Source organism: Tepidicella baoligensis (assembly GCF_013432195.1).
Classification (GTDB): domain Bacteria; phylum Pseudomonadota; class Gammaproteobacteria; order Burkholderiales; family Burkholderiaceae_C; genus Tepidicella; species Tepidicella baoligensis.
This window is the reverse complement of the sequence record NZ_JACCDB010000015.1, coordinates 1-43,043: the sequence shown is the minus strand read 5'-3', so window position 1 is coordinate 43,043 and position 43,043 is coordinate 1. Positions and strand designations below refer to the sequence as shown.

General features: G+C 65.6%; 39 protein-coding genes, 1 tRNA gene and 2 pseudogenes. 26 read left to right on the top strand and 16 right to left on the bottom strand.

Annotation, left to right across the window (positions count from 1 at the left end):
* Nucleotides 1-188 precede the first annotated feature (188 nt).
* The 6 genes and pseudogenes from HZS63_RS12535 to HZS63_RS13860 form a co-directional block, all read right to left on the bottom strand.
* A pseudogene (locus tag HZS63_RS12535) lies at nt 189-896 on the bottom strand (IS1380 family transposase); the annotation flags it as partial.
* Between the two features lie 74 nt (nt 897-970).
* Nucleotides 971-1,744 (bottom strand): DeoR/GlpR family DNA-binding transcription regulator, encoded by a 774-nt coding sequence (locus HZS63_RS12530; RefSeq protein ID WP_180684346.1) that lies wholly within the window; start codon nt 1,742-1,744, stop codon nt 971-973.
* Nucleotides 1,741-2,820, bottom strand: a complete 1,080-nt coding sequence (locus tag HZS63_RS12525) for an ABC transporter ATP-binding protein (protein WP_180684345.1) — start codon at nt 2,818-2,820, stop codon at nt 1,741-1,743. The genes HZS63_RS12530 and HZS63_RS12525 overlap by 4 nt, the downstream gene beginning before the upstream one ends.
* Nucleotides 2,821-2,852: 32 nt before the next feature.
* Nucleotides 2,853-3,683, bottom strand: a complete 831-nt coding sequence (locus tag HZS63_RS12520; RefSeq protein WP_180684344.1) for a carbohydrate ABC transporter permease — start codon at nt 3,681-3,683, stop codon at nt 2,853-2,855.
* 2 nt (nt 3,684-3,685) lie between these two features.
* Nucleotides 3,686-4,618, bottom strand: a complete 933-nt coding sequence (locus HZS63_RS12515) for a carbohydrate ABC transporter permease (protein ID WP_180684343.1) — start codon at nt 4,616-4,618, stop codon at nt 3,686-3,688.
* A 7-nt stretch (nt 4,619-4,625) separates the two neighbouring features.
* Entirely contained in the window at nt 4,626-5,954 is a 1,329-nt protein-coding gene (locus HZS63_RS13860; RefSeq protein WP_219339189.1) for an ABC transporter substrate-binding protein, read from the bottom strand.
* Between the two features lie 149 nt (nt 5,955-6,103).
* Here HZS63_RS13860 and HZS63_RS12505 point away from each other — a divergent pair, with 149 nt between their 5' ends.
* Nucleotides 6,104-6,826 carry an HAD-IB family hydrolase gene (locus tag HZS63_RS12505; protein WP_180684342.1) on the top strand — a complete coding sequence of 241 codons (723 nt, stop codon included), beginning with the start codon at nt 6,104-6,106 and terminating at the stop codon, nt 6,824-6,826.
* Here the strand turns inward: HZS63_RS12505 and HZS63_RS12500 are convergent.
* Nucleotides 6,810-7,049 (bottom strand): annotated as a pseudogene (locus tag HZS63_RS12500) (transposase); the annotation flags it as partial. The gene HZS63_RS12505 and the pseudogene HZS63_RS12500 sit on opposite strands and share 17 nt — an antisense overlap.
* 205 nt (nt 7,050-7,254) lie before the next feature.
* On the opposite strand from HZS63_RS12500, the gene HZS63_RS12495 reads away from it, so the two are divergent.
* Nucleotides 7,255-7,647 carry an HPF/RaiA family ribosome-associated protein gene (locus tag HZS63_RS12495; RefSeq protein ID WP_425505962.1) on the top strand — a complete coding sequence of 131 codons (393 nt, stop codon included), beginning with the start codon at nt 7,255-7,257 and terminating at the stop codon, nt 7,645-7,647.
* A gap of 3 nt (nt 7,648-7,650) precedes the next feature.
* Here HZS63_RS12495 and HZS63_RS12490 read toward each other — a convergent pair whose 3' ends face one another.
* The 5 genes from HZS63_RS12490 to HZS63_RS12470 are packed head-to-tail and all read right to left on the bottom strand — an operon-like array spanning nt 7,651 to nt 10,776.
* Complete coding sequence (locus tag HZS63_RS12490; protein ID WP_180684339.1) at nt 7,651-8,211, bottom strand: DUF3299 domain-containing protein; 561 nt, start codon at nt 8,209-8,211, stop codon at nt 7,651-7,653.
* A complete protein-coding gene (locus HZS63_RS12485; RefSeq protein WP_180684338.1) occupies nt 8,201-8,443 on the bottom strand; it encodes a hypothetical protein in 243 nt (80 codons plus the stop codon). Before HZS63_RS12485 ends, HZS63_RS12490 begins: the two co-directional genes overlap by 11 nt.
* 4 nt (nt 8,444-8,447) lie before the next feature.
* The gene (locus tag HZS63_RS12480; RefSeq protein WP_180684337.1) at nt 8,448-9,659 is read right to left on the bottom strand and encodes an ABC transporter permease; all 1,212 of its coding nucleotides are present in this window, start codon (nt 9,657-9,659) and stop codon (nt 8,448-8,450) included.
* Nucleotides 9,656-10,300: an ABC transporter ATP-binding protein gene (locus HZS63_RS12475; RefSeq protein WP_180684336.1), complete on the bottom strand. Its 645-nt coding sequence runs from the start codon at nt 10,298-10,300 to the stop codon at nt 9,656-9,658. Before HZS63_RS12475 ends, HZS63_RS12480 begins: the two co-directional genes overlap by 4 nt.
* Nucleotides 10,297-10,776, bottom strand: a complete 480-nt coding sequence (locus HZS63_RS12470) for a Fur family transcriptional regulator (protein ID WP_180684335.1) — start codon at nt 10,774-10,776, stop codon at nt 10,297-10,299. The genes HZS63_RS12475 and HZS63_RS12470 overlap by 4 nt, the downstream gene beginning before the upstream one ends.
* A gap of 115 nt (nt 10,777-10,891) precedes the next feature.
* Here HZS63_RS12470 and guaD point away from each other — a divergent pair, with 115 nt between their 5' ends.
* From guaD to HZS63_RS12445, 5 genes are all read left to right on the top strand, one after another.
* Nucleotides 10,892-12,211, top strand: coding sequence for a guanine deaminase (guaD, locus tag HZS63_RS12465; protein ID WP_180684352.1), 1,320 nt, complete (start codon nt 10,892-10,894; stop codon nt 12,209-12,211).
* A 152-nt stretch (nt 12,212-12,363) separates the two neighbouring features.
* Nucleotides 12,364-13,839 (top strand): efflux transporter outer membrane subunit, encoded by a 1,476-nt coding sequence (locus tag HZS63_RS12460; protein WP_180684334.1) that lies wholly within the window; start codon nt 12,364-12,366, stop codon nt 13,837-13,839.
* Entirely contained in the window at nt 13,826-15,163 is a 1,338-nt protein-coding gene (locus tag HZS63_RS12455; protein WP_180684333.1) for an efflux RND transporter periplasmic adaptor subunit, read from the top strand. The genes HZS63_RS12460 and HZS63_RS12455 overlap by 14 nt, the downstream gene beginning before the upstream one ends.
* Nucleotides 15,160-15,900, top strand: coding sequence for an ABC transporter ATP-binding protein (locus tag HZS63_RS12450; RefSeq protein WP_180684332.1), 741 nt, complete (start codon nt 15,160-15,162; stop codon nt 15,898-15,900). Before HZS63_RS12455 ends, HZS63_RS12450 begins: the two co-directional genes overlap by 4 nt.
* The gene (locus HZS63_RS12445; protein WP_180684331.1) at nt 15,900-17,108 is read left to right on the top strand and encodes an ABC transporter permease; all 1,209 of its coding nucleotides are present in this window, start codon (nt 15,900-15,902) and stop codon (nt 17,106-17,108) included. Before HZS63_RS12450 ends, HZS63_RS12445 begins: the two co-directional genes overlap by 1 nt.
* A gap of 60 nt (nt 17,109-17,168) precedes the next feature.
* Here HZS63_RS12445 and HZS63_RS12440 read toward each other — a convergent pair whose 3' ends face one another.
* Nucleotides 17,169-17,654 (bottom strand): DUF192 domain-containing protein, encoded by a 486-nt coding sequence (locus HZS63_RS12440; protein WP_246316359.1) that lies wholly within the window; start codon nt 17,652-17,654, stop codon nt 17,169-17,171.
* A gap of 167 nt (nt 17,655-17,821) precedes the next feature.
* Here HZS63_RS12440 and icd point away from each other — a divergent pair, with 167 nt between their 5' ends.
* From icd to clpA, 4 genes are all read left to right on the top strand, one after another.
* The gene (gene icd, locus HZS63_RS12435) at nt 17,822-19,075 is read left to right on the top strand and encodes an NADP-dependent isocitrate dehydrogenase (protein ID WP_180684330.1); all 1,254 of its coding nucleotides are present in this window, start codon (nt 17,822-17,824) and stop codon (nt 19,073-19,075) included.
* 254 nt (nt 19,076-19,329) lie between these two features.
* Nucleotides 19,330-21,567, top strand: a complete 2,238-nt coding sequence (locus tag HZS63_RS12430) for an NADP-dependent isocitrate dehydrogenase (RefSeq protein ID WP_133596542.1) — start codon at nt 19,330-19,332, stop codon at nt 21,565-21,567.
* Between the two features lie 175 nt (nt 21,568-21,742).
* Nucleotides 21,743-22,090, top strand: a complete 348-nt coding sequence (gene clpS / locus HZS63_RS12425) for an ATP-dependent Clp protease adapter ClpS (RefSeq protein ID WP_133596540.1) — start codon at nt 21,743-21,745, stop codon at nt 22,088-22,090.
* Nucleotides 22,091-22,168: 78 nt separating this feature from the next.
* Nucleotides 22,169-24,514, top strand: coding sequence for an ATP-dependent Clp protease ATP-binding subunit ClpA (clpA, locus tag HZS63_RS12420; RefSeq protein WP_180684329.1), 2,346 nt, complete (start codon nt 22,169-22,171; stop codon nt 24,512-24,514).
* A gap of 41 nt (nt 24,515-24,555) precedes the next feature.
* Here clpA and HZS63_RS12415 read toward each other — a convergent pair whose 3' ends face one another.
* Entirely contained in the window at nt 24,556-24,885 is a 330-nt protein-coding gene (locus HZS63_RS12415) for an MliC family protein (protein WP_219339188.1), read from the bottom strand.
* Nucleotides 24,886-24,957: 72 nt separating this feature from the next.
* On the opposite strand from HZS63_RS12415, the gene sbcB reads away from it, so the two are divergent.
* On the top strand, nt 24,958-26,421 hold the full coding sequence (sbcB, locus tag HZS63_RS12410) for an exodeoxyribonuclease I (protein WP_180684328.1): 1,464 nt from the start codon (nt 24,958-24,960) through the stop codon (nt 26,419-26,421).
* On the opposite strand, the gene HZS63_RS12405 is transcribed toward sbcB, so the two are convergent.
* On the bottom strand, nt 26,391-28,994 hold the full coding sequence (locus HZS63_RS12405) for a sensor domain-containing protein (RefSeq protein ID WP_180684327.1): 2,604 nt from the start codon (nt 28,992-28,994) through the stop codon (nt 26,391-26,393). The two genes, sbcB and HZS63_RS12405, sit on opposite strands and share 31 nt — an antisense overlap.
* 161 nt (nt 28,995-29,155) lie before the next feature.
* Here HZS63_RS12405 and HZS63_RS12400 point away from each other — a divergent pair, with 161 nt between their 5' ends.
* The 8 genes from HZS63_RS12400 to rng are packed head-to-tail and all read left to right on the top strand — an operon-like array spanning nt 29,156 to nt 36,063.
* Complete coding sequence (locus HZS63_RS12400; protein ID WP_180684326.1) at nt 29,156-29,881, top strand: YebC/PmpR family DNA-binding transcriptional regulator; 726 nt, start codon at nt 29,156-29,158, stop codon at nt 29,879-29,881.
* A gap of 8 nt (nt 29,882-29,889) precedes the next feature.
* On the top strand, nt 29,890-31,170 hold the full coding sequence (purD, locus tag HZS63_RS12395; protein WP_180684349.1) for a phosphoribosylamine--glycine ligase: 1,281 nt from the start codon (nt 29,890-29,892) through the stop codon (nt 31,168-31,170).
* Nucleotides 31,167-32,087 carry an oxygen-dependent coproporphyrinogen oxidase gene (hemF, locus tag HZS63_RS12390; RefSeq protein ID WP_180684325.1) on the top strand — a complete coding sequence of 307 codons (921 nt, stop codon included), beginning with the start codon at nt 31,167-31,169 and terminating at the stop codon, nt 32,085-32,087. Before purD ends, hemF begins: the two co-directional genes overlap by 4 nt.
* Nucleotides 32,084-32,725 (top strand): nicotinate (nicotinamide) nucleotide adenylyltransferase, encoded by a 642-nt coding sequence (nadD, locus tag HZS63_RS12385; protein ID WP_343039993.1) that lies wholly within the window; start codon nt 32,084-32,086, stop codon nt 32,723-32,725. The genes hemF and nadD overlap by 4 nt, the downstream gene beginning before the upstream one ends.
* On the top strand, nt 32,722-33,432 hold the full coding sequence (gene rsfS / locus HZS63_RS12380) for a ribosome silencing factor (RefSeq protein ID WP_180684324.1): 711 nt from the start codon (nt 32,722-32,724) through the stop codon (nt 33,430-33,432). The genes nadD and rsfS overlap by 4 nt, the downstream gene beginning before the upstream one ends.
* A complete protein-coding gene (gene rlmH, locus HZS63_RS12375) occupies nt 33,429-33,896 on the top strand; it encodes a 23S rRNA (pseudouridine(1915)-N(3))-methyltransferase RlmH (protein ID WP_180684323.1) in 468 nt (155 codons plus the stop codon). The genes rsfS and rlmH overlap by 4 nt, the downstream gene beginning before the upstream one ends.
* Nucleotides 33,897-33,902: 6 nt before the next feature.
* Nucleotides 33,903-34,523, top strand: coding sequence for a Maf family protein (locus HZS63_RS12370; RefSeq protein WP_180684322.1), 621 nt, complete (start codon nt 33,903-33,905; stop codon nt 34,521-34,523).
* A 7-nt stretch (nt 34,524-34,530) separates the two neighbouring features.
* Nucleotides 34,531-36,063 (top strand): ribonuclease G, encoded by a 1,533-nt coding sequence (gene rng, locus HZS63_RS12365; RefSeq protein WP_180684321.1) that lies wholly within the window; start codon nt 34,531-34,533, stop codon nt 36,061-36,063.
* Here the strand turns inward: rng and msbA are convergent, their stop codons facing one another.
* Nucleotides 36,064-37,836: a lipid A export permease/ATP-binding protein MsbA gene (gene msbA / locus HZS63_RS12360; RefSeq protein WP_180684320.1), complete on the bottom strand. Its 1,773-nt coding sequence runs from the start codon at nt 37,834-37,836 to the stop codon at nt 36,064-36,066.
* A 168-nt stretch (nt 37,837-38,004) separates the two neighbouring features.
* Here msbA and tolB point away from each other — a divergent pair, with 168 nt between their 5' ends.
* From tolB to HZS63_RS12330, 6 genes are all read left to right on the top strand, one after another.
* Nucleotides 38,005-39,309: a Tol-Pal system beta propeller repeat protein TolB gene (tolB, locus tag HZS63_RS12355; RefSeq protein WP_180684319.1), complete on the top strand. Its 1,305-nt coding sequence runs from the start codon at nt 38,005-38,007 to the stop codon at nt 39,307-39,309.
* Between the two features lie 66 nt (nt 39,310-39,375).
* Complete coding sequence (gene pal / locus HZS63_RS12350; RefSeq protein WP_180684318.1) at nt 39,376-40,002, top strand: peptidoglycan-associated lipoprotein Pal; 627 nt, start codon at nt 39,376-39,378, stop codon at nt 40,000-40,002.
* Entirely contained in the window at nt 40,002-40,820 is an 819-nt protein-coding gene (gene ybgF, locus HZS63_RS12345; RefSeq protein WP_246316358.1) for a tol-pal system protein YbgF, read from the top strand. Before pal ends, ybgF begins: the two co-directional genes overlap by 1 nt.
* A gap of 74 nt (nt 40,821-40,894) precedes the next feature.
* Nucleotides 40,895-42,010 (top strand): YeeE/YedE family protein, encoded by a 1,116-nt coding sequence (locus HZS63_RS12340; protein ID WP_180684317.1) that lies wholly within the window; start codon nt 40,895-40,897, stop codon nt 42,008-42,010.
* Nucleotides 42,003-42,866, top strand: a complete 864-nt coding sequence (locus HZS63_RS12335) for a ThiF family adenylyltransferase (RefSeq protein WP_180684316.1) — start codon at nt 42,003-42,005, stop codon at nt 42,864-42,866. The genes HZS63_RS12340 and HZS63_RS12335 overlap by 8 nt, the downstream gene beginning before the upstream one ends.
* Nucleotides 42,867-42,908: 42 nt before the next feature.
* Nucleotides 42,909-42,984 (top strand) — tRNA-Lys (locus HZS63_RS12330).
* Nucleotides 42,985-43,043: the final 59 nt, after the last annotated feature.

Genomic DNA, 43,043 nt, shown 5'->3' with positions numbered 1-43,043 from the left:
GGTGGTTTGCAAGTGTGGCTTCAAGACGTTCACTCCGGTGGTCCCCTCGTTGGTGAGGGGGTGAAAGTAACGTCCTGCCTGTCGGCCAGCGGGCGACCAACATGCCAAGCTCAATGCATCAGGTCACCACTGGTCAGGTGGAGCAATTTGGGTGGCCATAAGTGGAGCACTTTGGGTGGCCGCCGGGGGCCCGAATCCCCACGAAACACGATGCGCACGTCGGGCCACTGCGCGCGCAGTCGGCGCACCAGTAGTTTCAGGATGGCCGCCGTATGGCGTGCGCCATCGATGTTGCTGGGCCGCAGGTACGCGCACAGCAGTTGCTGGCCGCAGAACACGTACAGCGGCAGGTAGCAGTAACTGTCGTAGTAGCCGTGGAAGAATCGGCCCTCTTGCTGGCCGTGCAGCGGGTTGTCGGTGGCGTCGAAGTCCAGCACCAACTCCTTGGGTCCGGTATCGAAACTGGCGATGAACTGATCGACCAGCACCTCGTGCAGCCGCCAGGCCGTGGCGCGATCAGCCCATTTCTCCAGGCGGCACAGGGTGGGCGCACTGGCAACCTCTCGGTCCACGCCCACGGCCGTTTGCAGGGCCACATCTTGGCGCAACGCGCAGTGATCGTTGAGGTCTTCCCAGCCCAGTGCCAGCCCGTACACCCGCTGGCGCAACATGTCGCGCACACCGTGTTTGATCAAGAGCGGGCTGCGCGGATCGGCGATGCAGCGTGCCGCCGCATCCATCAACCCCAGCTTGCGATCGACCTGAGCCAGCAGCATCACGCCGCCATCACTGGTCATGCTGCCGCCGTCGAATCGACCCTCCACCACACGCCTGCCCAATCGGCCAAAATCCAGCGTTCCAACGTCCATTTTCTCGGTACAGTTTGGCCTCGGCATTGCCCGATCGTTTGATCAAGATTCGGTACCTCGATTTTCGAGCACTCAAGGGCAATGCCGTCCTCTTTTGCAGGTCAGGCGTCGGCTGTCACCACCTGCACATCGGCGGTGGCGCGTGCGAGGTCGGGCGGCAGCGCCTGGTCGGTGACAAGCACCTGCACGTTCTTCCAAGGCAGGCTGGTGATCAGTCCGGGAGCCTCGAACTTGCTGGCATCGGCCACCACGATCACGGTGCCGGCATGCGGACAGACGGTTTGTTTGAACTCGACTTCGAAGGGGTCGAAGTCCAGGCAGCCGCCCCGCGCGCTCAGTGCCGCCACCGAGACGATCAGATAGTCGGGGTGCAGTTGCGCCGCGAAGCGCAAGGCGCTGGCGCCGGCCAGGGTCATGTCGCTGCTGCGCAGGGTGCCACCCGGCAGCATCACGGTGTGGCGCTCGCCGCTGGGCGCCAAGGCGCGCGCCACCTCCAGCGAGGGTGTGGCGACTCTCAGCCCCCGGCGTTCGGCCAGTGCCTCAGCCACGAAGCACGCGGTGCTGCTGTTGTCCAGCACCAGGCTGGCGCCGTCGGGAACCAGGGCCGACACCTGCCGGGCCAACCGGCGCTTGGCAGTGACGTTGCTGCGCAGGCGCAGTTGGAAGGGGGACTCCTGCACATCGCGGTGCAGGCTCACGCCGCCATGGAACTTCTGCACGACGCCGTAGCCGGCCAGGGCCTGCAGGTCGCGCCGCACCGTTTCACCCGAAACCGCTATGCGCTGTGCCAGTTCGGACGTGGTGATGGATGGAGTGGTCCGCAAAATCTCGACGATGCGCTCCTGCCGCGCACTCAGCTCAGGGGTGACGCTCATGGGCACTCCGCCAGTGCAGCGCCGGTCTGGCCGTCAAAGACGCGCAGTCGCGACAGGTCGGGGGTCAGCAGGATGGGCTGTGCCGCCTCCAGCGCGACATCGGCAGGGGTACGCACCAGCACATCGTCGTCACCCACGCGGATCTGGGCATAGGCCTCTGCTCCCAGGCGATCGACGCGCTGCACCACGCCGAGCCAGTGCAGCGGCCCGGCCATGGTGGCGCTCGGCGCGGCCGCCAGGTCCAGCTCTTCCGGCCGCAGGCCCAGCACGGTGCCGGGCTTGAGGGCGGCGTCGCCATACCGCTGGTTCAACCAGTTGCGCGCGGCTGCCGTCCCGTTGGGAACCGGCAGGAAGTTCATCTCGGGCGAGCCGATGAACGAGGCGACGAAGCGTGTGGCGGGCCGCCGGTAGACCTCCATCGGCGCGCCCACCTGCTGCAGCCGCCCGCCGTCCATCACGGCGATGCGGGTGCCCAGGGTCATGGCCTCGACCTGGTCGTGCGTGACGTAGACGATGGTGATGCCCAGTTCGGCGTGCAGGCGCTCCAGCTCCGCGCGCATGTGGGTGCGCAGCTTGGCGTCCAGGTTGGACAGCGGCTCGTCGAACAGGAAGACCTTGGGCTGGCGCACCAGCGCGCGGCCGATGGCCACCCGCTGCCGCTGGCCGCCAGAAAGTTCGTTGGGCCGGCGCTGCAGCAACTCGGTGATGCGCAGCCGGCGGGCGGCATCCTGCACGCGCTGGTCGACCTCGTCGCGCGACAGGCGGCTGGTGCGTAGCAGTCCAAAGGCCATGTTCATGTAGACCGTCATGTGCGGGTACAGGGCGTAGGACTGGAAGACCATCGCGATGTCTCGCTTGTGCGGTTCGACGTGGGTGACGTCGCGGCCGTCAATGAACAGGCGGCCTGCGCTGATGTCCTCCAGGCCGGCGATCATGCGCAGGGTGGTGGACTTGCCGCAGCCGGACGGGCCGACCAGCACCATGAACTCGCCCGCCTCCACGTCGAGGTCGAGGCGATCCACGGCAACGTGGTCACGGTAGCGTTTGCTGATGCCTTGCAGGGAGATGGCAGCCATGGGTGAAAGTCTGGATGTGGCGGTTGAAGAGCCTACTTGAGGCCGGCATGCATAAAGCTGTCGACAAAGCGGCGCTGGAAGATCACGAACAGCAGCAGCAGCGGCGAGATCACCACCATGGTAGCGGCCATCAGGCGCGGCCAGTCGGCGCCGCTGTCGGCCTTGGCCAGCAGGCCCAGGCCGATGGGCAGGGTGCGCACGGCTTCGCTGTTGGTCACCAGCAGCGGCCACATGTAGTCGTTCCAGTGCGTCACGACTGAGATCATGCCGAACGCTACCAGGGTGGGCTTGACCAGCGGCAGGTAGACGTGCCACAGCGTGGCCCAGTGGCCGCAGCCGTCCAGCCGGGCGGCGTCGGCCAGATCGTTGGGAACCTGACGGAACGCCTGACGCAGCATGAAGGTGCCGTAGCCGCTGGCGATGAACGGCACCATCAGCGCCCACAGGCTGTTGAGCAGGCCCAGCTCACGCACGGTGATGAAGTTGGTCAGGAAGGTGGCGTAGATCGGGAACATCACCTGCAGCAGGAACAGGCCGAACAGCCAGTCGCGCCCCGGGAAGCGCAGCCGCGCGAAGGCATAGGCTGCCAGCGTGATGGTGGTCAGCTGCGCCAGCAGGATACCGCCGGTGACCAGCACCGAGTTGAGCAGATAGGTGCCAAACGGCGCCACCGCCAGGGCTGCCGGGTAGTTCTGCCATTGCAGCACCTGGGGCAGCAGACCGGCGCTGACGTCAAAGATCTCGGCGCGTGTCTTGAGCGAGGTGATGAACATCCAAGCCAACGGACTGAGCCACAGCAGCATGGCCGGCAGCAGCAGCCAGTGCATCCAGCGGGAACGGTCGAACAGTCGGTGTGCAGGCATGGTCAGCGCCCCAGGTAATGCACGCGTCGCCCCAGCGTGAGTGCCACGACGGCGATCAGACCGCCGATCACCAGCAGCAGGATGTTGGCGATCGCCGAGGCGGTGCCGATGTCCTGGAACTGGAACGCGTTCTGGTAGATGTAGAAGGTGAGCACGTTGGTTGCGTCGGCCGGGCCGCCCTGCGTCATCACGAACACGTAGTCGAAGATCTGGTACGAGTGCAGCACGCCGATCACCACCACGAAGTACAGCGTCGGAGAAATCAGCGGCACGGTGATGTGCAGCAGCTGCCGGAATCCGGAAACGCCGTCCAGCCGCGCCGCCTCGTACAGGTCGCGCGGCACCAGCTGCAGTGCGGCCAGCAGGATGAGCATGAAGTAGCCGGCGTATTTCCAGATGCTCATGAAGATGATGGCCGGCAGCGCCCACTGCCGGTCGTACAGCCACTCCAGTTTGGGCAGGCCGAGCAGTTCCATCAGGCCGTTGATGGGGCCGTAGCCCGGCGCGTACAGGAACACCCACACCATGCCGGCGGCCACCGACGGGATCATCACCGGATAGAAGAAGCTGGCGCGGTACAGCGCCGTGCCGCGCAGACCGCGGTCCAGCGCCACGGCCAGCAGCAGCGCCAGGGCAATCGAGGTGGGCACCGTCACCACCATGTAGATGACCGTGTTGCGCAGCGATTGCCAGAACAGCGCGTCGTGCCAGAGCCGCTGGTAGTTCTCCCAGCCGACGAAGAAGATCGCCGACGAGCCCAGCTGCACGTCGAAGAAGCCGTAGACGAGCGAACGCAGGATAGGCCAGTAGGTGAACGCCGCCAGGAACAGCAGCGACGGCGCGAGCATCACCAGCGCGGTGAGCTGCTCGCGCCGCCGCTGGCGGCCCCGGGCGATGGACACGGTTTCCCGCGGGGGAGCCAGGGGGCCGGTCATGCTGTCGTCAAGCGCGGCGGCGTGCCACGCGCTGGATCTCGACGTTGGACTTGGCCGAGGCCTCGCGCAGCGCGACATCGGGTTTCACCTCGCCCGCCAGCGTGCGGTCGATAGCGCTCTTGAGGTATTCACGCACCTTGTGGTAGCCCGGCACCTGCAAGAAGGCGCCGGCCACCTCGGCCGTGACCAGTGCGGTGCGCGACTCGGGCACCTTGGCCACGTGGGCCTTGAGCGCTGGGGTTTCCCACGACGACTTGCGCGCCGCCAAGTAGCCGGTGTCGATGCACCACTGGGCCTGGTTGTCGGTGTTGGTCATCCAGCGGGCGAACGTCCAGGCGGCGCGCTTGTGCGCATCCGGCTGCTTGCGTGCGATCAGGATCGGGCCGCCGCCCATGGTGGAGCCCATCACCTTGCCGCGCGGCATGGGTGCCACGCCGACCGGGAAGGACGAGGACTTGAGGATGTTGGTCATCGAGCCGGTGGAGTGGTAGAGCATGGCAGTGCGGCCGGCCATGAAGTCGTTGGCCGAACTCTCCCAGGTGGAGGCCGCCGGCATCAGCTTGGCCTGCGTCATGCGCTGCCAGAACTCCAGCGCGTGCAGGCTCTCGGGCGCGTCGAACATCACCTTGTCCTTGCTCCAGAAGACCAGACCGTTCTGGCGTACAAAGCTCTCGAAGATCCAGTCATGCCAGCCGCCGCCGATGGTCAGGCCCCACTGCGAGACGGTATCGCCCTGGCGCACTGTGAGCGCCTTGGCCGCAGCTTCCAGCTCGGTCCAGTTGGTCGGTGCAGCCTTGAGGCCGGCGCGTTCGAAGGCAGCCTTGTTGTAGTACAGCACCGGCGTGCTGCACTGGAACGGCAGGCCGTAGAGCTTGTTGTCGGAGATGCAGGTGCCCAGGAAGCCGGGCATGAAGTCCTGGTAGATGTCGTCGGCCTTGGCCAGAGCAGTCACATCCTCCAGGGCGCCCATGCCCAGGAAGGTCGTCAGCATGGAGTTGATCGGCAGCCAGGTGGCCGGCGGATCGCCGACACCCAGAGCCGTCATCACCTTCTGTTCGGTGTTGTCGTAGCTGCCGGCGTAGATGGCCTCCACCTGGATGTCGCTATGGGCGGCGTTGAAGCCGTTGATCATGTTGGTGACCAGGCGGTTGATGTCACCCGACACGCCGACGGGGTACATGAAGGCCAGCTTGACCTGCTGCTGCCCGGTGGCAAACAGCGGCATGCCGCCCAGCATGGCGGCGGCGGACACGGCGGCGCTGCTTTTCAGAAACTGGCGGCGCGGGGCGGCGAGCCCCGCGGTCGGTTGCGACAGGGCGGGAACAGAATGGGACATGGTGGGGACTCCTTCGTGGCTAGGTGGATGAAACATCGCAGGCACGCCATATCCTCGGGCACGACCATGACAAACATGTGAAATCCATACAAACACGACAATTTCCACACGGATTTGTGTATTTGCGTCTGAAACGCGCATAAACAGCCGTGGCCATATCCCCTTCCTCGTCCCTTGTTCCGCCCCTTGCCCTGCCGCCTCTGGCTTTGTTCGACCTCGACCACACCTTGCTCGACGGGGACGGGGATGACCTGTGGTGCTGTTTCCTCGTGCGCCATGGCCTGCTGGATGCCGGTGTGGCGGCCCTCAACGAGCGCATGGGCGCCGAGTACCGTGCGGGCCGGGTCAGCGTTGAAGACTTCAGCGCGTTTTACGCCGAGTTGCTCGCGGGGCGCTCGCCGGCTTTCTGGGCGCCCTGGCAGGACCGGTTCCTGGTGGAGGAAATCCGCCCGCGGCTACCTGCGGCGGCGCGCGCCATGGTGGCCTCGCACCAGGCGGCGGGGCATGTTCTGGTGCTGACGACGGCCAGCAACAGCGTGATTGCGCAGCGCACCGCGACGGAACTGGTCTTCGAGCGGTGGCTGGCCACCGAGCTGGAGCTCGTCGATGGCTGCTTCACCGGGCGTGTGCAAGGCGTGCCCAACATGCGCGAAGGCAAACTGCTGCGCCTGCAGGCCTGGCTGGCCGAGCAGGGCCTGTCGGCCAGCGTGCTGCCGGATGCCTGGTTCTACAGCGATTCCATCAATGATCTGCCGCTGCTCAGCGCAGTGGGCCACCCCGTCGCGGTGGATCCCGACGCCATCCTGCACCAGCATGCGCTGGCGCAGGACTGGCGCAACCAGCGGTATTTATCCATTATGCGGCGTACTTGACCTTGGGGTCTTGGAAGAAGGCGCGCACCGCATCTGGCCGCTGCTCGAGATCCTTCATGTGGTTCTCGGTTGCCTGCTTGAGCTTGGTCTTGGTGCGCAGTGCAACCCGCGATCCCTGCGCATGCTTCAGACCTGCATTGAGTCGCTCGTCGGGATTCAACTCAGGGCTGTAGCTCGGCAGATAGAACACTTCCATCTGCTCGACGTGTTCGGCCAACCTCTCGTTGGGTGACGGAATGGGTGGCCTCCCTCGTGGAGAGAGGCCTGGGACGCAAAGGGTTTTGCAGCGCTGCTCAGAACGGGGCGGACGCCCACCAGGGCGGGCGAGCCATCTCCGCACTGCTTCGCGTCAGACCCCTGCCGATGGGGCCGCAAGCCGGCTTGCTTGCGATAGACTTCACAGAACTTGGGCCGTCTCCTCGGCTCCCATGTTTTCCGGCTCCAAGCATCAGCCGTTTTCAACTCAGGAAAATCACCTTATGCAAATTCAGCTCAACACCGACAGCAGTGTCCAAGGTTCCGATTCGATGAATGAGTGGGTTCAGCGCGAGTTAACCGAACGCTTGGCGCGCTTTCGTGACCACATCACCCGCATCGAAGTCCACCTGAGCGACATCAACGGTGACAAGGGCGGGGAATTGGACAAGCGCTGTCTGCTGGAGGTGCGTCTGGCAGGGCGCCAGCCGATGGCGGTGACACATGTGGCCGGCAAAGTGGCCGATGCACTGACCGGTGCCTGCGAGAAGCTGCAGCATGCGCTCGACACAGCCCTGGGACGCGAGCGTGATGCCAAGCGCCGCGACACCATCCGCGGCGCCTGAACGTCAGCGCACGGCCACAGCTTCCGTGAGCCGGTAGTAAAACCCGAAAGTGTCGTTCTGGAGGACGTGAAAACGTCCTTCGAGGACCAGCCCTTCCATGGTGTAGCGGATGGGCGTGCGCGCGCGCACCTGCACGATGCTTTCGGCGCCTCCGGGGGTGCAGAAAGCGCAGGTCAGCGGGACCGAGGTGAGCAGGAAATGCGTCTGGCGCTCCCCGGGGTCCAGCGGTGTCATGAAGCCCTGCAGCCGCACCGTTCTCTGGTTCAACGCCAGGATGGCCGGAGCGTACACCTGCACCAGGCGTGATTTCTCCACCCGCTGCTCCACCTGCGCCAAGGTGGACCAAGGCACGACATCGTCGCGCTTGGGCAAAGGGGCGAAGGGGCTCAAAGGGCTGTGGTAGCCCTCTCCATGTCCGCCCGTGAGCGGGTGGGTGTCGGCGCCTGCAGGTGCCGGCTGGGCCCGGATCTGCCCAGGCAGGCCCAGTACGAAGGGGGTCAGGCTCAGGGCGGCTCCGAGCCGCAGGCAGGCTCGGCGTCTGGCCAGCAGGGGCTCAGTGGGCATGGCGCATGCCGCAATACTTGCCAATGGCCAGGCCCCGGCAGGCGGCTTGCAGTTCCTGCAGGCAGACTTTTTCGCCTCGACCTGATTCCAGGCACTGGGCGGCCGCCTCGTGGGCAGCGGCCATGGCCCGGTGGCGCTTGATGTCTTCCTCGATCTGTTTCTGCGTGTGTTGGGCCCAGGCGGGCAAGCCGACGAAGCCGGCGGCGATCAGGGTGAGGAGGGTTTTCTTCATGGGCTCATCTCCGGTTGAGAAGGGTCATCACGTCCAGCTGCCAGGCACGCCATGCGGGCAGCAAGGCGGCCAGGGTGGCCAGAACCATCGCGGCGATGGGTATCCACCCGAGGGTGGGTGTCCAGCGCCATGCTTGCAGCAGGCTGTCGGCACCGGGCGGCAACCAGAAGCCCAGGACCGACAGCAGCAGTTGGGACAGCACCAGGCCAGCGGCCGCAGCGGGTAGGGCCAGGCACCAGGCTTCCACAAACAGCAGACCCACCACACGCTTGGGTGGGGCGCCGAGCATGCGCAGCATGGCCAGATCGGCCTCGCGTTCGCGCACGGCCGACCACAGGGCCACGAATACCGAGAGTCCGGCCATGAGCAGCAGCGTCAACCCGAAACCCTGTAATACCTGGGTGCCCGCACCCAGCATGGCGAGCAGGCGGGTGATTTCGCTGGCCGGAGCGGCGGCCTGCATGGAGGTGGCCTGGTTGACATATCGGGGAAATGTGACCGCCGCCAGCGGCGTGCGATAGGTCACGAGGGCCAGCGTGATCTCGCGGTCGGTTTGCAGCGCCTCACGCTCTGCAGGGCTCATGTCGTCGTAGCCATGCAGATCGTCGTGGACCTGCCAGACGGATTCGGTCGCAGTCAGGACCAGACGGTCCAGCACGCAACCACAAGGCGCCAGGATGCCGCTGACCGTATACGGGGTTCCGTCATGGGCCTCACCGCCCGCCCCCAGACCGTGGATGCCGACGAATGCCTCGCCAATGCCCAGCCGTGTGGCGTGAGCGACCTGTGCGCCCAGCACGGCCTCCATCGGTGTGGCCCACAGCCGACCTTGCGCGATGTGCGCTGCGTAGTGGTCGACATAGGCGTGTGTGGTGCCTACGATGCGGTAACCGGCCAGGTTGTCGCCCAGGCTCAGCGGGATGAGCTGCGCCACATGGGGGTGTTGCCGCAGCCGATCCACCTCCTCAAGCGCGATGTTGCCGGGCGGTACGTCCAGATGAAACACCCCCGCCAGGATGAGCTGAAGCGGGCTGCCCTTGGCACCGATGACGGCGTCGATTCCCGCCAGGTCGCGCTCGAAGGCCCGCTCGATCTGGTCCTGAGCGCTGAACACGAAGGCCATGGCGGCGAAACCGAGCGCCAGCATCAGGGCGTTGAGCGCCGTCGTCAGCGGGCGTGCGCACAGGTAGCGCCACGCCAGGGTAACGATGTTCATGCGCCGCCCTCCAGCCACAGGGTGCGGGCATCGGGCAGGGCCTGGACGGCCCGCTGGTCGTGGGTGGCCACCACCAGCGTGCTGCCCTGCTGCGCGGCCTGTTCGTGCAGCAGGCACATGGCTTGCCGGGCGTTGTCGTCGTCCAGGCTGGCGGTCGGCTCGTCGGCCAGCAGCACGGCGGGTTGAGGAAGCAAGGCCCGGGCCAGCGCCACGCGCAGAGCCTGCCCGCCGGAAAGCTGGTGGGGCCGCAACCCGAGCAGCGTTTGTAAGCCCAGCCGGTCGATCAGGCGCTGCTCATGGGCGGGGTCCGGCGTGTGCCCACTGGCAAAGGCGACCAGTTTCAGATTGTCGGCCACCGTCAGGGCGGGGCTCAGGCGCGCGCCTTGGGGCAGGAAACCCACGGTGCGGCTGCGCCAGGCATCGCGTGCGGCCTGGGGCAGGGTGTTTGGCTGTACGCCGTGCACGGTGAGCCAGCCTCCGGTCGGCGTCAGCAGGCCAGCCACCAGGGCCAGCCAGGTGGACTTTCCACTGCCCGAGGGGCCGCGCAGAAGCAGCGTTTCACCGGCTTCTAGGCGGATGTCCGGGTAGCGCAGGGTGGCGCCCCCGGGCCAGGAGAGGACAAGTTCGCGGCTCTCGATCATGCGGCCGGGGTGGAGCAGCCGGCACAGGTGCCGTGGATGGTCAAATCCAACCGCTGGACGCGGTGTCCCATGGCGGCAAGCGTGTCGCGCAGGGTCTGGGCGACATGGGCCGTTTCGGTCTGGTTGGGCTGCAAGGGCAGCAGGCGGTGGCACGCATCGCATTCGAAACGTGGGTGCAGTTCATCTGCTGTGTCAGCCAGCGCCCAAGAGAAGCGCCACAGGCGGTCGGCTGGATCGGGATGGCGTTCCAGCAACCCACAGGTGGCCAGCCGGTCGAGCAGGCGATACAGTGTCACGCGGTTGATGCGCACGCCTTCGCGCTGCAACCGTTCCAGCACCTCGGCATGGGACGGCCCCCAGCCTGGGTCCTGGGCAAACAGGCGCAGGACCGCGCGGGTGGCGGTCGTCAGGCGCAGGCCGGCGCGGTGTAAGCGCGCGGACCATTCGAGGGTGAGGGCGTCGTGGTTGGAGGCCATAGGGCTTGTTGATGCAACTCGGTTGCAAAAGTTCCGGTATTATCCGTGATCATTTCGCCGACGAGCGGTATGCCGATCGGCGTCTGGCTTGGGTCGGGTTAAGCTCGCGGTCATGATGGAAGCATGTCGTGCATCGCTGCTCTGGTTCGACCCCTTGGCAGACGGCCCGCTCGCGCGGTATGAATCGGATGGTCTGCTCGTCGTCGGGTCGGGGCCGGCGCCAGGTTCGCCCCAGCGGGTGGTGGACGTGGGGGCCTGGAACGACCTGGCGCCCCGCTATGCGGATGTGCCGGTCACGCACTGGCCCGGGCGGCTGATCACCCCCGGGTTTGTGGATCTGCACATTCACTATCCCCAGCTGGACGTGATCGGTTCGCCGGCCGATGGCTTGCTGCCTTGGCTGGAGCGTTACACCTTCCCCCACGAGTCGCGGTTCCACGATCCGGCCTATGCAGCCAGCGTGGCCGAGGTGTTTCTGGACGAGCTGCTGCGCAACGGTGTGACCACGGCCCTGACCTTTGCCACCTCCCATCCAGCCTCGGTCGATGCCTTGATGGCGGCCGCCGGTGGGCGCGGGATCAAGCTGGTGGCCGGCAAGGTGTTGCAGGACCGCCACTCACCCGATGGGGTGCGCGACGAAACGGAACAGAGCCTGATCGACACCGAACGGCTGATCCAACGTTGGCACGGCCAAGGGCGGCTGGGCTATGCCATTACCCCACGTTTTGCCCCGAGCTGCTCCGATGCCCAGATGCGGGGAGCGGCGGAGCTGGCGGCACGATACCCGCAGGTGTGGATCCAGTCGCACGTGGCGGAAAACCTCGACGAGGTGCGCTGGGTGCGCGAGCTGTATCCTTCGGCGCGCAGCTACCTGGCGGTGTACGGTGATTTCGGCCTGCTGCGTGAGCGGGCGGTGTACGCGCACTGCATCCATCTGGATGACACCGATCGCGCCCTCATGCGCGAGACCGGCGCCGCAGCGGCCGTGAGCCCCACGAGCAACCTGTTCCTGGGCAGCGGGTTCTTCGATTACGCCAGTGCCGACCGGGCTGGCATGCGCTACGGACTGGCCAGCGATGTGGGCGGGGGTACCAGTTTCTGCCCCTTTCACACCATGCTTGCAGCCTACCATGTGGGGCGGGCCAGCGTAACCGGGGGAGGGTTGGCCAAGCAGGGGTTGAGTCTGGCACCCAGCCACTTGTGGTGGCAACACACCGCCGGGGCCGCTGCTGCCATGGGGCTGGAGGGTGTGACGGGCAATCTCGCGCCGGGTTGCGAGGCCGACTTTGTGGTCCTCAATCCGCAGGCCAAGCCGCTGCTGGCACGCAAGTGGTCGCAGGCGGATTCGCTCGAGGAAGCGCTGTTCGCGCTCATCGTGCTGGGGGACGACCGGGTGATCGAGCAGGTCAGGCCGGCCGTCCGGCCCGCCGCTTGACTCGTCCCATGACACTCGCCACTTACCCCGGCATTTACCCCAGCATTTACCCCGGCATTTACCCCGGCACTTTACACAGACTTCACACCCGGCTTGCCGTTGCGGCACGTCACTGCATCACACTATACAGGTGTCAATGATGTAGGCACACCATGCCCCGATTTACTCAACCCTTGTCGAACGTTTTCCGCTGGGCGGGCCCTGCCGCATGGGTGCTGGGCCTGTCGGCCTGTGCCTCGGTATCCCCGCCTGTCGCCGATGCGCCGGTTGCTGCACCGCTCGCCGCAGTGTCGGCGTGGCAGGCGCCCATACCCTCGTCCATGTCTGACACCGCCCCTGACGACGCCCGGAAGCCAGCCCGGTGGTGGCGCGTGTTCAATGACGACGCACTCACCGCCTTGGTGGAGCGCGCCCTCGAGACGCACACCTCGGTGCGCAGCGCCTTGGCGGCGCTGGAGCAAGCGCGTGCTCAGCGCGACCTCACGGCCGCGGCGACGCTGCCCAGCCTGGGGGCCAGCGCCAGTGCCCAGCGCGCAGCCGCTGGCAGCGGATCGGCTTCGAGTGTTTTCCGTGCCGGCCTGGATGCCAGCTGGGAGATCGACGTTTTCGGTGCCCGGCGCCAAGGGCTGGCGGCCAGCGAAGCGGAGGTGTTGTCCAGTGCCGCCCAGCTGGGGCAGGCCCGCGTCACGTTGGCGGCCGAAGTCGCGCTGACCTATCTGGAATGGCGGGCCCAGCAGCAGCGCCTGCAGGTGGCCCGCGACAATCTCGCGTTACAGGAAGCCTCGCTCCAGCTCACGGCCTGGCGGGTCCAGGCGGGGCTGGCCTCCCAGATCGATCTGGAGCAGGCCCGCACCACGGTGGCCCAAACCCGCGCCGGCGTCGCGCCGCTGGAGGCTGCCGTGGCCCAGAACCGCAATGCCCTGGCGGTGCTCGTCGGCTTGCCGCCGCAGGCCGAATTGGGTCTGCCGCTGGGGGGAAGCATTCCCATGGCGGCCGCCACTTTAGCGGTGGGCATACCTGCCGACACCCTGCGGCAGCGACCCGACATCCAGGCGGCGGAGGCCCGTGTGCTGGCCGCCCTCGCCCGGGCGGCCCAGGCTGAAGCGGCACGTTATCCCAGCTTCAGCATCGGGGGCTCGCTCGACTGGCGCGCCCCGCGGCTGACGGACCTGTTCGACACGGGCGCGCTGACCCGGGCGCTGATTGCCAGCGTCAGCGCCTCCCTTTGGGACGGCGGGGCCAACCAGGCCCAGGTGCGGGTGCAGCAAGCCGGCGTCGAGCAGGCCCGCCTGGCGCTGGAGGCGGCGATGCTCCAGGTATTTCAGGAAGTGGAGGCGGCCCTACTGGCATTGCAGGCCAGCCAGCAACGCTTGGCGCACCTGGGCGATGCCGCCGAGGCGGCGATTCAGGCCGAAACCCTGGCCCGGCACCGCTACGCCAGTGGACTGGTGGATTACCTCGTCTTGCTCGATGCGCAACGCACCCGCCTGACGGCCGAGAACGAACTGGCCACCGCCCGGGCCACCTGGAGCGCCGATCACGTGCGCCTGTACAAAGCGCTCGGCGGTGGCTGGAGCCGCGACACCTTGAACACCGATCTTGAAGCCATTGCCCATGACCCCCGCTGACACGTCCCCTTCTGCCGCTTTGAATCAGTTGCTCGGTAGCGAGCGGCGTCCGCCTTGGTACCGCCGCCCTTGGCCGTGGCTGCTTGCTGCCGTGTCGTTGGCGTTGATCTGGGCTTGGGCCGCCTGGCAGGCTGAGCAGGCCCGGCAGGCGGCCCCCGTGTTCGTGACCGAGCCGCTCACGCGGGGGGATCTCACGCTCACGGTGTCGGCCAATGGCACCCTGCAGCCGGTGCGGGCGGTCAACATCGGTAGTGAACTGTCAGGCACGGTCAGGGAAGTGCTGGTCGATGTGAATGACCAGGTCAAGCGCGGACAGGTGCTGGTGATCCTGGACACCGCCACGCTGGAGAACCAGGTCAGCAACGCCCGCGCGGCGCTGGCCGCAGCCCGTGCCCAGGTGAACCAGACCCAGGCCAGCCTGCGCGAGAGCGAGGCGGCGGCCCGGGAGTCGGTGGCTCAGTTGGCCCGGTTGGAGGAGGTGCACCGCCTGTCCGGCGGCCAGGTGCCTTCCGCGGCCGAACTCGATGCCGCCCGTGCCGATGCGGAACGGGCCGAGGCGACCGTCCTGCGCGTTCGGGCCAGCGTGGTCAGCGCTGAAGCCGCCGTGGAGCAGGCGCGCGCCAATCTGGCGACGAACGAAACCAACCTATCGAAAGCCTACATTCGTTCGCCCATCGACGGGGTGGTGCTCTCGCGCTCGGTGGATCCGGGCAATGCCGTGGCCGCCTCCCTGCAGGCCGTCACGCTGTTCACGCTGGCGCAGGATTTGCGCGAGCTCAAGCTGGATGTCAATGTGGACGAGGCCGACATCGGCGTGGTCAAGGAGGGCCAAAAAGCCACCTTCACCGTGAGCAGCTACCCTGCGCGCCGCTACCCCGGCCAGGTGCAGCAGGTGAATTTCGGCTCCACCATCACCGACAACGTCGTCACCTACACCACCACGCTGGACGTAGACAACAGCGATCTCAGCCTGCGCCCCGGCATGACGGCCACCGCCAACATCGTCGCGGTGGAGCGGACCGGGGTGCTGCTGGTGCCCAACACGGCGCTGCGCTTCATGCCCCAGCTCGACGAGCCCCAAGCCCAACCGTCCAGCGTGCTGGCGCGCATGATGCCGCGTGCGCCGGTGTCGGCCCCGAAAACCGTGCGCTTCGACCGCCGCGCCGGCCCGCGCCAGATTTGGGTGCTGCAGGACGGCCAGCCCGTGGCCATGACCGTGGTCACCGGCATCAGTGACGGGCGCCAGACCGAAGTGTCGGGCGAAGGCTTGGTCGAGGGCTTGCAGGTGATCACCGAGCAGCGCCGAGGAGGTCGCGCCCGATGAGTGACCGCTGCGCTGATGCGCTGATCTCGCTGCGCGGCGTCACCAAGGTGTACGGCCAGGGTGCCACGGCCTTCCTGGCCCTCAAAGGCGTGGACCTGGACATTCGGGTCGGTGAGTTCGTGGCCATCATGGGGCCGAGCGGTTCGGGCAAGTCCACCGCCATGAACCTGTTGGGATGCCTGGACCGGCCCACCGGCGGTGAATACCGTTTCCATGGCGTGCCCGTACAGGGCCTGGACCGCGACGGGCTCGCCCGCCTGCGCCGCAAATTCTTCGGCTTTGTGTTCCAGGGCTTTCACCTCTTGCCCCGTACCACGGCGCTGGAGAATGTCGAGCTGCCGCTCATCTACCGGGGCGAGAAGCTGGGGCCTCGGCGTGAGGCGGCGCGCCGTGCCTTGGCGGCCGTGGGCCTGTCGGGCTGGGAGCGCCACACACCGGCCGAGCTATCGGGCGGGCAGCAGCAGCGCGTGGCCATTGCTCGGGCCATCGTCACCGGGCCGCAGGTGTTGCTGGCCGACGAGCCCACCGGCAACCTCGACACCCAGCGCAGCCATGAAATCATGGGGCTGATCCAGCGCCTGAACCGCGAGCAGGGCATCACGGTGCTCATGGTGACGCACGAGGCCGATATTGCCGCCTATGCGGCGCGCATCGTGCGTTTTGTGGATGGGTTGGTGGCGTCTGATGAGCCCAACCCACACCCGGTGCAGGCTGCCGACCACGAGGAGACCGCCTGATGTGGTTCAACACCCTGGTGCTGGCTCTGCGCTCGATCCGGCGCAACCTGTTGCGCTCCTTCCTCACCGTCCTGGGCATCGTCATCGGCGTGGCCGCGGTGATCACCATGGTCACCGTGGGCAATGGCGCCACCTTGGCGATCCAGAACCAGATCGCCGGGCTGGGCACCAACCTGCTGCAGGTGCGCCCTGGGCAACGCATCGGCCCCGGAAGCGGTGGGGCTTTCGCGCCGGCTTTCATCGCGGCCGATGCCACGGCCATCGCCCAGCAGGTGCCCGGCGTACTGGCGGCAGCTCCCGAATCGCGCACCGGCTCCGTCGTGGTGGCGAACGGGCGCAACTGGTCGAGCAGCATCATCGGCAGCACCAACGACTGGATGATCACCGGCAACTGGACCCTATCGGATGGCCGGACCTTCACCGAAGACGAACAGCGCGTGGGGGCGGCCGTGTGCATCATCGGCGAGACGGTGCGGCGCGAACTGTTCGGTCCCAGCCCCGCCATCGGGGCCACGGTGCGGGTGCGGCAGGTGCCGTGCGAGGTGGTGGGTGTGCTGAACGCCAAAGGGCAGGGTGCCTTCGGCAACGACCAAGACGATCTGGTCTACATGCCGCTCAACACCTTCCAGCGCCGGGTGGTGGGCCACACCCGGGTGGCCACGTTGCAGGTGTCCATGATGGATGGCGTAGAGCCGGAAATCGTCAAGGAGAGCATCGTCCAACTCATGCGTGAGCGCCGCAAGCTGTCCGAGACCGACGAAGACAACTTCAACGTGCTCGACACCCGGCAACTGGGCGAAACGCTGTCTGGCACCACCCGCGTGTTGACCATGCTGCTCGGGGCCGTGGCGGCGGTGAGCCTGATCGTGGGGGGCATAGGCATCATGAACATCATGTTGGTGAGCGTGACCGAGCGTACCCGTGAAATCGGTCTGCGGCTGGCCATTGGCGCGCTGGAGCGCGAGGTGCTGCTGCAGTTCCTGATCGAGGCGGTGGTGCTGGCCGCGCTGGGCGGTGTGATCGGCATGCTCCTGGCAGTGGGCGCCAGCGTGGGGCTGTCGGCGCTCATGAACGTGCCTTTCGTGTTCAACCCTGGTGTGAACGTGTTGGCCTTTGCGTTTTCGGCCGGCATTGGTGTGGTGTTCGGGTTCTTCCCGGCCCGCCGCGCCGCCAGGCTGGACCCGATCGAGGCCTTGCGTCACGAATGAAGGGCGGGCGTCCTCCCGCCGGTCATGACGCCGACCTGCTGCGCAACGGCCCGCTGTTGCTCAGCGGGGGGTGAACACATCGCCGCGCAAGCGGTCGCCTGCCTGGATGCCACGCTTGGCAAACCAGCCCTGATGCATCTCCAACACGAAGCGCACCGGCTTGGCCGAGCAGTGCGAATCGGTGGTCAGGGGCTGCATGTCGGCCAGGTTGACGATGGTGCCGTCGTCCTCGATGAACGCCGCCGTCAGCGGCAGGTAGGTGTTCTGCATCCAGAAGCACTGGCGTTGCGGCTGCTCGAAAACGAAGAGCATGCCTTCGTTGGGGGCCATGTCTCGCCGCCACATCAGGCCGATCGCCCGCTGCTGATGCGTATTGGCCACCTGCGCGTTGATGAGGTGCATGCCCGCCTGCAACTGTACCCGCGGCAGGTTGAGTTGCGGCTGTTGGGCGGCAGCGGGCCACGCCAGCCACCCGGCGAGGGCCAAGCCCAGCGCCAGCAGCCAGTGCCAGCGGCCGGCGGGGTCGATACGAGGCGGCGAGGGCATTCGGTCTGGTGTGTGCATCCGTGTGGGCATGGCAGTCTTGGCGTGATGGCGGGCGGGCGACCAATTTCTGGCTAGAATTTTCATGACCGGGTCGCCTTCATGCTGAGGATGCTATCGCACCCCGGGAAGTTTCTGCGCCCCTTCCATCCACAGGAGACCGATTCCCCATGTATCAGCACATTCAGGTGCCTGCACAAGGCCAGAAAATCACCGTCAACGCCGACATGTCCCTCAACGTGCCGGATGAGCCCATCATTCCCTATATCGAGGGTGATGGTACCGGCGTGGACATCACCCCCGTGATGCTCAAGGTGGTGGACGCCGCCGTGGCCAAAGCCTACGGTGGGCGGCGCAAAATCCACTGGATGGAGGTCTATGCGGGCGAGAAGTCGACCCAGGTCTATGGCCCCGACGTGTGGCTGCCCGAGGAAACCCTGCACGCGCTCAAGGAGTATGTCGTCTCCATCAAGGGCCCGCTGACCACCCCGGTCGGCGGCGGCATCCGCAGCCTCAACGTGGCCCTGCGCCAAGAGCTGGACCTCTACGTCTGTCTGCGTCCGGTGCAGTACTTCAAGGGCGTGCCATCCCCCCTGAAGGAGCCGGAAAAAACGAACATGGTGATCTTCCGGGAGAACTCCGAGGACATCTACGCCGGTATCGAGTACCCCGCGCAAAGCGACAAAGCCAAGAAACTCATCAAGTTCCTGATCGATGAAATGGGGGTGACCAAGATCCGCTTCCCCGAAACCTCGGGCATCGGTATCAAGCCGGTCTCGATCGAGGGCACCGAGCGCCTGGTGCGCAAGGCCATCCAGTACGCGATCGACAACGACAAGCCCTCCGTCACGCTGGTGCACAAGGGCAACATCATGAAGTACACCGAAGGGGGCTTTCGCGACTGGGGCTATGCCCTGGCCAAGCGGGAATTCGGCGCGGTGGAGATCGACGGCGGGCCGTGGTGCAAGTTCAAAAACCCCAAGACAGGCCGCGAGATTGTCATCAAAGACTCGATCGCCGACGCCTTCCTGCAGCAGATCTTGCTGCGCCCGGCCGAGTACTCGGTGATCGCCACGCTCAACCTCAACGGCGACTACATCTCCGACGCGCTGGCCGCGCAGGTCGGCGGCATCGGCATCGCGCCGGGGGCCAACCTGTCCGACAGCGTGGCCTGCTTCGAAGCCACGCACGGCACCGCGCCCAAGTACGCCGGCAAGGACTACGTCAACCCCGGCTCCGAGATCCTGTCTGCCGAAATGATGCTGCGCCACATGGGCTGGAAAGAAGCCGCCGACCTCATCATCAGCAGCATGGAAAAGGCCATCCAGAGCAAGAAGGTCACCTACGACTTTGCCCGTCTCATGGAGGGCGCGGAGCAGGTCTCGTGCTCGGGCTTTGGCCAGGTGATGATCGACCACATGTGACCCGACGGGCCTCGCCCCAGGGCCTTTTCCCAACAGCCGAGCGGCCTGCGCCCTCGGCTTTTTTCTTGTCCGTTGGTCGGGTATCCGCTCCTATATCTTATATATGACCCATAATAACGGCCGAGCACAGTGCAAAAGTATTTTTTGCTATGTGAAAGTCTGCAAGGCGCTTTCCCGTTTTCAGGGGTCCGATGGCCGTCGTGACGCATCTGCAGGCCGACTCATCGTTGCAACCCCTCTCACAAGGAAGGCCCATGTCTGCCCATCCAGCGAACATCATCTACACGCTGACCGACGAAGCTCCCCGTCTGGCCACCGCGTCTTTCCTGCCCATCGTCCGCGCCTTCACCGAGCCGGCCGGCATCGCCGTCAGCGAAGCCGACATCTCGGTGGCCGCCCGCATCCTGGGCGAATTCCCCGACTTCCTGCGCGAGGACCAGCGCGTGCCCAACACCTTGGCCGAGCTGGGCAAAAAGACCCTGCAGCCCGATGCCAATATCATCAAGCTGCCCAACATCAGCGCATCCGTGGCGCAACTGGTGGCGGCCATCAAAGAGCTGCAGGCCAAAGGCTATGCCGTGCCCGATTACCCGGAAAACCCCAAGACGGACGAGGAGCGCGAGATCAAGCGCCGCTACGGCAAGTGCCTGGGTTCGGCCGTCAACCCGGTGCTGCGCGAGGGCAATTCCGACCGCCGCGCGCCCAAGGCCGTCAAGGAATACGCCCGCAAGCACCCGCACCACATGGGTGAATGGAGCCAGGCGTCGCGCACGCACGTCTCGCACATGCACCATGGCGACTTCTATCACGGCGAAAAATCCATGACGCTGGATCGCCCGCGGCGTGTCAAGATGGAACTGATCACCCGCAGCGGCCAGGCCATCGTGCTCAAGCCCGAGGTGCAGTTGCAGGACCGCGAGGTCATCGACAGCATGTTCATGAGCAAGAAGGCACTGCTGGAGTTCTATGAAAAGCAGATCGAAGACGCCTACAAGACCGGGGTGATGTTCTCACTGCACGTCAAGGCCACCATGATGAAGGTCTCCCACCCCATCGTGTTTGGCCACTGCGTCAAGATCTTCTACAAAGACGCCTTCGCCAAGCACGGCAAGCTGTTCGACGAGCTCGGCGTCAACGTCAACAACGGCATGGTGGACCTCTACAACAAAATCGCCACCTTGCCGCAGAGCTTGCAGGAAGAAATCAAGCGCGACCTGCACGCCTGCCATGAGCATCGCCCCGAGCTGGCGATGGTGGATTCGGCCAAAGGCATCACCAACTTCCATTCGCCCAACGACATCATCGTGGACGCTTCCATGCCGGCCATGATCCGCAACGGCGGCAAGATGTACGGGGCCGACGGGCGCCTGAAAGACGTCAAGGCCGTCATGCCCGAATCCACCTTCGCCCGCATCTACCAGGAGATGATCAACTTCTGCAAGTGGCACGGCGCGTTCGACCCCCGCACCATGGGCACCGTGCCCAACGTCGGCCTCATGGCCCAGCAGGCCGAAGAGTACGGCAGCCACGACAAAACCTTCGAGATCCCGGAAGACGGCGTGGCCAACATCACCGACCTGGACACCGGCGAAGTGCTGATGAGCCAGAACGTGGAGCAAGGCGACATATGGCGCATGTGCCAGGTCAAGGACGCCGCCATTCGCGACTGGGTCAAGCTGGCGGTCAACCGGGCGCGGCACTCGGGCATGCCGGTCGTGTTCTGGCTCGATCCCTATCGCCCGCACGAGGCTCAGCTCATCACCAAGGTCAAGATGTACCTGCACGAGCACGACACCACCGGCCTGGACATCCAGATCATGAGCCAGGTGCGCGCCATGCGTTACACGCTGGAGCGCGTCATCCGTGGGCTGGACACCATCAGCGCCACCGGCAACATCCTGCGCGACTACCTGACCGACCTGTTCCCCATCATGGAACTGGGCACCAGCGCCAAGATGCTGTCCATCGTGCCGCTGATGGCTGGCGGCGGCATGTACGAGACGGGCGCCGGCGGCTCGGCGCCGAAGCACGTGCAGCAGTTGGTGGAGGAAAACCATCTGCGCTGGGATTCGCTGGGCGAGTTTCTGGCGTTGGCCGTCTCGCTGGAGGATCTGGGCATCAAGAACAACAATCCCCGCGCCAAGCTGCTGGCCAAGACGCTCGATGCGGCCACCGGCAAGCTGCTGGACAACAACAAGTCGCCCAGCCCCAAAACCGGGCAGCTCGACAACCGCGGCAGCCAGTTCTACCTTGCCCTGTACTGGGCCGAGGCGCTGGCCGCCCAGACCGAAGACGCCGAGCTGGCCGCCAAGTTTGCGCCCCTGGCACAGACGCTGGCGGCCAACGAGCAGCGCATCGTCGAGGAGCTCAACGCCGTGCAGGGGCGGCCGGTGGACATCGGCGGCTACTACATGCCCGACCCGCAGAAGCTCGCCCAGGTGATGCGGCCCAGCGCCACCTTCAACCAGGCGCTGGAGGCGCTGACGGCCTGACGCGCCAGGCCGCCGTCTGCGCTCCGGCAGGGCGGCTGCGTCAGGCGCCGACATCGTGCCGGCCCTTCAGCCACGTTTGGCCACCCGCCCTGAGGGGCGAGGTGGCCATTTTCATGGTGGGCGCGGGGCAAGGGCTGCTGCAGGAACAGGGCGCAATCGCTAGAATCGAAATACCATGGCAACGACCCCTCGACAACCCGATCTGACCCCCCAAGTCCCCGCCGGGGACGATGCGGTCGTGCTCGAACGCCAGAGCCAGCGCGTCGAGCCGCCCAAGATGTACCAGGTCGTCCTGCTCAACGACGACTTCACCCCCATGGAGTTCGTGGTGCTGGTGCTGCAGGAGTACTTCAACAAGGACCGCGAGACCGCCACCCAGATCATGCTCAAGATCCACATCGAAGGGCGGGGGGTGTGCGGCGTGTTCACCCGCGACCTGGCCACCACCAAGGTCGAGCAGGTGCTGCAGGCAGCACGCCACCACGGGCATCCGTTGCAATGTCTCAGTGAACCCGTTGAATAAGGCCGGAATTGCCCCATTTGCAACAGACCAGCGGCTGGAATCGCGGTAAATTAGAGACTCGTTTTAAGGAAGTGCCCCATGATTGCCCAGGAACTTGAAGTCAGCTTGCACATGGCCTTTGTGGAGGCCCGGCAACAACGGCACGAATTCATCACCGTCGAGCACCTGCTGCTCGCCTTGCTGGACAACCCCAGCGCCGCCGAGGTGCTGCGTGCCTGCTCCGCCAACATCGACGATTTGCGTAAATCGTTGACCAATTTCATCAAAGACAACACGCCGCAGGTCGCCGGCACCGAGGAGGTGGACACCCAGCCCACCTTGGGTTTTCAGCGCGTCATCCAGCGCGCCATCATGCACGTGCAAAGCACGGGCAACGGCAAGAAAGAAGTCACGGGCGCCAATGTGCTGGTGGCCATCTTCGGCGAAAAGGACTCCCACGCCGTGTACTACCTGCACCAGCAGGGCGTCACGCGCTTGGATGTGGTCAACTACATCGCGCACGGCATCCGCAAGAGCGATCCGCCCGAGCCTTCCAAGCCCAGCGAGGGCGGAGCCGCTGACCAGGAGGAGGCGCCAGAAACCCGTGGCAGCAATGAAAAGGCTTCGCCGCTGGAGCAGTTCACCCTGAACCTGAACCAGGCGGCCAAGGACGGCAAGATCGATCCGCTCATTGGCCGCGAGTACGAGGTGGAGCGCGTCATCCAGATCCTGTGCCGCCGCCGCAAGAACAACCCGCTGTTGGTGGGCGAGGCCGGCGTCGGCAAGACGGCCATCGCCGAAGGGCTGGCCTGGCGCATCGTCCAGAAAGACGTGCCCGAGATCCTGGCCGATGCCACGGTGTATTCGCTGGACATGGGCGCCTTGCTGGCCGGCACCAAGTACCGGGGTGATTTCGAGCAACGCTTGAAAGGGGTGCTCAAGACGCTCAAGGACAAGCCGAATGCCATCCTGTTCATCGACGAGATCCACACCCTCATCGGCGCAGGCGCGGCCTCCGGTGGCACCTTGGACGCTTCCAACCTGCTCAAGCCCGCGCTGTCCAGCGGCCAGCTCAAGTGCATTGGCGCCACCACCTTCACCGAGTACCGCGGCATTTTCGAGAAAGACGCCGCGCTGAGCCGCCGCTTCCAGAAAGTGGACGTGCTCGAACCCACGGTGGAGCAGACGGTGGACATCCTCAAAGGGCTCAAGAGCCGGTTCGAGGAGCACCACAGCGTGAAATACGCCCACGCGGCCCTGCAGGCGGCCGCCGAGTTGAGCGCCAAGTACATCAACGACCGCCACCTGCCCGACAAGGCCATCGACGTGATCGACGAGGCCGGTGCCGCCCAGCGCATCCAGGTGCCGTCCAAGCGCAAGAAGACCATCGGCAAGGCCGAGATCGAGGAGATCGTGGCCAAGATCGCCCGCATCCCGCCGGCCAGCGTCTCCAGCGATGATCGCAGCAAGCTGCAAACCCTGGAGCGCGACTTGAAGGCCGTGGTGTTTGGGCAGGACAAAGCGCTGGAGGTGTTGGCCTCGGCGGTGAAGATGTCGCGCTCCGGCCTGGGCAAGCCCGACAAGCCAATTGGCGCCTTCCTGTTCAGCGGTCCCACCGGCGTGGGCAAGACGGAGGCGGCACGGCAGTTGGCCTACATCCTGGGCATCGAGCTGATCCGCTTCGACATGTCCGAGTACATGGAGCGCCACGCCGTCAGCCGCCTCATCGGCGCGCCGCCGGGCTATGTCGGCTTCGACCAGGGCGGCCTGCTGACCGAGGCCGTCACCAAGAAGCCGCATTGCGTGCTGTTGCTCGACGAGATCGAAAAGGCCCACCCGGACATCTTCAACGTGCTGCTGCAGGTGATGGACCACGGCACGCTGACCGACAACAACGGGCGCAAGGCCGACTTCCGCAATGTCATCATCATCATGACGACGAACGCCGGCGCCGAGACCATGAACAAGGCCACGATCGGCTTTACCACCGAACGCCAGGCCGGCGACGAGATGGCCGACATCAAGCGCCTGTTCACGCCGGAGTTCCGTAACCGGCTCGATGCGATCGTCAGTTTCAAGGCGCTGGACGAGCAGGTCATCCTGCGCGTGGTGGACAAGTTCCTGCTGCAGCTGGAGCAGCAGCTCGCCGAGAAGAAGGTGGAAGTCACCTTCACCGACGCGCTGCGGCGCTATCTGGCCAAGAAGGGCTTCGATCCCCTCATGGGCGCGCGGCCGATGCAGCGGCTCATCCAGGACACGATCCGCCGCGCGCTGGCCGACGAGTTGCTCTTTGGCCGCCTGACCGAAGGTGGGCGTTTGACGGTGGACATCGACACCACGGTGGAGGACAAGCCCGAGGTGAAGCTCGATATCCAGCCCTTGGCCAAGAAGGAGCGTGCGTCCAAGGCCGAACCGGCAGAGCCGCAGGAGGCCACGGCCGACTGAGGGGCGGCGGTCAGGTCATTGCCTGGCTGCCGTGAGCCGTTTCAGTCGCTCACCCGACAGGTGATCGGCACCATGCGCCCGATCTCGAGCATCAGCTCGTCACCCTTGCCCTGCACGCGGATCGAGCCGTTGGTGTAGAGGAAGCCCGAGGCGGCGGGTTGTTGCTGCAGTTCGTGGTTTCTGCCGTGGCGGATGAGCACCCCCACGCCTTGCAGCGGGAAAAAGCGCATCTCGATGTCCGCGCCGTCGCTGCAGGCGTAGTACGCCCGGCTCATGGGCACGTCGGGCATGCCTTGCGGGGGTGGTGGTGGCGTGCTGCAGGCGCCGAGCGCCAGGGTCAGCGGGGTCAGCAGCAACAAGGCGGCTCTCATGGGGGAAGCATACCCGAACTCCCCCATCCGCAGGAGGTTGTGTCGCTGCGGTTTGGGTTGTAATGGAGCCCCATGAGCGCCCACACCTTCCTCTGGCACGACTACGAGACCTTTGGCGCCAAGCCGCGCCTGGATCGGCCCGCGCAATTCGCCGCGATCCGCACCGATGCCGAACTCAACGAAATCGGCGAGCCGGTCATGATCTACTGCCGTCCGTCGCCGGACTATCTGCCCGACCCCGAGAGCTGCCTCATCACCGGCATCACCCCACAGCTGTGCCTGGAAAAAGGGATGCCGGAACATGCCTTTGCCGCCTGCATCGAGGCTGAACTCGGGGCACCCGGTACCGTGGGCGTGGGCTACAACACCATCCGTTTCGACGACGAATTCACCCGCTTCCTGTTCTGGCGCAACCTGATCGACCCCTATGCCCGGGAGTGGCAGAACGGTTGCGGCCGCTGGGACCTGCTGGACGTGGTGCGCATGACCTATGCCTTGCGCCCCGAAGGCATCGAATGGCCGCTCAAGCCCGATGGCAAGCCGAGCTTCAAGCTGGAGGATCTGACGCGAGCCAACGGGCTGACCCACGAAACAGCCCACGATGCACTCTCGGATGTGCGGGCCACGATCGCGCTGGCACGGCTCATTCGTCAGCGCCAACCCAGGTTGTTTGACTTTGCGTTTGCATTGCACAAAAAGGAGCGCGTAGCCGCCGAGTTGGGGCTGCCCGTGGCGCCGGCACAGGCCAAGCCCTTTCTGCACGTATCGGGCATGTTCCCGCCGCAGCGGGGTTGCCTGGGGGTGATGTGGCCGCTGGCCAGCCACCCATCGAACCGCCATGAATTGCTGGCCTGGGACCTGGCCCACGACCCGAGCGAACTGGCCGACCTCGACAGCGCGGCCATCCGCGAGCGCCTGTTCACCCGGCAGGAAGACTTGCCTGCCGGCATCACCCGTTTGCCGATCAAAAGCGTGCACCTCAATAAGTCCCCCATGGTGGTGGGGCATTTGGGGACTTTGCGGCCTGCGCTGGCTCAGCGTTGGGGCATCGATCTCGAGCGTTGCCTCGTCCACGCAGCCCACGCCGCCGCCTTGCCCGATATGAGCGCCATTTGGGCCGAGGTGTTCGAGCGGCCCGTCTCGGGGGGCGTGGTGGTGGTGGACCCAGAGCAGGACCTCTACGGCGGCTTCGTCGGCGACAGCGACCGCCGGCGCCTGGCCCATCTGCGAACGCTTGCGCCAGGCGATCCAGCCTGGGAGCGGGTCACTTTCGACGACGAGCGCCTGTCCACCCTCCTGTGGCGTTACCGTGCCCGTAACTTCCCTGAGACACTGAGCGATGAGCTTCGGGCGCGTTGGCAGGCCCATTGCCGTGACCGGCTGCTGCACGGCGCTGCCGGGGCGTTGACGGTGCAACGATTCTTTGAACGGGTGGACGAACTGGCCGAAGCGGCCAGCGCCCGAGGGGACGAGCGCGCCGAGGCGATTCTGGGGGCGCTGTACGACTACGCGCAGGGCCTGGCCGAAGGCTGGTGATCGCCGCGGGCCACCCGATCGACGTAAGCCGCAACGTCTGCAGCCGGCATCGGCCGGCTCAGCAGAAAGCCTTGCACGGCGTCGCACCCGAGACGTTCCAGGCAGGCCAGTTGTTCCAGCGTTTCGACGCCTTCGGCCACCGTTTTGTGCCCGAGCTGATGTGCCAGGCCGATGGCGGCCGTCACGATGGCAAGGTCATCCGGGCGAGGCCCCAGGGCATGCACGAAGGATTTGTCGATCTTGAGGTAATCGATCGCGAACTGCCGCAGATAACTCAGCGAGGAGTGGCCGGTTCCGAAGTCGTCCACCGCGCATTGGGCTCCCCGGGTACGCAGCGCCTGCAACTGCTGCTCGGCGCGCTGGGGGTCTCGCATCATCGCGCCTTCGGTGATTTCGAAAGTGACGCAGCTCAGGTCGAGGTCTTGCGTGGCAAAACAGCTGGCCAGGCGCTCGACCAGATCGGTGCGATCGAACTGCCGAGCCGAGAGGTTGATGGCGATGCGCCAGCCACCCCGGGAAGGCATGATGTCTTGGTCCCGCCACTGCCGTGCCTGCCGCGCGGCCGCTTGGCACACCCACTGACCGATCAGCTCGATCAGCTCGGACTCTTCAGCCATCGGGATGAACTGATCCGGGGGAATGTAGCGGCCCTCACCCACAGGCCAGCGCAGCAGGGCCTCGAAGCCGATCAAGGGCAGTCCGGGTGTCAGCTGGTGTATGGGTTGGTAATGCAGTTCCAGCCGGTCGGCCTTCAGGGACTCGCGTAAACGTTGTTCGAAATCGAGGCGTTGGACGACGGCTTCGTTCATGGCCGGTGCGTAGAAGCGGAAGCCGGCGCCCCCATCGTTTTTGGCATGGTACATGGCCAGGTCCGCCAGGCGCAGCAGCTCGTTTTCGTCACGAGCGTCTTGCGGATAGAGCGCGATACCGATCGAGGGCGACAGACTCACGTCGCCTCGGTCTGTAGGGTAGGGGGCGCTCAAAGCCTCGACCAACTGTGTGGCGACTTGTCCCGCGTCCAGCCCCGCCTCGATTCCGGTCAGGGCCACGACGAATTCGTCGCCGCCGATACGGGCCACGATGTCGCTGTGGCGCAGCCGCTCGCGCAGGCGCCGCGCCGTCTCGATCAGCACGGCGTCACCGGTTTCGTGGCCCAGCGAGTCGTTGATGGCCTTGAAGCGGTCCATGTCAATGAAGAGCACGGCCAGTTGGCCCCCCAGCCGTTCCGCCTGGGCCAGGGCTTGGCGCAACCCGATGGTGAAAGCACCGCGGTGGTCCAGACCCGTGAGCGGGTCGGTGCGGGCGAGCCGCTTGATCTCGGCCTCGTGTGTTTTTTGCTCGGTGATGTCGGAATACACCGTCACGAATCCACCCGTGGCCAGCGGTTGCCCCTGGATGTAGAGCACGCGCCCATTGGGGCGGGTGCGTTCGATGGCATGGGGGTGGAATTGGCGTGCGCGCTCCAGCAGGGTCTGGACCAGCGCCTGCGGGTCGTCACAGGGTCCGTATTCGCCACGCTCCACATTGAAGCGGAACAGCGATTCCAGCGTCACCCGCGGTGCCTGGAACAGCTCGGCCGGCAGGTCGAGCAGTTCCCGCACGCGGTCGTTCCAGGCCACGATTTCCAAATGACGGTCCACCATCGTGACGCCGGCGGGAATGTGCTCGATCAGCGTGCGCAGCATGTCGGAGGTCTGCTCCAGGCGTTCCCGTTCGCGCTTCTGCTCGGTGATGTCGGTGTAGGTGGTGACGAAGCCCGTCACCTGTCCTGCGTGGACGATGGGCTCGCCGATGACCAGATGGGTGCGGCCGTTGGGGCGTGTGCGCTCGAAGCGGTGTGGCTGGAAGCGCAGGGCGAGTTCACGGCGCTGCCGTACCATCTGCTCGATATCGCCTTCGCCGTACTCGCCGCGCCGCGCCGGCACCCGGATCAGCTCACCGAAGTCCACCCCTTCGCGCACCAGATCCGGCGGCAGGTCGAGCACCTTGATGAACGCCTCATTCCACACCTTGAGGCGCAAGTCGCCGTCGAACACGCTCAGGCCCATCGGGAGATGGCCCACGATGGCTTCGAGGTAAGCGGTGCGCTCTTGCAAGGCATGTTGCAGCTGGATGTGCTCGGTGATGTCGAGGTTGAAACCATAAGCCATCCGGTGTCCGGTTTGCGGATCCGCTGCCACGGCGATGCGCACCACGTGGTGGCGTAGGCTGCCGTCAGGGGCGATCGTGCGGTAATCGGTTCGACCTTCGCCGCGTCGATAAGCCTCATCGAGCCGGGCGGAAAAGCCTTCGCGGTCGTCCGGGTGGAGGATCGCCAATATGTTCTCACGCCGGGCCGGGAGATCATCCGCCATGCCATGCTGTTGCCGGAAACTGGATGACCACCACATGTCCCCGGTGTCGAGGTCGCGGATCCAGTGACCGATGCCAAGCCGCTCCAGCAGCTCGGAAAACCGTTGCCGCTCGGGTACGGCATCTGCCTCGGCGCGACGCCGTATCCGATGCTCACGCCACCATCCACCGACCGATAGCACGAGCAGCAGCAACGCAGCAACACTCAATGCGTCGAGCATCTGTGACTCCTGTGCGGTGGTGTTCTCATGTGGTGGAAGTCAGTATAAGGAGGTGTGGTCGCTTGCTGGCTGGGGCAAGGGAAAACCCCCTACAGGAGGCGAAAAGTACAATGTAGGGCTTACGGCAACACCCCTAAGCATCAGGACATTCGAGAACAGACATGGCAGGGCATTCCAAGTGGGCCAACATCCAGCACCGCAAAGGCCGGCAGGACGAGAAGCGCCAGCGCATCTGGACGCGGGTGGTGCGTGAAATCATGGTGGCGGCGCGCCAGGGCGGCGGCGATCCCGCAGCCAACCCCCGGTTGCGGCTCGCGATCGAGAAGGCCAAGGCGGCCAACATGCCGGCCGACACCATCAAGCGCAACATCGACAAGGCCACCGGCAACCTCGAAGGTGTGAATTACGAGGAAATCCGCTACGAGGGCTACGGCATCGGTGGTGCAGCCATCATCGTGGACACCATGACCGACAACCGCGTGCGCACCGTGGCCGAGGTCCGGCACGCTTTCAGCAAGCATGGCGGCAACCTGGGCACCGAAGGCTCGGTGGCTTTCCAGTTCAAGCACTGCGGGCAAATGATTTTCGCTCCCGGCACGTCGGAGGATCGGGTCATGGAAGTGGCGCTGGAGGCCGGCGCCGAAGACGTGATTTCGGGTGACGATGGTTCGATCGAGGTGATCACCGCTCCCGCAGACTTCGAGGCCGTGAAGAATGCCCTGCAAGCGGCTGGCCTGACGCCCGAGGTGGCCGAGGTCACCATGCGGGCCGACAACACCATCGCCCTGTTCGGGGAGGACGCGGCGCGCATGCAGAAGCTGCTGGACGTGCTGGAAGACCTGGACGACGTGCAGAACGTCTTTCACAACGCGGAAATCAACGAATGACCGATCCCATGAAGGTGCTGGTGGTGGGCGGTGGCGGGCGTGAGCACGCGCTGGCCTGGAAGCTCAAGCAGTCCCCCCGCGTGGCGCAGGTATTCGTGGCGCCAGGCAATGGTGGTACCGCCCTCGACCGCGATCTCGTCAACGTGCCGATCTCCGAGGTGCGCGCGCTGCGCGAGTGGGCGCAGGCGCAGGACATCGCGTTGACCGTGGTGGGGCCCGAGGCGCCACTGGCAGCGGGCATGGTGGACGAGTTTCGTGCGCACGGTCTGCGCATCTTCGGCCCCACCCGGGCAGCCGCCCAGCTGGAGAGTTCCAAAGCCTTTTCCAAGGCCTTCATGAAGCGCCACGGCATTCCCACGGCGACCTACGAGACGTTCTCCGACCCGGCCCAGGCGCACGCCTATGTGGACCAGGTCGGCGCACCCATCGTCGTCAAGGCCGACGGCCTGGCGGCTGGCAAGGGCGTGGTCGTGGCCATGACACTGGCCGAAGCCCATGAAGCCATCGACTTCATGCTGGTGGACAACACCCTGGGCGTGGCGCACAACGAAGGCGGCGCGCGCGTGGTCATCGAGTCCTTTCTGCCGGGTGAAGAGGCCAGCTTCATCGTGTTGTGCGATGGCAAGACCGTGACCGCCCTGGCCACCAGCCAGGACCACAAGCGCCTGCTCGACGCCGACCAGGGCCCCAACACGGGCGGCATGGGGGCCTATTCGCCCGCGCCCGTGGTCACGCCCGAGGTGCACCGCCGCGCGATGGAGGAGATCATCCTGCCCACCGTGCGCGGCATGGAAGCCGACGGCATACCCTACACCGGCTTTCTCTACGCCGGCCTGATGATCGAGCCCGGTGGCACGGTGAAGACACTGGAATTCAACTGCCGCATGGGAGACCCGGAAACCCAGCCCATCCTGATGCGCCTGCAAAGCGATCTGGCCGAGGTGCTGCTGGCCGCGACCGAACAGCGGCTGGACCAGGTGACGCTGCAGTGGGACGAACGGGTGGCACTGGGCGTGGTGGTGGCAGCTGACGGTTATCCATTGTCCCCGCGCAAGGGGGACGTGATCACGGCCTTGCCGCTGAACAGCGCCGACGCGGTCGTCTTCCATGCGGGCACGGCCATGAAGGACGGCGCCGTGGTGACGGCGGGCGGGCGGGTGCTTTGTGCCACTGCGCTGGGTGCCAACGTGGCCGACGCGCACAGGCGCGCCTATGACCTGGTGGCCGGTGTCGCGTTCGACGGCATGCAGTACCGCAGGGACATCGGTTACCGGGCTTTGAAAAAATGATCCAGACGCACGTCGAGACCATGCGCGAGTACCTGCTCGGGCTACAGCAGCGCATCACCTCCGCCATTTCCGAGATCGATGGCAAAGCCTTCCTGTCGGATGCCTGGGAAAAGCCGCCGGGAGAACCGCTGCAAGGCAATGGCATCACGCAGATCCTCGAGGGCGGCACCGTGTTCGAGCGGGCGGGCTGCGGTTTTTCCCACGTCAGCGGCTCCAGGTTGCCACCTTCGGCCACGCAGCACCGTCCTGAACTGGCCGGAGCGCCCTTCGAGGCCTTGGGCGTCTCGCTGGTGTTCCATCCGCGCAACCCTTATGTGCCCACGGTGCACATGAATGTGCGGATGATCACGGCTCAGCCGGCCGACGGCGCTGAAGCCGTGAGCTGGTTCGGCGGCGGCATGGACCTCACCCCGTACTACGCCTTCGAGGAGGATGCGGTGCATTTCCACCGCACCTGTGCCCAGGCCCTGGAGCCTTTTGGCAGTGACAAATATCCCCGCTTCAAAGCCTGGTGCGACGAGTATTTCTACCTCAAACACCGTGACGAGCAACGCGGCATCGGCGGCGTCTTTTACGACGATTTCTCAGAGCTGGGCTTTGACGGCGGCTTTGCCATGACGCGAGCGGTGGGGGATGCTTTCCTGCATGCCTACTTGCCCATCGTCCGGCGCCGCATGGACACACCCTACACCGAGCGCGAGCGCCAGTTCCAGCTCTACCGCCGTGGCCGCTATGTGGAGTTCAACCTCGTCTGGGACCGGGGCACCCATTTCGGCTTGCAGTCCGGAGGGCGCAGCGAATCCATCCTCCTGTCGATGCCCCCGCTGGTCCGGTGGGCCTACAACGAGCGCCCCCAGCCTGGCAGCCCGGAGTACCGACTGATCCACGAATTCCTGGTTCGCCGGGACTGGCTGTGAGCGACGCCTCCATGATGCGTGTGGGCATGTTCGGCGGTGCATTCGACCCGCCGCACTGGGCTCACCGCGCACTGGCCGAAGCGGCTCTGACGCAACTGGAGCTGCAGGTGTTGCATGTCATGCCCACCGGATACGCCTGGCACAAGTCACGGGTGCTGTCGCCTGCTGCCCATCGGGTGGCCATGTGCGAAGCCGCATTTGGTGATTTACCGCGCGTCGTGATCGATCAGCGGGAAATCCGTCGAGAAGGACCGTCCTACACCGCAGACACCCTGCGCGAACTGGCCGCGGAGTACCCGGGCGCGCGGCTGTACCTGATACTCGGGGCCGACCAGTTGCTCGCCTTCAAGAGCTGGAGTCGCTGGGACGAGGTGCTGCGGCACGCCACGCTCGCGGTGGCCAACCGCCCCATCCACATCGCTTCCGGTGCCGAGCCAGCGGCAGCGGTGGAGACCGACCTGAGCGGCGTGGACATTCCGTTCGTGCGTCTGCACATGCCGCTGCATCCCACCAGTTCCACCGCCATCCGTGCCCATGTGCATGGGCAAAGCCGACGCCACCCCGACCTCGATGTGTTGGTGCCAGCGGGCGTTGCGCGTTATATTTCCGAACACCACCTCTACGAAACGCCTACATGAGCGAAGCCGCCGCGAAAAAAAACATCCAGAAACTCCAGCGTGCCATCGTCGATGGTCTGGAAGACGTCAAGGCCCAGGACATCCAGGTGTTCAACACCGAAGCACTGTCTCCCCTGTTCGAGCGGGTCATCGTGGCCAGCGGCACGTCGAACCGTCAGACCAAGGCGTTGGCCGCCAGTGTCCGCGATGCGGTGCGTGACGCAGGCTTCGACAAGCCACGCACCGAGGGTGAGGACAATGGCGAATGGATCATCGTGGACTGCGGTGCTGCCGTGGTGCATGTGATGCAGCCCACCATACGCCAGTATTACCGGCTGGAAGAAATCTGGGGTGAGAAGCCGGTGCGCATCAAGCATGCGGCCAAGGCCAAGCTGGCTCAGCCCACGGAAGGTCTGGCCAAACCGGCGCGCAAGACCCGTGCGGCCCAGCCCGAGGCCGAGGTGCCGGCGGCGCCTGCTCAGAGGGTGCGCAAAGCCCAGGCCGCCGCGGCCGCTGCATCGGCGCCCGCCCCAAAGGCGGCGGCCAAGAAAGCCCCGGCACGCAAGCCCTCTGCGGGCACGGCTGCTGCACCCCGCGCGGCCAAGCCGGCGGCCAAGTCCAGCCGCGCCGCTGCGGTCAAGGTCGTCAAAGTGGGTGCGGTGGCGAAGAAGCCGACCGCGAAGAAAGCCGTGGCCAAGAAGGCCCCTGCCCGCAAGCCCAAGGCATGAAGCTCGTGATCGTCGCGGTTGGGCAGCGCATGCCCGACTGGGCCCAGACCGCCTACGACGATTACGCCAAGCGCTTTCCGCCCGACTGCCGGGTGGAAGTCAAGACCGTCAAGACCGAACCGCGCGGCTCCAAGACGCTGGACACATTGCTAACGGCGGAGCGGGGGCGTATCGAGGCTGCCATCCCCAAAGGCGCGCGCGTGGTGGCCTTGGACGAGCGCGGCACCGCACTCACCACCGTGGCCCTGGCCAAGCACCTGCGCGAATGGCAGATGGGCGGTGACGACGTGGCCCTCGTCATCGGTGGGCCCGATGGGCTGGAACCGGCCTTCAAGGCCGCCGCGCACCTGCGCATCCGCCTGTCCGACATGACCCTGCCGCATGCCCTGGCGCGCGTGCTCCTCATCGAACAACTCTACCGGGCGTGGTCGGTCAACGCCAACCACCCCTACCACCGGGAATGATGCCGCATGGCTGAACCGCACGCTGCCCCCTGGGTCTACCTGGCCTCCCAAAGCCCACGCCGGCGTGACCTGCTGGCACAGTGGGGGGTGCGCTCCGAGTTGCTGCTGCCCGATGCCGACGAGGATGCCGAGGCGCTGGAAGCCGTTCGCCCCCATGAGCCCCCCGCGCGCTATGTGCAGCGCGTGACGCGCCACAAGCTCGACGCCGCCGTTGCCCGTCTGGAACGCCGTGGTTTGCCCGATGGCCCGGTGCTGTGTGCCGACACCACCGTGGCGCTGGGCCGTGACATCCTGGGCAAGCCCACGTCCAAGGCCGATGCGCGGCGCATGTTGCGGGCCCTGGCCGGTCGTCGGCATCAGGTGCTGACGGCGGTGGCGGTGGCGCACCGGGGGCAGGTCTGGCAGGCGCTCAGCCGCTCTCAGGTGGAGTTCGGGGCATGGTCCGAGGCCGACATCCGCCGCTATGTGGACAGCGGCGAGCCCATGGGCAAGGCAGGTGCTTATGGCATCCAGGGGCTGGCCGGGCTCTTCGTCAAGCGCATCAGCGGCAGCTACACCGGCATCATGGGCCTGCCGGCTTACGAGACGGCGCAGGTGTTGCGCGCCGCCGGTCTGCGTCTGCTGTAATCGCGTCATGGCACAAGACATCCTCATCAACTGGTCCCCGCAGGAAACCCGTGTCGCGGTGGTGGAGCAGGGCGCCGTGCAGGAGGTGCACATCGAACGCACGCTGGAGCGCGGCTTGGTGGGCAACATCTACCTGGGCAAGGTCTCGCGCGTGTTGCCGGGCATGCAGTCCGCGTTCATCGACGTGGGGCTGGACCGGGCCGCCTTTTTGCACGTGGCCGATCTGCTGCCCAACATCACCGCCCGCCATGCCGGCAAGGACAAGGCATCGCTGGTGGCCAGCGGCCAACCGGCGGCCGACGGAGCGCCTACGGTGAGCGCCCCCACCACGGCGGCCGTGCTGCCCATCGAGCGCCAGATCTTCGAGGGCCAGGCGCTGATGGTGCAGGTGCTCAAGGACCCGATTGGCAGCAAGGGCGCGCGGCTGACGGCGCAGATCAGCATCGCCGGGCGCTTGCTGGTGTTCCTGCCCCAGGACAAGCACATCGGCGTGTCGCAGAAAATTCCCTACGCCCAGCGCGAGGCCCTGCGCCAGCGGCTGGTGGCGCTCACCGCCGAAGGGGGCGGCGGGTTCATTCTGCGGACCAACGCCGAAGACGCCTCCGACGAGGAGCTGGCAGAAGACATTGCCTATCTGCGCAAGACGTGGGCGCACATCAAGGCCGCGTCCACCCGTCAGCCGCCGGGCACGCTGCTGTACCAGGACCTCACCCTCATGCAGCGCGTGCTGCGCGATCTGGTCAGCGCTCAGACCCAGTCCATCCAGGTGGATTCGAAAGAGCAATACGGCCTGCTGCAGGCCTTCGCCCGCGAGTACATGCCCGGCACGCTGGATCGCATCGCACACTACAGCGGCGAGCGGCCCATTTTTGACCTCTACCACATCGATGAGGACATTGCGCGCGCACTGGGGCGGCGCGTGGATCTGAAGTCGGGTGGGTATTTGGTGATCGACCAAACCGAGGCCCTGACCACGGTGGACGTGAACACCGGCGGCTATGTGGGCGCGCGCAATTTCGACGACACGGTGTTTCGCACCAACCTCGAAGCCGCGCAAGCCATCGCCCGCCAGTTGCGCTTGCGCAACCTGGGCGGTATCGTCATCATCGATTTCATCGACATGGCGCGAGAAGACCACCGCGAAGCCGTGTTGGCCGAACTCCGCAAGCAACTGGCACGCGACCGGGTCAAGACCATGATTGGCGGGTTCTCCCAGTTGGGGCTGGTGGAGATGACGCGCAAGCGCACGCGCGAGTCGCTGGCCCAGATGCTCAGCGAACCGTGCCCTGCCTGCGCGGGCAAGGGCCATGTGAAGACCGCGCGCAGCGTGTGTTATGACATTTTGCGGGAAATCCTGCGCGAGGCCAGGGCCTTCAACCCGCGCGAGTTCCGTGTGGTGGCAGCGCCTCAGGTGGTGGAGTTGTTCCTCGACGAAGAAAGCGCCCACCTGGCGGGCCTGAGCGACTTCATCGGCAAGCCCATTTCGCTGCAGAGCGAAAGCTCGATGACGCAGGAGCAGTACGACATCGTGCTGCTCTGATCACTCGGCCAGCACGCCGCCCTGGCTCTGGGCATGCAGACGGGCATACACCCCGCCCGCCGCCAGCAGTTCGGCGTGCGTGCCCTGCTCGGCGATCTGCCCCTGCACCAGCACCACCACCCGGTCGGCGTGTTCGATGGTGCTGAGCCGGTGCGCGATCACCAGGGTGGTGCGGCCGCGCATCAGCCGGCTCAGGGCTTCTTGTACCAGCCGCTCCGATTCGTTGTCCAGCGCGGAGGTGGCCTCGTCGAGAATGAGGATCGGGGCGTTCTTGTAGATGGCGCGGGCAATCGCCAGGCGCTGCCGCTGCCCCCCCGAGAGTTGGGCAGCGTTGTGCCCGACCGTCGTGTGAATGCCTTCGGGCAGGCTGTCCACCAGCTCGCCCAGGTTGGCCGAACGCAGGGCCTCGAGAATGCGGAGCTCGTCCCGCTCGGCGCCGAGTGCCACATTGGCCGCCAAGGTGTCGTTGAACATCACCACGTCCTGGCTCACCATGGCGAACTGGCGACGCAGGCAGCTCAAGTCCCAGTCTGGCAGGGGAATGCCATCCAGCCGCACCGTGCCTGCGCTGACCTCCACGAAGCGCGGCAACAGGTTGGCGAGTGTGGTTTTCCCGGATCCCGAGGGGCCGACCAGCGCCACCACCTCGCCGGGGGTGATCTCCAGCGTCACCCCGCGCAGAGCGGGGCGTTCCTGCCCGGGATAGCGCACCCACACGTCTTGCCATAACAGGTGGCCTTGGGCCTGGGCCTGATGCGAGCCGCCGGTCTGTAGCGGGGTATGCTCGATCAGCTCGAGTGCCCTTTCCAGGGCTGCGAGTCCCCGGGTGATGGGGCTCGCCAGATCGGCCAACTGTCGCAGCGGGGCGATGAGCATCAGCATGGCGGTGACGAAGCCGACGAACCCACCCACGGTGACCCCGCTGGTGCTGCTTTGCCACAACGCCACACTGATCACGGCCGACAGTGCCCCTGCAGCGATCAATTGGCTCAGGGGCGCCATGGCGGCACCAGCGATGGTGGACTTGAGTGAGAGCCGGCGCAGCATCTGGCTCAGGCCCTCGAAGCGCAGCCCCTGTTGCGATTGGGCGCCGTGCAGGCGTACCATCCGGTGCGCCAGCACGTTTTCTTCGACCACGTAGGCAAGTTCATCGGTCGCCTGTTGGCTGGCGCGCGTGATGCGGTGCAACCGGCGCGACAACTGCCGGATCACCCATGCCAAGGGCGGAAACAGCGCCAGCACAATGATCGTGAGCTGCCAGTTCAGGTAGATCAGGTAGCCCAACAGGGCGACGATGGTGAGGACGTCGCGCACCAGCGTGAGCAGGCTGTTGACCAGCATGGAGGTGCCGGTCTGGACCTCATAGACCAGGGTGTTGGACAGCTTGCTGGCACTCTGAGCGGTGAACAGGTCCATGTGGGCATCGTTGAGCCGGGCAAACATGGCCCGGCGCAGGGCAACCATGCCACCGGCGGCGGTGTAGTTGAGCGCGTACTTGGCCACGAACGTGGCCACACCGCGGATCAGGAACAGCCCCATCAGGGCGGTGGGCACCAGCCAGAGCGGAAAAGTGTCGGCCACGAAACCGTCGTCCAGCAGGGCCTTGAGCAAGGCCGGAATGGCGGGCTCGGTCAGGGCAGCCGCCAGCGCGCCCAGGAAAGCCAGGCCAATACCGCCCTTCGTGCCACGGAAATAGGGCCATAGGCGGCGCAGCCGTTGTGAGAGGGACTGGCCCGCCAGGAGAGCCCCTGCGGTGGGTTCGGATTCAGTCAAGGTACGCGATCCGCGTGCGGAAGAAAAAAGTGGTTACAAGAAACACAGGAACTTTTTTGCGGAAACCTGCCCCTGTGGCATGAAAGCGTGTCCGGTATTATCGGACGATAACTGCCCAGCATTGGTGCCGGGCCGTTCGATGACCGATTCATGTTCCAGCCATTGCCCATGTCTTATTCCACACCCATCGATCGTCGCAGGTTTTCCGCACTCGCCGGTTGCGGCGCCATGGTGGCGGGCTTGGGCTGGCCCTTGCAGGCGCTGGCGCAATTTCGCGTCGAGGTGTCCGGCATCGGGATGCAGCAGATTCCTTTCGCGATCGCGCCGTTCCGTGTCTCGCCCGGTGTTGTGCAGGATGTGCCGGCCATCGTCCGTGCCGACCTGGAACGCAGCGGGCAGTTGCGCGCCGTGCCTGGGGGCAACGCCGTCATCGACGAGATGGCGCGCCCCGATCTGGCTCCATGGCGTGAGCGCAGCGCCGATGCGCTGATCACCGGCAGCGTCACCCAACTGGCCGACGGACGGTTCGATGTCCGCTTCCGTCTGTGGGACGTGGTGCGCGCGCAAGATCTGGGCGGGATGAGTTTTCCCGTGTCCGCCGCCGATCTGCGGTTGGCAGCGCATCGGGTCGCGGATTACGTCTATGAGAAGCTGATCGGGCATCCAGGGGTGTTCTCTACCCGGATTGCCTACGTCTCCAAGCATGCGGAGCGGCACAACCTCTGGGTGGCGGACGCCGATGGCGAGAACGCCCAGGCGGCCTTGGTGAGCCAGGAGCCGATCATTTCGCCGGCCTGGTCGCCCAATGGCCAGCAATTGGCCTATGTGTCGTTCGAGTCGCGCAAGCCCGTCATCTACACCCACGAGGTGGCCACGGGCCGCCGCCGCCTGCTGGCGAGCTTTCGCGGGTCGAACAGCGCGCCGGCCTGGTCGCCCGATGGCCGCCAGCTGCTGGCCACGCTCACGCTTGGGGGCTCGTCACAGATCTACGCCATCGACGCCAACGGCGGCCAGCCTCAGCGCATCACCCAGACCAGTGGCATCGACACCGAACCCGTGTTCACCCCTGACGGCCGCCAGGTGTATTTCGTCAGTGACCGCGGCGGCTCGCCGCAGATTTACCGCATGACGCCCACGGGAGGCGAAGTCACGCGGATCACCTTCGAGGGCAACTACAACATTTCGCCCGCCATCAGTCCCGACGGGCGCTGGATGGCGTTTGTGTCGCGGATGTCAGGCGCCTTCAAGCTGCGCGTCATGGAGCTGGCCACCGGCAGCCTGAGCACCTTGACCGACACCACGGCCGACGAAAGCCCCAGCTTCGCTCCCAACAGCCGTCTCATCATGTATGCCACCAAAGTACAGGGGCGCGAGTCGCTGATGACGACCACACTGGATGGCCGCATCAAGACGCGGCTGTCCAGCGTGCCGGGCAGCGTTCGCGAGCCCGACTGGGGGCCCTTCCTGCGTTGAGGCGCCTGGCCCATCGTACCGATTCTCCTCACTCCCCTTCACCTTCATTCACTCATCAGGCACACCATGAAGCACGCAACTTCCTCCACTCTGGATACTTCCCAGTCCCCGCGCGGAACCTGGCTCACCGGCGCTACCCGGTGGCGGCAGGCGGCTGCCGTGTTGGTGGCCGCCGTGGCCTTGGTCGGTTGTGGCTCCAGCGTGAAGCTGGACGAGGATGTGCCCGTTTCCGATCGCACCGGGGTGCCTGTCCAACCGGGCGGCGGTATGGCCAGCGAGGGCACGGGTACCACTGGGGCGGTGGATCAGCGCTCGGTCACCGGCGTGCAAGCCGGGGTAGAGCAAGTGGGGCAGGCGCCGGCCAACCTTCCCCGCCTGATCTACTTCGATTTCGACGACTACACGGTCAAACCCGAATTCATGCCGGTGCTCGAAGGGCACGCCCGGTTCCTAAACGCCGACCGCCAGCGCCGTGTCGTGCTGGAAGGTCACACCGACGAGCGCGGGGGGCGTGAATACAACCTGGCGCTCGGTCAGAAGCGGGCCGATGCCGTGCGCCGCTCGCTGGCCTTGCTGGGGGTGTCGGAGCAGCAGATGGAGTCGGTCAGCTTTGGCAAGGAGAAGCCAGCCAATCCAGGCTCCGACGAAGAAGCCCACCGGCAGAACCGCCGTGTTGAGTTAAGCTATCGCTGATGAATCAGCGTTTTCATTCTTTGTTGGGGCCGTCCCTGCTCGTGGGCATGGCTGTGGTGGTGGCATCGTTGTGGGCAATGCCAGCCCAGGCCCAGCTTTTCGGTGGGGACGATGAAGCCCGGCGCGCCATCATTGATCTGCGTGGCCGTGTCGAGGCGAACCGTCAAGCCGCTGAGCAGGCCAACGAGCGCCTGGCACGGGAGCTGAAAGAGCTGGTGGACAACGAACTCACGCCTGCCCGCCGCGGGATGCTGGACCTCATCAACCAGCTGGAGACCCTGCGTCGCGAACTGGCCGAGGTTCGTGGGCAAAACGAGCGTTTGGCACGGGATCTGGCCGAACTGCAGCGTCAGCAGCGCGACGTGCTGGCGGCCATCGACGAGCGTCTGCGCCCCTTGGAGCCGGTGCGGGTAACGGTCGATGGCGTGGAGTTCCCTGCCCGCCCGGAAGAGACACAGGCGTTCGAGGCCGCCATGAATGCCCTGCGGGCATCCGATTTCGCCCGTGCAGCCCAGCTTTACGAGGCTTTGGTGGCCCGTTTCCCCAACAGCGGCTATGTACCAACGGCTTTGTACTGGCAGGGGAATGCGCACTACGCGGCCCGCAGCTACAAAGCCGCGATCGAGAGCTACCAGCGCCTGTTGTCCAAGGCCCCTCAGCATCCCCGGGCGCCGGAGGCCATGCTGGCGATCGCCAACTGCCATCTGGAACTGAAGGATGCGCGGGCGGCCCGCGCCGTTCTGCAGGAGCTGGTGCGATTGCACCCTGAAACCGAAGCCGGTGCCACTGCCCGCGACCGGCTCGCGCGCATGCGCTGACCACCCCCCCTGCCTGACCCCGGGCTTCCTGCGGGTCGGTGCCAGATGGCGCGCCGCCCACTACAATCCGCGCCATGGAAATCGCCGACATCCAAAGCCTGTACGTTCAGGTGCTGTGGGCCGCGCTGGCCGTCTCATTCGTGTTCGGGGCGGTGGCGCAACGCACGCACTTCTGCACCATGGGTGCGATCAGTGACATTGTGAACATGGGCGACTGGACGCGCATGCGCATGTGGGGCATGGCCGTTGGTGTGGCCATGATCTCCTTTTATGCCATGGCGTGGCTGGGCTGGATCGATCCGATGCAGACCATCTACACCGGCCCCCGCGTGATCTGGCTGTCGGCGCTCGTGGGAGGAGCCCTGTTCGGTTTCGGCATGGTGCTCGCTTCGGGCTGCGGCAGCAAGACGCTGGTGCGCATTGGGGGCGGCAACCTGAAATCCCTCGTGGTGTTTTTCGTGATGGGTATCGCCGCCTTTGCCACGCTGCGTGGCATCACCGCCGTGTTGCGCGTGCAGACCGTGGACCGCGTGGCCTTTGAGATGGAGGGCAGCAGCGCTTTGCCGTTGTGGCTGTCTGCTGCCATGGGCTGGAGTGCGCCACAAGGGGGGCTGCTCGTGGGGGGTGTTGTAGGCATGGGGCTGGTGTTGTGGGCCGTGCTGAACCGGGATTTCCGTGCTTCGATGGACAATTGGCTGGCTGGTCTGGGCATCGGCGCCACCGTGGCCGCCCTGTGGTGGGTCACGGGGCATCTGGCTTTTGTCGAAGAACACCCCGAGACGTTGGAATCGGTTTACCTGGCCACCAACACCGGGCGCATGGAATCGCTCACCTTCACGGCGCCCATGGCCTACACACTGGACTGGCTGATCTACTTCAGCGACGCCTCCAAGGTGCTCACCCTCGGGGTGGTGAGCGTGGCCGGGGTGGTGCTGGGGGCCTTTGTGTACGCGGTGGCCTCGCGCACGTTCCGTTGGGAAGGTTTCCGCAACACCCAGGACACGGCATTGCACATTGTCGGCGCCATCTGCATGGGGGTGGGAGGGGTTACCGCCATGGGCTGCACGGTGGGGCAGGGCCTGTCGGGTCTGTCCACCCTGAGCGTCACCAGCATCATCGCGGTGCTTGGGATCGTTTTGGGGGCCTTGGCCGGTTTTCGCTTCCAGATGTGGCTGATCGAACGTGAGTGACCTGGTTTCCTGGTCCGAAGGCGATCCGGCCGCAGGCTTTGAACGCCGGTTCGCTGGGCTGCGCCGCCTGTATGGAGACGCGGGAGCACAACGAATTTTCGATGCCCACGTGGTGGTGGTCGGTATCGGTGGGGTGGGCTCCTGGGTGGTCGAGGCCCTGACGCGCAGCGGTGTGGGCGCGCTCACGCTCATCGACATGGACCATGTGGCCGAGTCCAACACCAACCGCCAGGTTCACGCGCTCACCGACACGTTCGGGCAGGCGAAGGTGCTGGCCATGCGCGATCGCATTGCCCAGATCAACCCAACTGCCCGGGTGCAGGCGATTGACGATTTCGTGACGCCCGACAACTGGGAGGTTTTGTGGGAACAGGCCATGGGTTTCGGGGAGGTACAGGGTGTTGTGGATGCCTGTGACCAGCGCGCTGCCAAAGAGACGATGGCCGCCTGGGCCTTGCGCACAGGTCGGCTTTTCATCACCGTAGGGGCCGCGGGTGGCAAGCGCCTGGCGCACAAGGCCGAGCTGGATGATCTGTCTGTGGTGACGCACGACCCCTTGCTCGCCCAGCTGCGCTACCGTTTGCGCAAGGTCCACGGTGCCTGCCGCGAAGGCACCATTGGCATTCCCTGTGTGTTCAGCCGGGAGCCCGTGACCATGCCCGAGGGGGCGTGTGAGGTGGGGGCCGTACCGGGCAGCGCCCTGAACTGTCATGGTTACGGCTCCAGCGTGTCGGTGACCGCGACCTTTGGCTTTTGTGCGGCCGGCTGGTTGCTGGATCGTTTAGCCGCCGGTATGAAAAAGTCGAAGAAAATTTTCGCTGCTCCAGAAAAGGGCAAAAAGGACGCTATAATCTGAGGCTCAACAAGCAACGAAGTTGATTGCAAAAAGTTAAAAGTGGGGTCGTTAGCTCAGTTGGTAGAGCAGCGGACTTTTAATCCGTTGGTCGCAGGTTCGAATCCTGCACGACCCACCAATAAAATCAAGCACTTAGCGCAGGAATGCCTAGGTGCTTTTTTTTGTGCGCCCAGCATG

Excerpts from the sequence above, each read along its gene's own strand:
- HZS63_RS12450 (WP_180684332.1), top strand. The coding sequence starts at position 15,160 with ATGAGTGACCGCTGCGCTGATGCGCTGATCTCGCTGCGCGGCGTCACC.
- HZS63_RS12340 (WP_180684317.1), top strand. The coding sequence starts at position 40,895 with ATGGAAATCGCCGACATCCAAAGCCTGTACGTTCAGGTGCTGTGGGCC.
- icd (WP_180684330.1), top strand. The coding sequence starts at position 17,822 with ATGTATCAGCACATTCAGGTGCCTGCACAAGGCCAGAAAATCACCGTC.
- HZS63_RS12485 (WP_180684338.1), bottom strand. The coding sequence starts at position 8,443 with ATGAAGAAAACCCTCCTCACCCTGATCGCCGCCGGCTTCGTCGGCTTG.
- HZS63_RS12430 (WP_133596542.1), top strand. The coding sequence starts at position 19,330 with ATGTCTGCCCATCCAGCGAACATCATCTACACGCTGACCGACGAAGCT.
- HZS63_RS12400 (WP_180684326.1), top strand. The coding sequence starts at position 29,156 with ATGGCAGGGCATTCCAAGTGGGCCAACATCCAGCACCGCAAAGGCCGG.
- rsfS (WP_180684324.1), top strand. The coding sequence starts at position 32,722 with ATGAGCGAAGCCGCCGCGAAAAAAAACATCCAGAAACTCCAGCGTGCC.
- HZS63_RS12480 (WP_180684337.1), bottom strand. The coding sequence starts at position 9,659 with ATGAACATCGTTACCCTGGCGTGGCGCTACCTGTGCGCACGCCCGCTG.
- HZS63_RS12405 (WP_180684327.1), bottom strand. The coding sequence starts at position 28,994 with ATGCTCGACGCATTGAGTGTTGCTGCGTTGCTGCTGCTCGTGCTATCG.
- HZS63_RS12470 (WP_180684335.1), bottom strand. The coding sequence starts at position 10,776 with ATGGCCTCCAACCACGACGCCCTCACCCTCGAATGGTCCGCGCGCTTA.
- guaD (WP_180684352.1), top strand. The coding sequence starts at position 10,892 with ATGGAAGCATGTCGTGCATCGCTGCTCTGGTTCGACCCCTTGGCAGAC.
- HZS63_RS12515 (WP_180684343.1), bottom strand. The coding sequence starts at position 4,618 with ATGACCGGCCCCCTGGCTCCCCCGCGGGAAACCGTGTCCATCGCCCGG.
- HZS63_RS12440 (WP_246316359.1), bottom strand. The coding sequence starts at position 17,654 with ATGCCCTCGCCGCCTCGTATCGACCCCGCCGGCCGCTGGCACTGGCTG.
- pal (WP_180684318.1), top strand. The coding sequence starts at position 39,376 with ATGAAGCACGCAACTTCCTCCACTCTGGATACTTCCCAGTCCCCGCGC.
- clpS (WP_133596540.1), top strand. The coding sequence starts at position 21,743 with ATGGCAACGACCCCTCGACAACCCGATCTGACCCCCCAAGTCCCCGCC.
- purD (WP_180684349.1), top strand. The coding sequence starts at position 29,890 with ATGAAGGTGCTGGTGGTGGGCGGTGGCGGGCGTGAGCACGCGCTGGCC.
- HZS63_RS12495 (WP_425505962.1), top strand. The coding sequence starts at position 7,255 with ATGTTTTCCGGCTCCAAGCATCAGCCGTTTTCAACTCAGGAAAATCAC.
- clpA (WP_180684329.1), top strand. The coding sequence starts at position 22,169 with ATGATTGCCCAGGAACTTGAAGTCAGCTTGCACATGGCCTTTGTGGAG.
- HZS63_RS12415 (WP_219339188.1), bottom strand. The coding sequence starts at position 24,885 with ATGAGAGCCGCCTTGTTGCTGCTGACCCCGCTGACCCTGGCGCTCGGC.
- tolB (WP_180684319.1), top strand. The coding sequence starts at position 38,005 with ATGTCTTATTCCACACCCATCGATCGTCGCAGGTTTTCCGCACTCGCC.
- HZS63_RS12445 (WP_180684331.1), top strand. The coding sequence starts at position 15,900 with ATGTGGTTCAACACCCTGGTGCTGGCTCTGCGCTCGATCCGGCGCAAC.
- hemF (WP_180684325.1), top strand. The coding sequence starts at position 31,167 with ATGATCCAGACGCACGTCGAGACCATGCGCGAGTACCTGCTCGGGCTA.
- HZS63_RS12455 (WP_180684333.1), top strand. The coding sequence starts at position 13,826 with ATGACCCCCGCTGACACGTCCCCTTCTGCCGCTTTGAATCAGTTGCTC.
- HZS63_RS13860 (WP_219339189.1), bottom strand. The coding sequence starts at position 5,954 with ATGTCCCATTCTGTTCCCGCCCTGTCGCAACCGACCGCGGGGCTCGCC.
- HZS63_RS12490 (WP_180684339.1), bottom strand. The coding sequence starts at position 8,211 with ATGCCCACTGAGCCCCTGCTGGCCAGACGCCGAGCCTGCCTGCGGCTC.
- HZS63_RS12530 (WP_180684346.1), bottom strand. The coding sequence starts at position 1,744 with ATGAGCGTCACCCCTGAGCTGAGTGCGCGGCAGGAGCGCATCGTCGAG.
- HZS63_RS12525 (WP_180684345.1), bottom strand. The coding sequence starts at position 2,820 with ATGGCTGCCATCTCCCTGCAAGGCATCAGCAAACGCTACCGTGACCAC.
- HZS63_RS12460 (WP_180684334.1), top strand. The coding sequence starts at position 12,364 with ATGCCCCGATTTACTCAACCCTTGTCGAACGTTTTCCGCTGGGCGGGC.
- HZS63_RS12370 (WP_180684322.1), top strand. The coding sequence starts at position 33,903 with ATGGCTGAACCGCACGCTGCCCCCTGGGTCTACCTGGCCTCCCAAAGC.
- HZS63_RS12475 (WP_180684336.1), bottom strand. The coding sequence starts at position 10,300 with ATGATCGAGAGCCGCGAACTTGTCCTCTCCTGGCCCGGGGGCGCCACC.
- sbcB (WP_180684328.1), top strand. The coding sequence starts at position 24,958 with ATGAGCGCCCACACCTTCCTCTGGCACGACTACGAGACCTTTGGCGCC.
- rng (WP_180684321.1), top strand. The coding sequence starts at position 34,531 with ATGGCACAAGACATCCTCATCAACTGGTCCCCGCAGGAAACCCGTGTC.
- rlmH (WP_180684323.1), top strand. The coding sequence starts at position 33,429 with ATGAAGCTCGTGATCGTCGCGGTTGGGCAGCGCATGCCCGACTGGGCC.
- HZS63_RS12520 (WP_180684344.1), bottom strand. The coding sequence starts at position 3,683 with ATGCCTGCACACCGACTGTTCGACCGTTCCCGCTGGATGCACTGGCTG.
- ybgF (WP_246316358.1), top strand. The coding sequence starts at position 40,002 with ATGAATCAGCGTTTTCATTCTTTGTTGGGGCCGTCCCTGCTCGTGGGC.